This is a genomic window from Pseudoalteromonas sp. SG44-1 (assembly GCF_014164315.1).
GTDB lineage: Bacteria > Pseudomonadota > Gammaproteobacteria > Enterobacterales > Alteromonadaceae > Pseudoalteromonas > Pseudoalteromonas rhizosphaerae.
In genome coordinates this window covers 57672-115342 of the sequence record NZ_JACJEW010000008.1, presented here as the reverse complement: position 1 = coordinate 115342, position 57671 = coordinate 57672, and the positions used below count along the sequence as shown (strand labels likewise).

Sequence of the window (57671 nt, the reverse complement as noted above, 5' to 3'; positions counted from 1 at the left end):
AGTATGAAAAGCTAGAAGTATTTAACCAATTCGTACAACACACTGAAGGTGAGTGGCGTTTTGCATCAATTGATGCGTATAGAAATGGTATAGCTAATGCAGTTTATTATAATAACTCTGCAAGCACGAATAACCCTGATGATGCCGCAGCTAACTTTGCTTATTCACAAAATACATTTTATGTCCAAGATGAATACAGCTTCTCAGATATCGATGCTTCTCTAACATTTGGTCTTCGTTACGACAGCTATTCAAGTGATGATAAACCAACACTTAATCAGAACTTTACTAATCGCTATGGCTATAGCAACCAGTCAACTTTTGATGGTATTGATTTAATTCAACCGCGTGTTGGCTTTGAATGGTATGCAACTGATGCATTAGAAGTGCGTGCGGGGGTTGGCTTGTTCTCAGGCGGTAACCCAAATGTATGGCTATCTAACTCATACTCTAATGATGGTATTACCAATATTGGTACTTACATTAGCGATATCAGTAACTCTTATAAAGTTGGCTCTGGTGATGACGAAGTTACTCTAGTTGACTTATTTGATACGCCAAATGTAAATAGTGGCACTCCAGGTTATGAAGTTCCACAAGATATGTTTGATAAAGTTGCAAACACTGAAATTGGTTCTGGTGATGCAACTGCAAACGCAGTTGATCCTAACTTTGAAATCCCATCTGAGTGGAAGTACTCTTTAGGAGCAACTTACACAACTGAAAACGATTACGTGTTTGCTTTGGATTATTTGTATACCAAAAAACGTGATGCTGCTACGCTTGTAGATATTGCTTTACAAGATTCTGGTGATACTACTTTCGATGGACGCCCTATCTATGAAAGAAAGGAAGATCCATTAAACCCTGGTAAATATCGTAGTGGCGAACTATTACTAACTAATGTAAATGGTGACAGTGGTGATTCGTCGATCATATCCGCAGCAGTAAGTAAGTCATTCGATAGCGGTATCTCAGTACAATTCTCTTATGCTTATACTGATGCTAACGACGTAAATCCAATGACCAGCTCTGTTGCTAGCTCAAACTACGGTAACTTAGCAACAACTAACCCAGGAAATCCTGGAGTAGCTACATCAGATTACGAAATTCCACATCGCTTTACATTAAACCTTGCTTATAATCATGAGTTCTTCAATGGTTATAACACCCGCTTTAACCTATTTGGTGAAGCTTATAAAGGTTTACCATATAGCTTTACTTATAAGAGCAATAGAAACACAAATGCAGGTGATATCCAGTTTGGCGATAGAAACTCTAATGGCGCACGTCAATTGCTATATGTACCACTAGAAAACGATCCTAATGTTGTTTACAACATGAGCGCTGATGAAATTAACGAGTTTAACGACTTTATCGCTTCTGAAGGTTTGAAACGTGGTGAAATTTCTTCTCGAAATGCGCAAAACTCTGATTGGTTTGTTAAATTTAACTTCAAACTTACTCAAGAAATCCCAGGCTTTATGGACGGTCATAAAGGTGAAGCATTCTTCGTTATCGATAACTTAACTAATATGTTGAACGATGATTGGGGTGTATTGAAGAAAGGTTCTTTCGTTGGTAATAAAATGGTTGAAGTGAACGTCAATGACCAAGGTCAATACGTTTACTCAAACTTCAGTGCACGCAGTGCAGAGCAGTCAATACAACGCAATGCCTCTTTATGGGAAATGCGTGTAGGTGTTCGTTACACGTTCTAATTTGCTAAGGTAACTTACAAATTAAATTAATTTTAAAGCCCATCTTTTGATGGGCTTTTTGTTTTATTCATCTAATTTACTAGTTAACTTATCTAAACAACTAAGCAAGGTTTGATACTCGGCTTGAGTTAAAACATCCAACAGATTCTTCTCCCACGCTAAAGCAGCTGGGGCTAACTGCTGATACAAGCCCAACCCTTGCTCACTCAACGCTAACAAGCTGGCGCGTTTATCTGCCGGATCGATTAAACTCTCTACATAGTGCTTATCTATCAATGCCTTAATTGCCCGTGATACAGTGGATTTATCCATTGCAGCTTGCTCACACAATGCTTTTGCGTTGCTTTGTCCAAACTGGGCTAAATTAAACAAAATACGCCACTGAGGAATGCTTAAATCACTTTGCTGTTGATACACGGGTGCAAACTGTTCACTCATTTTACTGGCTAAGTTAGCCAGACGATAAGGTAAAAATGTCTCTAAATCGAGAGCCATGGCGGCTATGTCCTGTTAATTTACAATCATGTTTAAGTGTCCATAAATATGTACAGTGGCAAAAAGCATGATGTTTGAATTTAGTCTCACTTGAGAGTATCTTACAGTAAAACATAAAGGAGTCGAGTGATGACCAGCGAATTAAAATATATGACAGGATTTGGCAATGAGTTTGAAACCGAAGCTCTGCCTGGCGCATTGCCTATTGGGCAATTTAGCCCGCAAAAAGTAAAATACGATTTATACGCTGAACAATTTAGTACCACCGCATTTACCGCGCCGCGTGCTGATAACCGCCGCACTTGGATGTACCGTATTCGCCCATCGGTTGTCCAAAGTGATTACAGCGCAATTGATAACGGTTTAATTCGCACCGCTCCAATTACCGAAGTCCCGACTCCACCTACGATGCTTCGTTGGGATCCAATTGATATTCCAACTACGCCAACCGATTTCATTGATGGTTTGATCACTATGGCTGCAAACGGCAGCGCCAATGGCCAAACAGGAATTGGCATCCATGTTTATGTAGCGAATAAATCAATGACTGATCGTTATTTTTATAATGCCGACGGCGAAATGTTATTTGTGCCTCAGCAAGGTCAGTTACTGCTGAAAACAGAATGTGGTAATTTAACGGTTAAAGCGGGTGAAATCGCAGTGATCCCGCGTGGCATTAAATTCCAAGTCGTTTTGCTCTGTGATACTGCTCGTGGTTATATCTGTGAAAATTATGGTCATGCTTATGTGTTAGCTGAGCGTGGCCCAGTGGGAGCCAACGGCTACGCTAACGACCGAGATTTTCAATACCCTGTTGCTGCCTTTGAAGATAAAGAAGGTGAGTTTGAGTTGGTTGCTAAGTTCAACGGTAATATGTTCCGCTGTGATATAGGCCACTCCCCTTTAGATGTTGTAGCCTGGACGGGCAACAGCGCTCCCTATAAATATGATTTAGCACGTTTTAATGTAATGAATACAGTGAGCTTTGATCATCCTGATCCGTCTATCTTCACAGTACTGACATCCCCGTCAGGCACAGAAGGTGTTGCTAATATTGATTTTGCAATTTTTCCTCCACGCTGGATGGTGGCAGAAAACACTTTTCGCCCACCCTATTATCACCGCAATATTATGAGTGAATTTATGGGCTTAATTGAAGGCGTGTACGACGCCAAAGAGCACGGCTTTGTACCAGGAGGCATGAGTTTACATAATTGTATGTCACCGCATGGCCCAGAAGCTGATGTATTTGAAAAGGCCTCTAACGCAGAGCTTGAACCGCAACGCTACGAAAATACCCTCGCGTTTATGTTTGAATCACGTTACGTTATTTCACCAACAAAATACGCATTAGAAGGCAAAGAGCGCCAACCTAACTACACTGATTGCTGGCGAACTATTAAAAAACACTACAGTGGCCCACAAGGATAATTGAACCATGAAACTTTATACATATTTTCGTTCATCTGCCGCATATCGCGTTCGTATTGCGCTTAATTTAAAAAATATTAAGCATGAGTTAGTAACTGTTAACTTACTAAAATCTGAGCAACAAGCACCTGAATACCTAGATAAAAACCCGCAAGGGTTATTACCTGCGCTGGAAACCAATGACGGTGTACTCGCACAATCGATGGCAATTTTAGAATACCTTGAAGAAACACACCCCGACACACCACTATTATTTGGTGATGCCTGGCAAAAAGCCCAGATCCGTAATTTATGTTATGCCATTGCCTGCGATATTCATCCTATTGATAACCTACGGGTACTGAAATATTTAAGTGGTGAACTTGGTGCTGACGATGCAATCAAAAATACCTGGTATCGTCATTGGGTAGAGGTTGGTTTTGAAAAAATTGAACAGCTACTTGATCATACAAATGAATATTGTGTGGGTGATAAACCTAGCCTTGCTGATGTGTGTTTAGTGCCGCAAGTATTTAATGCTTATCGTTTTAACGTCGATATGACTGCGTATCCGAAAATAGCAGCCATTTATGAACGTTGTAACAAGCTTGATGCATTTATTGATGCTGCACCACAAAACCAACCGGATGCAGCCTGATATTTTTTAATTACCCAACGCACTGTGTAGCACGGTTACGTGCTCTATCAGATCTAAGCCCAGATCGGTTAAGTAACCGCCATCTGGGCTATCTATAATACCTTTATCAAACAATCGTTGTGCCGCGCTTAATAAGCTTTCATCAGCATCACTATGTAACTTAATACCTTGCATTTTACTGGTTAATGGAAATTTTGCTAACAGTGTAAATTCGTCAATCATCGTTTGTTTAAATTGCATGTGTTCACCTTGTCTTTAGAAAATTATTTTTGTGGATTTTACCCTAACACATTTTATGGCCAAGTCACCCTAAAACCCTAAGTGGGCTGGTTTAAACGCATTTAATTGCAACTGAAACTAGTATTTTGGGGTAACTTAGGTATAAGCTTAGTGTAGTTATTTTTTAATGCAAAGGCTAAATATGCGAATTATAACGATTATAGGCATCTGTTTTATCAGTGTAATTTACTCGGCTAATAGTTTCAGTAATAATCAAAAACCAGCCTTGTTTCTTGACGCAAAAAATAAAGTTAGCGAGCAGCAACTCTGTTGGTTTGAAGATCAACGCTACAGTGAAGGTGCGATTATTTTAATGGCTAATGTGCGGGTGATCTGTGCAGCAAAAAACCCTCATCACAATAATAGCGCGTTAAATTGGTTAATGCTCAACGAGCAAAATGAAATTATTTACCCAACCGCCCCTAAAACAATTCGCGTTAATTAATAGAATTGGTATCAACGCACAGTTACGTTACAATAGCAGCGACTTTTATCAAGCAATAGTGACTTATGAATCAGCAAGCAAACAACCCGTTACATGGCATTACACTCGAACAAATAGTAGTAAAACTCGAGCAAACACTTGGCTGGAAAGCAATGGGTGAGCATGTTGATATTCGCTGTTTTAAATCTGACCCAAGTGTAAAATCGAGCCTTAAATTTTTACGTAAAACACCTTGGGCGCGTACCAAGGTCGAGCAGTTATACCTCGATAACTGTGTCGATGCACAACCGCAAAACAGCGGTTTTGTGTGGCCTAGTATTAAAAAGAAGTAACAGCCATTGCGCGTTATAGCTTATAACGCGCAACAAGTTCAGTTACTCGACCTGCTCTGCACAGATCACCGCCAGTGATTGCGGAGTAATTTCAATGATCAATTTATCAGCACTTTTAACTTCACCATCAAGTACATATTTTATTTCCTGAGTCGCCGATATTGCAACGCGGCGCGCATTGGTATGATGTGAATTAATCGCAAAATGTGCTTGGGTAATACTGCTAAATACCAGCTCAGCAATACTTAATACATTGGCTGATGCGTCTTGGTTTGGAGTGAGCCAATTAACATCGAGCAAGCCATCGTAATGATCTGGCTGTCCCCCACCTTGCGCTAGTAAAGTAGTAAAAGGTGCAGCATTAGCGACAATTAAACTATTGGTATGTATTTGCTGCGGCTCGTTATCATCTAGCTGTACGGTGAAATCTTGGGCTTTTTGTTCACCCAAAGCTTGCCAGAAGCCCTGTAAATATGCGAACTGACCAAGCTCATTTTTAGTATCCCGATCGGCTTTTTCAATCATGTGTTGTTCAAAGCCAATCCCTGCTAACAACAACATCAACTCACCATTGCAATATGCTGTATCCATTTGCTTGGTTTGCCCTTCAATAATCAAATCACATGCTACTTCCACAGGGATCAACTTTGACTTAATTCCCATTAACACATGTGCTAGAGCATTGGCCGTGCCAAATGGGATAATACCTAATTTACAGTCTGTGTTTACCAAAACACTTGCCACTTCTGCCACTGTGCCATCGCCGCCGCAGGCGATGATCATATCTGGTTTATCAGCTATCGCTTGTTTGGCCAACACAATCCCATTTTGCTCGACTGATGTGATCATCACTTTTAAGTTATAATAAGCAGATAAACGCGCAACAATTAAATGCTCTTTTTGCTGCCATAACTTAGTGCCGGAAACTGGATTAGCAATTAATACCGCTTTATTTTTGATTAATAACTCACCCTTTTTATGGCGTTTAACTAGTTGACGCAGTTGGTGTTTATTTAAATTAGCGGTTTCGCGTGTTTCTTTTATTTGCGCAAGCACTTGATGTACATCAGCCTCCTTATTTTGACTGAGTAAATAAGCCGCCATCACAAACACTGAACGACCACGACCCAACGCACAATGCACCACCACACGACGATTATCTTTAATATGATGGGCAATCCAGTTAATCGCTTGATTAAGCTGCGAACGTGTTGGGACTCGATGATCAAGCACTGGGATATTTAAATAGTTTATGTTTTCTTGTGTTGATGACCATTCAAGTCCATCAAATTCACAGGTTACATCTAAAATCGCGGTAATACCGTTATCTTTTAAAGTATCTATATCTGAAGGGAATAAGCGACAGGCTAAAAATAAGTGTTCGTTAATTTGTTGTAATGGCGGTACTTTATCGTGCTTTCGGCTCCACGCGTTATAAACTTGTGCCCCCAATAAAAAAGGTATGAAAGCCCAACGAATGTAAAACGGGATAACACCGTTTTCTCGTTTACGAAAAATTTTTGCAATATTAAAAAAATAGGCACCGCTTACCAGTAATAGAGATAAAGCCGTCCAATAGAATAGCAGCGAAAAATAGCTAGGACTAACCTGCCACCCCATAATGATAAATACAATTGCCAGTAATAAGTAACTTATTGCGGCCCACATAAACGCTCCTTTTGTCGTTAGTTATACCCAAACAGAAATGCAATCTATGCGCCACTAATAAAATTTCACAGAAATAAATATTCATATATATTTCATAGCATTAAGATATCAACTGATTAGTTTAGTGATACTTCCTGTGTTTACATACGTTATTTTTACACACCTTTGCAGCTAACTTACACAGTTGAAAGTATAGATTATTAAATAATTTAGACCATAAAAAAGCCTAGGTTATAAATAACCTAGGCTTTTTATAAAAACATATCGTTTAACTTTACACGTCGATTTTGGTTAACCAGCCATGGGTGTCTGGTGCTTTACCCCATTGAATATCGTTAAGGGCTTGGCGCAAACGCATTGTCGTTGGCCCTGCTTCACCACTGCCCACTTTGTATTCTTTATCATTATGAATAAAAGTACCCACTGGGGTTAATACCGCAGCAGTGCCAGATAAAGCAGCTTCAGTACCCGGTTTTGCAGCACGCTCAAGTAATTCAGTGACTGTAAAATTGCGCTCGGATACTGTCATACCTAAATCTTTAGCTATGGTTAAAATACTGCTGCGCGTCACGCCATGTAAAAAGGTGCTATCTAGCGCTTTAGTAATAATTTCATTACCATCAATTAAAATAAAGTTTGCGGCACCAGTTTCTTGTACATCACCGCCTGGGCAGAATAGAATTTGGTCGGCTTGATGTTGCAAGCGTGCTGCCGTAATGGGTGCTAATGCACTAGCGTAGTTACCACCACTTTTGATCATACCCATGTGCGGGGCACAGCGCATACCATCTTCTTCTAGTAATACTCGCAGCGCAGTCGCGCCACCAGCAAAGTAATCACCCACAGGTGATAATAGCACATACAATAATGAACTTAATGACGGCACAGCCGCTTTACCAATGGCAGCTTCAGTACCGATATGAGTTGGACGAATATACATAGAGCCCGGTGGTAACGGCGTTTCATCAGCATACTGGCGGACAATATCAATGATCATTTTTTCAAGCTTGGCTCCATCAACTTCAGGTAAGCTTAATAAATGCGAGCTTTGTTTCATGCGGGCAATGTTAGCGTCCATGCGGAAAATATAGACTGAGCCGTCTTCATGGCGAAATGCTTTTAACCCCTCAAAACATGTACTTGAATAGTGAAGAACATGTGCACCAGCATGAAGTTCAATTTTATCTGACGGAACAACAGAGCTTTCGCTCCAAGCGTTATCAGTAAAACGTGCTTGAATCATCTGCGGCATAAATACGGTACCGAATGCGGCCATTTTAATCTCTCTTATGTGGTCTACTTTTACCCCATTGTATGACATTCATGCACTGTTTAACCATAACTAAAACAAGGCATTTATTGGAAGTAACAGGATTTTTTGCAATTTCGTCAGTATTTAACTTTGGTAGGTCCTATTATTCTGCTTTGCGGCGTCATTTCCAGCTCTCTAAACGATGAATGTAGGACTGCAGTCTCAGATATAAAACTGATCGCCGCAACTTGATAAGCCGTATTTTACTGCTAGGCTAACTGGTGGAAAAGCATGAAAATAATGATAAGCACCCATCATTTAGTTGGTTTTTTGCATCCATTTTACATCATCATACGTTTACTAACTGACAATAATAATAGGAACTCTATGGAAACCGACGAATTATTACCTCTACTAAGTGCAACCGCGCAGGGCAATAAACAGGCATTTGCTAAATTGTATAATGCCACAAGCGCAAAGCTGTTTGCGATCAGCTTAAAAATGTTAAGCAATCGTGCTCATGCCGAAGAAGCGCTGCAAGATGCATTTGTGAAAATTTGGCACAATGCATCTGATTATCAAGTAACCAAAGGCACAGTGATCAGCTGGATGATCAGCATTGTTCGTTATCGTAGCTTAGACTCTTTGCGCTATCACAAAGTGCGTAAAGAGCAATCCTTAGATGACGACTCTGCAATCTCAGATGATTTAACTGACTCACCTTTAGCTATTGATTACGAAGATAAAAGTAAACTCGTTGATTGTATAGAGCAACTAGATGAACAGCAAAAACAAGCGATCCACTTAGCCTACTACAAAGGCTTGACTCACAGTGAGTTAGTTGATCATATTGATACTCCGCTTGGCACAGTAAAAAGCTGGATCAGACGCGGCCTGCAACAGTTGCAAAGGTGCTTAACGTTATGAATTATGACAATCAAAAACTCATCGATATGTTGGCGGCTGAATACGTGTTAGGGACCTTAAAAGGCTCTGCTCGTAAACGCTTTCAACGTTTAATGCTCTCATCAAATCGTGTTCGAGAAGCAACCTGGATGTGGGAGCAACATTTAAATAATTTAGCCAGCTCAATCAAATCTGTGCCGCCAGATAGCCACGTTTGGGAAGCAATTTCACAGCGTATTGACCCACAGCAAGCAGTGGTACCAAACAATGTTATTCAACCTAAAACAAGTATTTGGCAAGCGTGGTCGTTAATTGCTACCGCAGCAAGTATCGTATTAGCTTTGATTATTTGGCAGCCACAAACGCCTGTCGGGCAAAACACTCAGCAAATTGCGCTGTTTAAAGATGCCAGCGAAAAACCATTATGGTTTATCGATATCAACGAACAAGGTTTATCAATAAAAGCCAGCGACAAATTGACCGCCAGAACTGATAAGGATTATGAACTGTGGATGATATTAAAAGGTCAAGATGCACCTATTTCGTTGGGCCTTTTACCAAAAGATGGCGTTAAATCGCTATTAAAAGACTCACGTTTCAACGCGCAAGATATCGCATTACTTGCCATAAGTTTAGAACCTATTGGAGGCTCACCAACAGGCTCTCCCACCGAAGTACTTTACACAACTGAGTTAATTTTACTGTAAGTAAACCAACAACACGCAATAAAAAGCCAGCAAAAGCTGGTTTTTTATTCCATTAAATTCAACGAGGTAATTTTAAATATACATTTCATTAATATTTTTTACTTTTTATTGCATCCAATGGTAATTGCTTTGCGTATTAGTAGTGACCACTATCTAAAACTAAAGGACAAAGTCATGAAAGCTTTAACTCCCTCAATATTAGCAGTTGTAGTATGTAGTACCTTAGTAAGCGTCCCATCAGAGGCGTCAAGTCACCGTGAAGCTCCAAATATCAGTCGCTTCCCGACTTTAGATTCAACAGATTTTTATGCATTTAACAGTTATGAACAAGGCCGTGGTGATTATGTCACCCTGATTGCAAACTATATTCCATTGCAAGATGGCTATGGCGGACCTAACTATTTTGCCATGGATCCTGATGCAACCTACAGCATCCATATTGATAACGATGGCGATGCGATTGAAGATATTAGCTTCGCCTTTAACTTCAAAAGTATGCTGCCTAATGACAATCAAGGTGTTGCATTAACCGTTGGCCCTGAAGGCAACCAACGTACTGTTGCTGTACCACTCAAAAATGTTGGTGGTGTTGCAGCTGGCAATAATGCCGCAGTTAACTTTAGCGAATCATACACTATGACGATGATCGCTGGTGATCAGCGTACAGGTAGCAAAACCATGCTAACTAATACCATGACCAGCAGTAATGAATTCCACAAGCCACTTGATTATATTGGCGATAAAACGTTTTCATCAATGGATGGTTATAAAAGCTACGCAGCGCAATTTGTATATCAAGTAGCGCTCCCAGGCTGTGACGGTATGGCAAAAGTATTTGTTGGCCAACGTAAAGACCCATTCGTAGTGAACCTAGGCAAAACCTTTGACTTAGTGAACTATGTGCCGGTAGAAGGCGACAGTGCGCCGGGCGCAGGTGATGGCGCGGGCTTCCCTGGAGGCATTACACAATCGGCAGATAATGATGACTTAGCAGATAAAAATGTGACCGCAATTGCTATCGAAGTACCTAAAAGCTGTGTAGTTGGTAATGGCAACGGCACTATTGGTACATGGACTACAGCAAGCTTACCGCAGGCGCGTATTCTAAACCCGAATGCTAAATTTGCTAACAATGCAGTAAACGGTGGTGCGCTTACTCAAGTATCTCGTTTAGGTAATCCACTTGTTAATGAGTTGGTAATTGGTTTAAAAGACAAAGATACCTTCTCAAGTTCACAGCCTAAAGACGATGCTCAATTTATTGATTATGTTACCCACCCTTCTTTACCAGAGCTTTTAAATATTCTGTTTAAAGATGCGGTTAATACCACCTTAGGGGCAAATCTAGCGACCCTTGCACCAACGAATTTTCCACGTAATGACTTAGTAACTGCATTTCTAACTGGTTTCCCGGGCGTTAATCAATTAGCCACTGTTACAGGTGCTGAAATGTTACGTTTAAACACAGCAATTGCAGCTAAAGCACAGGCAGATCAATCAGCATTTGGTGTTGCTGGTGATGATTTAGCCGGTTTCCCAAATGGCCGTCGTCCTGGTGATGATGTAGTTGATATTGCGCTACGTGTGGTAATGGGTCGCTTATGCTACCCAATTCCAGTAAATGGCACAAATACTGATTTAGGCCTGTGTACATCTGATGATGCCAGTGTAGGTAACGTACCATTTACCGATGGTGCACCAGTGAACGCTACGATGATGGATGCAAGCTTTCCATATCTAGCAACTCCACTTGCAGGGTCTAAATAAGGAGAACACTCATGCAACATTTTAAATTATCACATCTTGGGTTATTGCTTGCTGCGCTTACACTCAGCGGCTGTAGCAATGATGACGACCATAACACCGTCGAGATACCACCGATGGTAAATAAAGCACCTACAGCAACAGCTGATATGGTAACCACACAAACCGAAGTTGTAATTGAAGACATGCTACAAGGTTCTGATCCTGAAGGAGATACTCTTACCTTCAGTCTGGTTACTGAGCCAATGCTAGGCATGGTAGTGGTTAATAGTGATGGTAGTTACACCTATACGCCGAACCTTGAAACTACTGGCTCTGATAGCTTTACCTTTGCAGTCAGTGATGGGGTAAACAGCCAAGTTACTGCGATGGTTGATATCACTATTGAAGCACTTGAAGTCGATTTTGCACAACTAGGCCGTGCAGCATTTAACCAAGCGGCTACCGATAAGCCACTGAGTGTGAACGGCCGTACATTCACAAATGCGGATGAAAATGCCACATTTGACGATTTGTTAGGTAACAACTAAATCACACAATAATACTTGCAGGCCATGGATGGCCTTTTTAAGGAGAATGCTATGATCACCCGTGCTTTTACTTACCTTTGTTTATTGATCTCAGTTAATGCAGGGGCTGAACCTTATACGCCAGCAGATGACGAGATCATCGCAAAAGCCCGCGCAATAAATACCGCACACCTTAATCAAGACGAATTAATGACGTTACTGATAAATAGCCAACAAGTAGGTCAAACTGAGCTTCGCCAAGGCTTATTAAAAAACCAGTTACAGCAGCGCTATGCGCAATCTCCCACACCACAAATTGGCTACATGTATGCACGCGTTTTACAACGTGAACATCAATTTTCAGCAGCCTTAGCAATCACCGATGCAGTACTAAAACGCGATCCTAACCATGTTAACACCCATCTATTACGCGCCAATATGCTAATGGTTCAAGGTGACTTTAAAGCCGCTAAACAACAATGCTTAAAACTCTTGGGTCTAACAGCAATGGATGTAATTAATACCTGTACATTTGATGTACTAAGCCAAGACGGTCAATTAGCACAAAGTTATCAAAGTTTAGCGAACAGTATTACAAGTAATAAACAAAGCGATGATACCCGCCATGTATTGGCTGAAATGGCACTGAGACTCAATAAACCCGATGAAGCGCTCGCTCATATCCAGTCATTGCCATTAAAAACAGCCCCCGTCAGCCTTGTAGTGTTATGGGCAGATATTTATTTAGCGCAAGGGAATTATCAAAAAGTCCTAAACACTTTGCCTGCACTGGTAAATGATCAACAAAATTTAGAAGATGCCTTGTTGCTGCGCTTGGCAATTGCAGAGCAACACTACAACGATACCTCGCTGAAACAATGGCAAAATTTAATGGCGCAAAGAGTGGCGCTGCGTGAATTACGTCAAGACCGTTTTCATGCCAGTGATTTAGCTCACTATTATTTAGACATCAATAAACAGCCAGAAAAAGCCCTATACTGGGCAAAAATAAATTGGCAACAAGCTAAGCTTGATGCCGATCAGCAATTACTTACACGTGCGCAAGGAGCCTCTTTATGAACGCATTTGTAACTGCGTTTTTTTGTAACCTGTGTTTATTTTTCATGTTACAAGGAACAGCTCAAGCACACCAATTAAGTACCAGCTATATTAATTTAAACGCAACCGATGACAGCCATTTTACGGGTAGTTGGCAAATCAACGTTGCCGATTTAGAGCAACAGGTGGCGTTTGATTTAAATCAAGATGGGGCTATCGCATGGCATGAGATCAATGCAAAACATAGCGCCATAAGTGATTTTGTCCTGACCTCACTGACAGTAACATCAGCGGACAAGCAAGCATGTACGCTTACCAGCGACGCTCCGTTGCAGCTTGATACTCATTTTAATCAACCCTATGTAGTTGTTCAATTGCAATTATCCTGCCCAGCTCTGGACACCAACCACAGCGCCATAGCATTTCATTATCAGGCATTTTTCGATACTGATGCCAATCATAAAGCAATTGTCACTATCAATGATCAAACTCGTGTGATGAGTAAAAATAATACCCTTCAAACTTTTGATTTTACTAAAAGCAGTTACCTCACCACTTTTAATCAATATGTTTACCAAGGAGTGCTGCATATTTGGCTCGGACTTGACCATATCTTATTTTTAATTGCATTGTTGCTTACCTGTGTATTAGTAAAAAAATCAGCAAAATGGCAAGGTGTAGAATCAAAAGTCACGATCTTCAAACACACCGCATGGATAGTTACCGCATTTACTTTGGCGCATTCAATCACTCTGACCGCCACTGCAATACAATTAGTTACACCTAACAGTCGCTGGGTAGAACTGGGGATCGCTATATCTGTGTTGTTTGCAGCTCTTAACAATATTTGGCCATTAGTTGTGCGTTTAGGCTGGGTCACATTCGCCTTTGGTTTATTACATGGCATGGGCTTTGCGAGTGTATTAGGTGAATTAGGGCTATCCAGTGACTATCAATTACTCAGCGTGCTAGCATTTAATTTAGGTGTAGAGATAGGCCAACTGGCTATATTAGCAGTTACATTACCAGTCCTTATTTGGGCAAGAAACTATCACTGGTATCAAAAATGGGTGATGCCTGCAGGCTCACTCGCCATCGCGATCATCGCGGTGCAGTGGTCAATAGAACGGATTTGAGGGTATTGATTTATAGCTGAAATCAACAAATTAATTGTAAAATTCACTGTGTAAGTTGCTATCATTGAATCCTTAAAGGATCATCTCTATGTACAAAACGTTGAGATATTAAACAATGGTTTTAGGAGTAAGGGAAATATATGCAGTGGTTAAAACCAATGCCATTGGTTGGGCACTTTATAACGCTTGAGGTGTTAAGCTTACATCATATAGATGAATTAAAACATGCGGTGCTTGATGGAGAGTCTTGGAAATTATGGTATGCCAATGTTCCTTCGCCAGAACAAATGCACAGTTATGTTGAGCGGGCAATTATTGAAGCCAAAAACGGCAATAGCGCCTTCGCCGTAAGGTGTAATAGTAGCCATAAAATAGTTGGCACAACTCGATTCTATAACGTAGACGCACAGCATCAGCGCGCATTACTAGGCTACACATGGTATGCCAAGGCTGTACGAAGAAGTCCTGTAAATACTGAATGTAAACTTTTGATGTTGAAGTATTTATTTGATACTCACAATGCCATTGCAGTTGAGTTTAGAACACACTTTTTTAATCAACAGTCGCGAAAGGCAATTGCAAGGCTAGGCGCTAAACAAGATGGTATTTTACGCAGCCATCAAATAACAAGAGATGGATCGATTCGCGATACTGTTGTTTATTCAATTATTGCATCAGAGTGGCCAGCCGTGAAGAATCATTTACTGAACAAACTAAAATATACTTAACTTATAATTTAAGGTTTGCGCTTTAAGCCCCAAAATAACGCAGCAAAGAGGATTAAACGACACCTCTTTGCGGTTAAGGCCTCGGCTCTAATTAGAACGGTATAAGCAACACCCGCATTGCCGGGCGAAGCGCTAATAATAGCGTGGCTTTATCAACATGTGGATTAAGGGTTTTGCGTATGGTGATCCCATTTATCATTGCAAACATCACTTCGATACGGCTTTCAAGTTCAGTTGCACTAAGATCTTTTATCAAACTGCGTTCACTCAATAAAAGATTTCGCATTTTCTCTCTGGCGTAACAATCAGACTTTCGCAACTGCTCTGCCACTTTATCGTTGCGCGCAGCTTCAGCGAACATCTCTAAATCGAGTGCTCCTTGGTTTACATCAGTATGATGTTCCACTGCATAGTCTAGACCATCGAGTAGAATCGTTACTAAGTCACCAGGTTGATCTTCATACTCCTGAAAAATAGAGAACAGCTTTTCCATATCCTGTTCTATAATCGATTCAATGATCGCTTCTTTACTAGCAAAGTAATTGTAAATATGTCCTGCGCTCATCCCTGCGGTCTTTGAGATCTCGGCCATTCCTGCGCCATGATAGCCTTTTCGTCTAAAACAATCGGCCGCAGCACTAAGCACTTGCTCACGGCGTGCTTGCACAAGTGCAGGGTCGGTTTGTCTTTTAGATTTTTCTTTCATAGTAACTCCGAAAAGCGCTGCTTTTCTTTAACCTAATAATTATCACTAGCTTATATGCCCTTTTACATCAACTTTGTCAGTTGCCACAAAGAACTTAATAAACTAGTGATAAACTATATAGTGGTGCAGCCTAGCGGCTATTCACTCTGTTGAGCCGATCGTTGCCAACCGCCTCCAACCGCTTTATACAAACTAATTTGGCTCGTAATATAGGCTTTTTTACCGCTAATGAGTTGTTGCCCTGCACTGTACCAATTACGTTGTGCATCCAGCACTTGTAAATAGCTATCGGCGCCTTTTTCAAAGCGAGCTTCAGAGAGTGTAAACGACACTTGATTACTGTTATACAGATCTTCAAGCGCACTTAGCTGCTGCATATAGCCTTCCCTATCGGCAAGCGCATCAGAGACTTCTTTAAATGCCTGTTGAATCGTTTGTTCATAGGTAGTTAGCGCAATCTGTTGTTGAGTTTGCGCAACATCTAAGTTTGCTTGATTACGACCCATATTAAATATCGGTATCGTGATCGATGGCATAAAGCTCCAAGTGCCAGTGCCACTTGAAAACAAATTATCTAGATCACTCGACGCACTCCCTGCATTAGCCGTTAAGCTAATGCTCGGAAAAAATGCCGCCTTCGCAACACCGATATTAGCGTTAGCAGCTAATAACTGAAACTCTGCTGCTTTAATATCAGGACGTTGCTCAAGTAACTCGGATGGTAAGCCTACAGGCACGGTCGGGAAATTTAGTACTTCATCTAAACTCTCAACAGGTAACAACTGCGCTGAAACCGGCTGACCGACTAATAAATCAAGGGCATTTTTATCACGCTTTAACAAGCGCTGATAGTTAGCAATATCAACTTTTGCGGTGGCTACAGTGCTCTCAATTTGTGCCAACGTTAACTTTGATGCCGCGCCAAGTGCATAGGTTTTTTCGGTTAACGCCAGTGATGCCTGCTGACTTTTTAGGGTTTGCGTAGCAAGCGCTAACTGCTCTTTATCAGCAGCGTAATTTAGCCACACACTTACCAACTCAGAAATTAAGCTAATTTTTACACTCGTTTGAGTTTGCTCTGACGCGTACAAAGTTTGCAGTGCTTGATCAGATTGATTACGAATTTTGCCCCATATATCGAGCTCATACGCGGTCATCCCCACGGTAGCTTGATAGCTATCGCTAATTTGTGCATTACCGGTTGACGTTAAGTCTCCCGGTAAGCGCTGACGCGTGCCCGACGCAGCAAAATCGATTGACGGATATAAGGCAGAGTCTTCGATTTGATAAAGCGCACGAACTTGCTGCACATTAAGTGCGGCAAGTTTAAGGTCTTTATTATGAGCTAATGTTTGTTCAATCAAGTGTTGCAACTTTTCATTCGCAAAAAACTGCTGCCATCTTAAATCAGCCGTATTACCTTGTTCGCTCTGTATTGCGTAGCTATCAGGCACCGGCAACACGATATCTTCACGCGGAGGTGCCATTTGGCAAGCACTGAGCACAAATATGCTTAGACTCGCTAGGCTTAACGTTTTGAATGTCATTATGATTACTCCTGTGTCACAGTTTTATGTTTACCTGGAAAAACTCTGCGCACTAATACAAAGAATAACGGTACAAATATCACAGCCAATATTGACGATGCGAGCGTGCCACCTATGACAGAGATACCTAGAGCATTTTGTGCACCAGAACCAGCACTTGATGCAATAGCTAAAGGTAGAACGCCACAAATAAATGCCATAGAAGTCATTAAAATTGGTCGTAGTCGTAGCTTAACAGAGTTAATTGCAGCATCCACCAGCCCCATGCCTTCATCCATTTTATGAATTGCGAACTCAACAATCAAAATGGCATTTTTAGACGCCAGTCCTATGGTAGTCAACAAGCCTACTTGTAAGTAAATATCATTTGATAAGTTACCTATAAAGGCAGCCATTGCAGCGCCAAATACGCCTAAAGGAACAATCATCATTACCGCAGCAGGCACCGACCAACTTTCATACAATGCAGCTAAGCACAAAAATACCACTAATAACGACAACGCATACAATAATGGCGCTTGACCACCACTTAAACGTTCTTCATACGAAATACCAGTCCATTCAAAGGCAATCCCGGTTGGTAACTGGCTAACCAATTTCTCCATTTCATCCATGGCTTGACCGGTACTATAGCCTGGCGCTGCTGCACCTTGAATTTCCATTGCCGAAAAGCCGTTATAGCGTTCAAGACGCGGCGAACCATAGGTCCAGTACGACTGAGCAAACGCGCTAAATGGCACCATATCGCCATTACTATTACGTACATACCATTTATCTAAATCTTCCGGCACCATACGAGACTCTGGCGTACCTTGTAAAAACACTTTTTTTACTCGACCACGGTCGATAAAGTCATTCACATAGCTACTACCCCACGCGGTAGACAAAGTACTATTGATATCTGCTTGGGTCAGCCCAAGTGCTTGCGCTTTTGCTAAATCAATATCTAGCTCCAGTTCTGGCTTATCTTCTTGACCATTAGGGCGAACGCCTGCTAACACAGGACTTTGTGAAGCCATCCCTAGTAACATATTTCGCGCTTCGAGTAATTTGTCGTGACCAAGCCCAACCCTATCTTGTAAAAACAAGGTAAAGCCATTGGCAGTGCCAAGCTCAACAACCGCAGGTGGTGGGAAAGCAAAAACAAAGGCTTCTTTAATCGTAGAAAAATAACCCATCGCTTTGCCTGCAACTGCACCAACCGATAAATCATCGCGTTGACGCTCATCCCAGTGTTTTAAACCAACAAAACCAAGCGCTGCATTTTGTCCAGAGCCTGCGAAGCTAAAGCCAGTTACACTAAACACAGAACGAACAGCTTCAGACTGATCTTCTAGGAAATGTTTTTCCATTTTCTCAACGACTTTTAATGTCTGCTCAGTGGTTGCTCCTGCTGGTAAACTTACTTGATTGAACAAAATACCTTGGTCTTCATCAGGTAAAAATGCTGAAGGGAGTTGTGAGAAAATATAGATCATGCCGCCAACAATTAAGCCGTAACACAATAAATAGCGCTTACTTTGCTTGATCATACGGCTTACAAAGTTTTGTGCGCCGGTGTTGGTCTTTTCAAAGCCGCGGTTAAAGCCCATAAAAAAGCGACCAATAAATGATGAGTTATTATGTACGTGGCTCGGTTTTAACATGGTTGCACACAGTGCTGGTGTTAAAATAAGTGCCACTAAAACAGATAAACTCATAGCAGTTACTAAGGTTACTGAGAACTGACGATAAATAACCCCTGTCGAGCCTGCAAAGAACGCCATTGGGATAAATACGGCCGATAACACCATAGCAATACCAACTAGTGCACCTTTGATTTCATCCATCGATTTTCGCGTAGCTTCAAGCGGTGAAAGTTTTTCTTCGGTCATCACCCGCTCAACGTTTTCAACCACCACGATGGCATCATCAACTAACAAGCCAATGGCCAGTACCATAGCAAACATGGTCAAGGTATTAATTGAATAACCGAGTACTTGCAGCACAGCAAATGTACCCAATAAAACCACAGGCACTGCAATAGTAGGAATTAGAGTTGCTCTAAAGTTTTGTAAAAACAAGTACATAACTAAAAACACTAACACCACGGCTTCGATTAATGTACTCACTACTTTTTCAATTGATAATGATACAAACGGAGTGGTGTCGTAAGGTACAACACTGGCTAACCCTTCAGGGAAAAAAGGCTCTAGTTCAGCCAATGCAGTTTTAACACCCGCAGCAGTATCAAGAGCGTTTGCACCACTGGCAAGTTTAATACCTAAACCTGACGCTGGTTTACCATTAAAGCGCGCCACAACACCGTAGCTTTCACCGCCAAGTTCGACTTTTGCGACATCGCCTAAGCGAACTACAGAACCATCCTCATTGTTTTTGACAAAAATATTGCGAAATTGTTCTGGTGTTTGTAAGCGACTTTGCGCAGTCACAGTGGCATTAAGCTGCTGCCCTGAAATCGCAGGTAAAGCACCAAGTTGACCTGCCGATACTTGCGCATTTTGAGCACTAATAGACGCACTAATATCTGCAGGAGTCAGTTTATATTTTTGCAGCATACTAGGGTCTAACCAGATACGCATCGCATACTGTGAGCCAAATAACTGCACTTCACCTACGCCATCAACGCGCGACACGATATCTTGCACATTGGATGCAACATAATCACCAATGTCGATATTATTCATGCTGCCATCTTCAGAAACAAAACCAACAACCATTAAAAAGTTACGTGCAGATTTAGCTACTGATACACCTTGGCGTTGCACTTCTTGTGGCAATAACGGGGTTGCCAAGGCAAGTTTATTTTGCACTTGAACTTGTGCAATATCTGGGTCGGTATCAGCATCAAACGTTAGTGTTAAAGTTGCCGAGCCATTTGATTCCGAGGTTGATGACATATACAACAAGCCATCTAACCCTTTCATCTTTTGCTCAATAACCTGCGTAACAGTATCTTCTAACGTACGTGCGGAAGCACCTGGATAATTAGCTTGGACACTAATTGCCGGAGGCGCAATAGACGGATACTGAGCAATAGGTAGCGCTTTAATTGCAAGTATACCCGCCAACATAACAATAATGGCCAGTACCCATGCAAAGATAGGCCGGTCGATAAAAAATCGTGACATTAAAATGCTCCGTTATTGAGTTTTAGCAGCTGAGTCGGCAGGCACTGCATTAACAGGTGCGCCCGGTGCTATTTTTTGTAAACCTTCAACAATCAGTTGATCGCCGTCGTTCAAGCCACTTGTCACTAACCAGTTAGCACCTACTGTGCGGTCAGTTTTTAATACTCGCGCTTCAACAGTATTGTCTTTACTCACCACCATCGCTGTAGGCTCACCTTTGCTATTACGACTCACACCACGTTGTGGTACTAAAATAGCATCAGACTTAACACCTTCAACAACCACAGCTCTGACGTACATACCTGGTAATAATAGCTTTTCTGGATTTGGAAATTCTGCTCGTAAAGTCACTGAGCCAGTGCTTGGATCAACAGCCACTTCAGAAAACTGCAAAGTGCCAGTGTGCGGATACACTGAGCCATCTTCCATAGTGAGTTCAACCTTTGATTGCGCAGTAAGATCTTTGTCAAGCTCACCATTGGCAATCGCTTTTTTCAAGCGAGTCAACTCACTACTTGACTGTGTAAGGTCAATATAAATTGGGTCAAGCTGAGTGACGGTTGCTAACACGGTTGCTTGATTAGCACTTACCAGAGCACCTACGGTCACGTTCGATTTGCCAATTTGACCACTAATAGGTGATGAAACCTTACTATAGTTAAAATTGATCTGTGCGGTTTTAAGCTGCGCTTGAGCCGTTAATAAATCAGCCTGGGCGCCTTTATAGCTTGCGTCGGCTTCATCAAAATCTTGTTGGCTGACCGCTTTTATTGCTAGTAACTCAGAATAACGATCTGATTTAGCCTTTGCATTAGCAATGCTTGCTTGTGCCTTACTAATAGCGGCTTTACTGGTTGCCACTTGCGCTTCAAATGTAGCTGGGTCGATTTGATATAAAGCCTGACCTTTTTTAACTTCAGCACCTTGAGTGAATAAACGTGATTGAATAATACCGCTTACCTGAGGACGAATCTCCGCCACTTGAGACGCAGTTACTCGTCCAGGAAGCTCCTTAGTAAGTGTTAATGGTTGGCTTTTTAATGTAATTACGCCAACAGGAGCTGGCTGCGAAGCAGGCGCATTCGCCTGCTGAGTTTGATCGCAACCGGATAAAGCAACTGCACTTGCCAAAGCGGTGACAGTAAAAAGAACGACGCGAGAACGCTGCATGTTAACTACCCTTAATTTAGAATGAACGATCATTCTAAATTAAATTATTACATTTTCCAATGTTAATTGAGAATTATTTTTAAAAGATCTAAGAGCATGTAAAGTGATGTAAAAAGACTTGACGGTGAGCTAAAAAACAGAACAACTCGATTGCTAATTGCAGGTACAAAAAGAGTTAATTTTATCTTTAATGAGCATAACAATGCAGATGCAGTAAACATTAAAAGTAGTCATTTTGAACGTCTGGAACTAAAAGCGACACAGCAAGCAGATGTTCAATCATCGGTTGTAAGATTTGAGGGAAAATGGGTAGCAATATATCCAAATTGGTGTTGTTGACAATTTAACACATTACTTTGTCATTTAAAGAAGAGCTACTGTGAGTAACAGTAGCTCTTCATCAAAGCATCATTGAATCGTCGTAATATTAACGCTAAGTCGTTCAATTGCACAGCCATAACTGCTTGGACTTATTCTCTGATACTGGGTATTTTTGCTGGCATTTAAAGTCACTATAAACTCATCTTGCTGACCTACCGCTGACTGCTCATTAGCTAAACACATTGCTTGAGTAAGCGAGCGCAATTTAGCATCAGTGAGTATGTTATTAAAACGCTGCATTGGCAAAGGCGGTATTTTAATTGCAGGCAAAGCACTGTCTATAGTACGTTGGTTTAATTGGTAGCCTTGCGGTGTTACATCAATAATCGCACCAGCTGGCCAAAATGAATAATCAAAACTGTATTTATCTTTGCCCTTATTTAAATGCACAACCCCATGCTTACCTAGCACTGTCACAATCGTACTCTGTTGTGATTTTATGAACACTAAAGCTGTCGTTTCATCAACACCAAAGCCATACTGTTGCCCTGTTTTTGCAAGCAATGTCGCTAAACGCACAGTGCGATTTCGCTCACTAAAATGGGTGTCAACTATACCTGCACTAAAGCTGCCCAGCCCACCATTAGTTTGATAGGTTAATGTATCTGCGCTTAGCCCTTGATTACAATCATCTTCACAACGTTCACTCGGTGCAGAAACTGCGTGCGCACCATCACGTAATGCAGCTAAACTAGTGCCATTAGTGATCATAGCAACACTACCAAACTGGTTACTGCCGCCACTTTGAATGGCTGTGCCTGCACTTGTACCTACCAATAGCGGACGTGAACGTATAGCATCGGTCCATGGATACGGCTTGCCCGTATCATCAAATAACACTTTTCGAGTTAAACTTTGATCGCCACCATTGAGCATAATACCTGTTGCTGATTCGATTTTTGCAACTAAATTATCAACACCCGCGTCGCATAGTTGTTGCTCAGCTTGAATACGGTCAGGATAGATTTTGTGGCGATTAAACACCTGCATGTTTTGCTGGCGAAATTGCGCTAGCTTTTCACATTGCCCAGTTGTGATTGCTTGCGCTAATGCCGGAGTTAATGCCAGCCATGAACTTTTAATACGATCAAAATCCAGTAAGCCTTCGTAAAAGTCAGCCGATTCATAAGGGTCGCGACTCGATGCTGTGATAGCTAATAAGCTCGGCTGTTTACTATTTACTTTAGCTGTTGCAGAAATAAAATTAACTATATCATTAGCAGCCGGCTCATTATTTTGTTTACTTTGCACCGTTTCTTTTATGCGCTGGCCTTTAGCATCAACAACCGCCACTTCCAGCATATCAGTGACAAAGTTATATTCTCGATCAGTTAAATTATTGAGCGAGCGGCTATCTAAATCCCGCCAAGCCCATAGCAAAGACCCTTTATCGATAAGATTAGGCTGTTGCTTGGCAATTTTTGATAAAACCCGCAAGGTTTCATTGCGATTATTAGTACTATCATCAGGCCATTGGCTTTTTATTTCTTGTAGTGCTTTGCCCGTCAATTGAAATTGATTCGCTTTTTTTCCTATTAATGATGTTTTTTCAATGCAATTTTTAGGACTAAAACTTGAACAAGTCGTTAATGCACCACCAATTAACAGCAAGGTTTGCTCAGTTTGACTTGCAGATATATTCGCCGAAAAAGCGGCCATTACCAGTGTAAAAGCAGCAAAAAAACCACATTTAGAGCTCTTTGTAAGATGTTCCCGAAAGTTTTCCATAATGTTATACTCATGTAAAAAATGATAAAAAATAGCTTGCAGTAAAACTTTATGCTTGCTATAAAAATAAGGAACTTTTAAATCGCGAGTAAGCTAGCACCCAAATACTAGCTTTGTCAAAAACCTTTTGGATTGGAATTATGTTTAAAAACGCAACATCGCTGTGTACATATTTCTACTCTCCTCACTACCTTTCGGAGTGGTTTGACGAGTAGCCACTACCTCACATTCTCTGTGAGGGGCTAACTGTGTCTATCGATCACGGCCCTGTCTAAATAATCAAAAAATAAGCACTGTGCAGTACACCTGTGCTTAAAATAAAGACAAAGGTAAACCAATATGTTTCGTCAATTAACTATTGCAACGGCAATAAGCGCAGTGCTTTGCCCAACTTTTTTGTATGCGCAAGAAAACACTAAAGCTGAAAACATTGAACGAGTAGAAGTCACCGGATCACGTTTAAAAGGCGTCGATCTTGAAGGAACGATTCCACTAACGGTATTAGACCAAGATGCCATCAAACGCTCTGGCGCCAACACGATTCACGAATTACTAAAGGATTTATCCGTGTTCAAAGGTGGTAGCGGCACTTTTTCCACTTCAGAAAGCGGTGGCACGTCCACCTCAACACCTGCGGGACAATCTGCGGCAAGCCTACGTGGCATGGGCCCATCAGCCACATTAACACTGATTAATGGTCGCCGTGTTGCGCCCAGTTCATTTGCCGCTGGCACGGAAAACTTTGTCGATGTGAACTCAATTCCACTTGCAGCTATCGAGCGTATTGATATTCTTGCAACCGGTGCATCAGCGGTTTACGGTGCAGATGCCGTAGCAGGTGTAATTAACTATATTTTAAAAGATGACTTTGAAGGCGCTGAAGTAAATGCATCCTACGCAAATAGCTTTAACAGTCATGATGAAGGTAAAAAACAACTTAACCTAGTATACGGTACAAACATTGGTGAGAGTAACTTAACGGTTTTTGCCGATATTTTTGACCGTAACGCCTTTAAAGCCACCGATCGTGATTTCACTGCATCATCACCACTGGTGAATAGTTATTCGTACTTACCAAAACTTGAAAACGCGCCAAATATTTATTATTACAGCTCGCGTGATGGGAATGAATTGCCAGCGCCAAATTGCCAGACTGAATTAGTTACAACTGAATTTGGTGAAGACATTTGTGCCTATTACCCAAATCAAGACGATTATCTGGATACGCCATTTGAGAGTCTATCGACTGGCTTTATGTTCAATAGCAGCTTAGGCGGTCTTGATTGGCATACTGACTTTTTCTATAGCCAAACAAAGGCAAAAGCGTACTCGTCACCCTCACCGATTAATCAAATAAATGATGAAGATGGTCCTTTCATTTTAGAAGATGCGCTGTTCATTTATGATAATGCAGATGGCAGTAATGATTTGATGGATCAAGTGTTTATTGACCCATTTGAATTTGATACGCAAGCTGGCCGCGAAGTTTACGGCTTTGGCTTTGATGCGCGTTTTAATGCCCCACGTACTGTCGAAGTAGAAACTAAAAACTTCCGCTTAGTGAGTAGCCTTGCAGGTGATGTTGGTGACTGGAGCTGGGAGTCAGGCGTAACCTTTTCTCGCTCAAGCTCTGAGCAAGAAGCCATTGATGGTATTTACAATCGCTATCAATTTCATGCCGCCATTACTGGTGAACTATGCTCAGACGGTACATTAGCAAACTACGACGGCGCAAACCTTAACTGTGTATCAGGCGATTTACTGCCATTTTATAATCCATTTGTGCAAGGCGATGCCGCCAACGATGCGGTTTTAGCAACGGCACAGGCACGTCCAACACGCAGTGGCGAAAGCACCGTATACGGCTGGGATGTAAACTTTAACGGTGAGCTATTCACCTTTAATGATTTACCCGCTTATGCATCATTTGGAGTTGAAGCTCGCCGTGAAGAATTAACTGACATTCCATCACTTGACTCGCAAGCACGCCCTGAAAACGGCTACTTAGTGGATGTATTTGGTTTTGGCTCGAGCTTATCAGAGGCTGATCGCACTCAATACGCGGCGTTCGCAGAAATAAGTGTATCATTGACCGATCAAGTTGAGCTACAGGCGGCAGGACGTTACGATCATTATGACGATTTTGGCGGCACCTTTAATCCAAAAATAGGCTTAAGCTATCGTCCTAACGACTCGTTAGTGTTACGTGGCTCATGGTCTACGTCATTCCGTGCCCCTTCTCTTACGCAAGCTGGTGTTAAATTAAGAACCACTCAATCAACCTTCGATTGCGGTGCTAACCAAGCAGTATCTGATCTTTATTGTATGGGCCAAGGAACAGAGGTAAGTGTTAACTCACTCGAGCTTGGAAATAAAAATCTTAAAGCTGAAGAATCAGAAGCTATTAGTGTTGGTTTTGCTTGGAGCCCAAGCGCTGATACTAACCTAACCGTTGATTACTGGCAGTTTGATCACGAAGAAGTGATTGATACTAATATGACTGCGGTGCTAGATCGTGCCATTACTGATGCATCACTGCGCCATTGCGGTATTGTCCCAGAAGGTCAACAAGGTATTTCTTACGATAATGAGCTATGTGATATCAGTGACAATAGTGGTTTAAGTATCGAGCAAGATGGTGCCAACCTAAATGAAATTTTAGATAACTATATTACCGAGTTTAACCCACGTGATGATGAACTATTTTTACCATTATTTCGTGACCATGTTATCCCACTTGAAAATACCGGCACACAAACATTAGCAGGGATTGATATTAAGTTTGATCACCGTTTTAGGCTTTCAGGTGGCGATTTAACTTTTGCATTTGATGGCACGCACTATCTTGAATTTGAGCGCAGTAAACCAGGGTCTGATGCCATTGAAAAGTTAGTGGGTACATATCGCTACCCTGAAAACATCGGTCGTATGTCAATCGATTGGGAAGCTCAAAGCTACTACCTAAACCTTGGCGCAAATTACACCAGCAGCTATGATGATGACATTGAAGGACTTCGAGGCCGTGAAATTGATGAACTGGAAAGTTTAGGTAAACTTGACTCACAAGGTAATCATCAAGTTGACGATTGGCTCGTATGGGATTTATCTGCAGGTTACTACGTAAATAAAGCCCTTACCTTAAGAGCGCGCATTGATAATATTTTTGACAAAGAGCCGCCACAGCTATACGGCTCAAGTCGTGGTTTTGATTCTATAAACCATAATGCTTATGGCGCGCGTTATACATTTAGTGTCAGCTATCGTTTCTAAAAATTATACGCGCCGTGCTAGTCGCTGTGCGTAACACCATCCAAATTGTGCTAAGTGGCTTTGCTTTGTAGAGTAAGGTCACTTATTCAAATAAACTTCGTGTTAAAATAAGCAGGTGTGCGGCTTAGTCTAAGCAACCTATTTCTTTGCGAAAAGTGAAATTATGAAAAACAAACAATTTACTATGCCTGATGCAAGTATCATCTTGTTATCAGTTGCATTAATTGCCTACTTGGCAACCTTGTTTATTACTCCTGGGATGTTTAACGCCCAAAAAGATAGCCACAGTGTTGAACTTTCTCAATACCAAACAGTGGCTGTAAGCGAGCAAACGCCGCTGTTTGCTGAAGGCGGTGAAATTGGCCTGGCAAATGTGTTGTTTGAAGGTTTAGTATCGGGTGACAAGTACGGCGCAACCATCGGTGTCATGGCATTTATATTAATTACCGGCGGCGCGTTCGGTATCATTATGAAAACAGGCGCAATTAATAACGGTATTATGGCGCTTATCAATAAAACTCAGCGAGTTGAATGGCTGTTTCTACCATTATTATTTGTGTTATTTTCGTTAGGTGGCGCAGTATTTGGTATGGGCGAAGAAGCCATTGCTTTTTGTATTGTGTTGCTACCGATCATGAAACAGCTCGGCTATGATGCCAAAGTAACGGTTTTAACTACGTATGTTGCCACACAAATTGGCTTTGCAACGTCTTGGATGAATCCTTTTAGTATTGCAATTGCACAATCTATTGCTGAAATACCGGTTTTTTCTGGTGCTGGCTTTAGAATGATCGCATGGGTTGTGTTTACACTATTTGGTTTATTTTTTACTATACGTTATGCCAACTCGATCAGAACCATTAACACCGCGCAAAGCGACTCCCATACTGATATAAAATTAGATACCGCCGATAAACTTATCTTGATTACTTTTATAACGGGTATTACTTGGGTTGTGTGGGGTGTGATGGCGCGCCAATACTATATTCCAGAGCTCGCAGCACAGTTTTTTTGTATTGGTGTGATCAGTGCTTTTATAGCCAGTATTTTTAATAAACAAACAGCTAACCAAAGTGCTGATGCATTTAAACATGGCGCACAAGAATTGTTGCCCGCAGCCATGTTAGTCGCTCTTGCCAAAGGGGTGGTATTATTACTTGGCGGCAGTGATTTAAATGCACCGTCAACCTTAAATACATTACTTTATCATAGTGCTAGTAGTATCGCTGCGGTACCAGACTTTGTTGCGGCATGGGGAATGTTATTATTTCAAAGTGTGTTTAACTTTTTTGTTTCTTCAGGGTCCGGCCAAGCCGCTATCACTATGCCACTGATGTCTCCATTAGGCGATTTACTCAATGTCTCACGACAAATTGTGGTATTAGCTTTTCAGTTTGGCGATGGCTTAACGAATATATTCATTCCAACCTCAGCCAGCTTGATCGGTTGCTTAGGTATTGTAAAGCTTGATTGGAGCGAATGGGCAGCCTTTATTTGGCGTTTCACTTTAGCATTATTTACTTTAGCAAGCGGCTTCATATTTCTTGCTTATTTTATCAATTATCAATAAAAAGACTTCACTATGTTGACATTAATTCGAGGTGCAAACCTTTATACTCCAAGCCCTCAAGGGCAGATGGATGTACTCATCGCTGGTTCTAAAGTGATTGATTTTCGAACCGAGATCAAACTAGAAAGTAATACCGAAGTAAAGATTATCGATGGCCGAGGAAACATTCTAGTACCAGGCTTTGTTGACTCTTTGGTCCATATTACAGGCGGTGGCGGCGAAGCAGGTTTTACTAGTCGAACGCCAGAAATGAACTTAACTGATGCCACCTTAGCAGGTATTACAACCGTTATTGCAGCGCTGGGCACTGACTCAAGCAGTCGCACACTAACCAACTTAGTTGCTAAAGCGAAAGGCTTAAAAGAGCTTGGTCTTAATGTATTTTGCCATACTGGCTCTTATCACTTACCCGCTAAAACACTGACGGGTAGTATTACAAATGACCTAATGTATATTGACGAGTTTATTGGCGTAGGCGAAGTGGCAATTTCAGATCACCGTAGCAGCCAACCCACCGTTCAACAACTCGCAGAGTTGGCAGCAGAAGCAAAAGTCGCCGGCATGCTAAGCGCAAAAAAAGGCACCGTGAGCATTCATGTCGGCCCCGTTAATAGTCACTTAGCGATTCTGCATGAGGTTGATAAAAATACTGATATTTCATTGAGTCAGTTTTATCCAACACACATGAATAGAAATAAAGCGCTGCTTGACGCTGGGATTTTATTTTGTGAAGCCGGCGGTACAATTGATTTTACCACCAGCACAACTGAGTATGATCTTGCCCATGGCGAATATGCTGCCGCGCAAGCGTTAGCTTACTGTTTAACACACAATGTTAAGCCAACACAATTGACTATGAGTTCAGATGGCCATGCCAGCCTGCCAATATTTGACGAGCAATTTAATTTGCTCGGGCTTGAAATTGGTAAAGAAGCCTCTCTGTTAGGTGCTTTTCAACAAGCTGTACATCAATATGAGGTGAGTATAGAGCACGCATTAATGGCCATAACCACTAATCCCGCTAATGTACTGGGGATTAAAAAAGGCACTATTAGCAAAGGCTCAGACGCCGACTTAGTTTTACTTGATAGCAACACTTTAGCGCCACAACATGTATGGAGTAATGGCATTCATATGGTTGAGCAAGGGTTTGCAATAATAAAAGGCGCTTTTGAATAAATAATGAGGCGCATAGCGCCTCACGTTTATTGTAAGGCTGGTTCTACCGGTAGTATTTTAGACACCAATAACTGTTCAACTCGGATCCCTTCAACATCCACAACTTCAAATTTAAAACCTGCGTATTGAATATATTCTGCTCGTTTAGGAATTCGCTTCATGGTATAAATTAAAAATCCGGCAACAGTTTCATAATGCATTTGATCTGGAAATTCATCCACACCGAGCACTTTTGCCAGCTCAACGGCTGGGGTTAAACCATCAACTAACCATGAATTTGCATCACGTGCGATAATTAATTCATCACCATTATGGGTGATCAAATCTCCCATAAAGCCTTTCATAAGATCTTTAACTGTCACAATTCCCACGACAAGTGCGTATTCATTTACCACCACTGCGAAAGGTTTTGCTGCGCCTTTAAAGGCATTTAATGCCTCTGACAAACTCAGTGTTTCTGGTAGATAAAAAATCTCTTTTTCGAGCATTTCGTCGTTAATATTCGCTGCATCGCCTTTGAGCACTTGGCGAAGAATATCTTTTGATTCAACTGAGCCAATTAATTTATCTAAATTGCCATTGCATACCAAAAAATGATTATGTGGATGATCAATGATTTTGCCCGAAATACTATCGCTGGCTTCGTTAATATCAAAGTAGACTATTTGATCTCTAGGTGACATAACACTCGATAAAAAGCGCGCTTCTAAATCAAATACATTACCAATCAAATCATATTCTTGTTGTTGTAAGCTACCATATTCTGCGCCTGCATCCATCATTGCGACTATGTCTTCGGTAGTTACAATGTCTTCACGCTCTGCCGGCACATTGAATAAGCGTAAAACAATATTAGTTACACCATTAAAAAACAATACCAACGGTGTTAATGCATACGTTACCCAACGCATAATCGTGACTACGCGAACCGCAACAGCCTCTGGTAGGATCATAGCTAAGCGTTTTGGTAATAAATCAGCAAATAAAATAAACAATGAAGTAATTGTCAAAAACGACAGTAAAAAGCTAATTTGCGCCAGTAACGGTCCTTGATAAAACAACACAAGTACACTTTCAACATAAGGTGAAAGCGCTTGTTCGCCCACTATACCGCCTAAAATAGCAATTGCATTGAGAGCAATTTGGATCATGGCAAAAAAAGCACCCGGTTGCTCTTGCAGCTTTAATACTGCAGCCGCTTTAGCATTGCCTTCGTCAGCCATGACTCTTAATTTAATTTTACGTGATGCTGCGATGGCGATTTCCGACATAGCAAATAACGCACTGATCAAGATTAATAAACCAATCCCGATTAAGTCACCCATTTATAACTCCAAAAATAAGCGCTTTTATAAGCAAAAGCAGCTGGATTATAACCCCTTTTAAAGGTTGGGCAATTTAAATTTAACTAATATTAAAAGTAATTAAATATCAGTGCATTACCAACAATAAAAGCTTACTGATACGCGTTGAATGCGTTGCTGAGTTTGGTTTGAGTTGGCTTATCTAGCGCTTTGTTACAAGCAAAATATAATGCCGGTTGCTCAATATTAAGCCTTAAAATAGGTGTTAATTTGTCAGTAACTTGCCTTTTAGCATGCTCATATTTAGCCCGTTGTTCAGGTAATACAACGATATCGATACTGCTTTGACGGCTTTGAACTATTTTAAAAATATTATCAAAACTATTCATCAGCATTAGATTTACACCTTCTTCAAAGCCCTGTGATAATAAAAAGTGATGGCTGTAGTTATCTTTTAATACCGCAATTCGGTATTGCTTTGCTTGCTCTAGGGAATTGATAACAATGTTTTTTGAATTCAATGCATACAGATAAGTATTCAACTTTGCTAATTCTGCAATCCAAATAAATTGCTTTTCACGAGGAGTTGAACGCGTCATAGAAAAAATACACGTTTGCGGATCGCGCAGTGCCATATTAAATGCAGTACTCCAACTATGCACTGAAATTGTATAATCGAGTGTTGAAGAAGCTAACACCATTTGAACTTTATCAGCGATATAGCCAACAAGCTGTTCATTTTCATCAATATATTGAGCAGGCGGAAAGTTTTCTGTAACTATGTTTAATTTAGCTACAGTTTGACTACTTAAGATTATTAATAAAAAATAACACCACTTAGCCACTCTTACCCCACCGATTATTATTTTAAGCCTCTCTTGATGTAAATTAAATATAACGGCAAATAGCTGATTTGTGAATTAAAAAAGCAGCATGCCTCAGCATGCTGCTTATATTAACTGTTATTGACTATGCGCGGTTCATGGCATTAATTAAAAATGCTGAAATTTTTGCACCTTCTCTAAGCGTTGTATCTGAACTCGATTGACCAATCAGTGAACTGTCAGTAAATGGGGCAATTTCCATCATATCAGCGCCAGTGATCGGAAATTCATCAGCCAAAGCAACTAAGATATCCAAAGCATGCTGCGGCGTTAAACCGTTCCCTTCGGGTGTGCCTGTTGCTGATGCAAACTCTTCATCGAGGGCGTCAATATCAAAGCTGACGTAGAGTTCATCAACATTATCAGCTTTAAGCTGAGCAATTACTTCTGCGGCAATTGCCGGCGCGCCTCGTTCGATGATCTCATGGGCCCAATGTTGTTTAACGCCAAAGGTAGATTCCCAGTGTTCTTTTGGCTTACCGCTTGAACGAATACCAAATTGGATCAGATGATGTGGTGCAGGTAAAAACTCTAAAATATGCGTGCACCACGAGCCAAAACATAAATCGATACCTAAACGCTCAACGAGTAAATCGGTATGCGCATCAAAGTGAATAATCGCAGTGCGTTTACCTTGCACACGCTTTGCCTTCAAATACGCTTTAGTTAACGGGTAACTAATTGAATGATCACCACCAATACCAAAAATGCCTTTATCAGTAAACGTTGCATAAAAGCTATCGCATACATCTTCAGTGATAGACAACGGGCTGACATAATACTCACTGCTTGGATTATCATATAATGCCTGTTGGCAATTACTGATAGTCGCGTCGTTTAAATATTTATCATGCAGTAAATGTGGGATAACCCTTACATCACCTAAATCAAACGACTTTGCCTGAGGCTGCTGATCAATCAATGTTGAGCGTAAAAACAATGGCCCCCAGTTGGCGCCGCGTAAAATGCCACCACCACAGTCAGAGCTAATACCTAAAGTCACCGCTTTATGCTCACTTTGACTAAGTGTATCGAGTGATGCACGCCATAGCGTATCGATATTATCTTCTTGCCCATACAGTTTCATACGCAGCGCCGCTTTACGTTCTTTTGCAGTATTAACCGTAAAAACGCCATCGCCCGGCGGACATAAACAGTGCTCAACTTTACTTTTAAATGTGTGCCATTGTGTGCTCATTGCAATTCCTTACTGTGTGCTTTTGCGTAGTTATGCAAAAGAGCGTTGTTGAAAATAAAATTAATAAAAGATTAACGCGCCGATTTTCACTCGCAATTTTATTACTCTCGCCGCTTTAGCTACATTTTAAATAACTATATAAACCTTTAAAATAACAATTGGTTATACTTATTTATCCAACAACGTATAAACTAAAATAGAGTGCCTAGTAGGATTGATATAGTGTCTATGAATACAAGTCAACTACCGGCGATGACACAAATTAAAGTCAGTTGCTTGAATATTCAAAGAGAATGAATAAATTTGATAACGGACATCCGTCCTGTACAAGGCAATGCATTGTAGTAATTATGCTAAATTGACAACAACTCTTTATAAATTAGCGTTATTAACTGACGTTAGAACAAAAGTTATAAATAAGGCCCCGCTATGGAAAAGGTATTTCACTTAGGACTCACCCGCGACGATCTACACGGTGCAAAACTTGCAATTGTACCGGGCGATCCAGATCGTGCAGCACGTATTTCAACTTTTCTCGAAAACCCAACTTGCCTCGTCCAAACCCGAGAATTTCATGCTTACTTAGGTCAACTTAACGGTAACTCTGTGGTTATTTGCTCAACCGGTATTGGTGGTCCTTCAACCTCCATTGCAGTAGAAGAGCTGGCGCAATTGGGAGTTGAAACATTCTTACGAATTGGCACAACTGGCGCTATTCAACCTCATATTAATGAAGGTGATATTTTAATCAGCCAAGCATCTGTGCGTTTAGATGGTGCGAGCCAACATTTTGCGCCATTGAACTACCCTGCGGTGTCTGACTTTTTCGCCACTCAAGCGATGGTAAATGCGTGCGGTAATTTAGGCATTGATTTTCATATTGGTATTACTGCATCAAGCGATACTTTTTACCCAGGTCAAGAACGTTACGACACTTACTCGGGTTATGTACCAAAAGCATTTCAAGGTAGCTGTGAAGAATGGCAAAAGCTGGGCGTGATGAACTATGAAATGGAATCAGCAACCTTATTTACAATGTGTGCAGCACTGGGGCTAAAAGCCGCCTGTGTAGCTGGTGTGTTGGTTAATCGTACTCGCCAAGAAATCCCCAATGTAGATCACGGCGAGATTGAGAAAAAATCAGTCGCCGTGGTACTCGAAGCCGCTAAACTGCTGTTGGCTTAATATTTAAACTAATACTTTGTAGTACTGGCAAATCAGTGTAACTTGCCAGTACTGCTTGACTGACACTTAACTGATTTCCCTTACCCTGCGTTTGTAGTAACTCAATCCCTTTGACAACATCTTTAGTCATTGCCAAACCGGCTAAATGCAATTGACTCACCGCACTTTGCAGTGGTGATAAGCTCGGGCTATACGCGGCATTTTCCGCATAACAACCATAAAAATTACCATTTTCGAAAGTACTAATTTTCACTGCGCTGTAATTTTCAGAGTAAGGTACATATGCAGCCAACGCATAACTTAACAACGTTTTATCCAGTTCATCAGTTACAACAAATTCATGCTGTTGTGGAGCGGGGTTAAACAAGCTATAAGAATTACCTAAATCTTGCGGACCAAATGAGTGAGGGAGTAAATCAGCCAGCTTGAATTGCTGCTGCGGTAATAAAATATCAAAGCTCTGCGCATCAGCCAACTCATTCATAAATTGACGACAATAACCACATGGCGCATCACTGATAGCAATTTTAGCTATTTTTTTCGCGCCATTGAGCCAAGCGTTATTAATTGCCGATTGCTCAGCATGAACCACTAAGCTTAATGCTTGTTGTGCAAATTCAACGTTAGCCCCAAAATAAAAATGTTGCTCACCGTGTTTATCGTAGCCAACTACAATTGCCCCAACAAAAAAATGTGAAATAGGCACAACTGCAAATTTTGCAGCAATAGGTAAACAGGCACGCAGTATAACCTCGACAGGTTGCTTATATTGCGCGCACAAAGCTGTGATATCAGCGGTATTTAAAATACCCTTGTGCTGTTTTACGTGAAGATATAACTGCTGCTGTTGTTTTTCACTGAAGCTAAAAACGCAGCTAGTTTGAGTACTTACTGTAGGCGTTAATGAAGACATAGACTAGTTTTATGATTTAATGGCTAACTAGTTTAGAAGGTTCAACGCTTAAATGCTAGGTTGATTTACTAACCAATTTTTCGCGCTGTTAAAACAATCAAAATTTTCTGCTTTTATATCAAAGCGCTGTGCTTTTTGCAAAAACAAATCGTGCATAAAACCATCAAAACTAACGACGCGAGCAATAAAGCAACTAGCTAACCACTGAGATACTGCTGGCATAATAGTCAGCAGTTCACTTGCCGGAAATTTATGCGTTAATTCAGACACATCAACGAGTAATTTATTACTGCCGTAAATAGATACATACTGCTGCGCAATTTGATAAAAGTTCATCACATCCTGTGCACTTGCCGTCCCTCTAAGCGTCATCATTATTAATGACGTAGATGCATCATACGTGATGCAAGTAGACACATTTGACATAATTACTACTCGATTATTAGTACAATTGCCATAAAATGACAAAACAACCGACATTCTAGATAAAAAAAACAGACAGTCAATATCTAGTAGCAAATCAGGTCTGACCAGAGCGTTAATACAGAATAAAGGATGGTTTTTTTTGCTAAAATGATACCAAAAAATACCTTGTTGTAACTAAGTTATAACCTGAAACAGCTTAACGATAGGAAGTAACTGTATTCAATACATCTAAGCTGAACTAAGATTAAATAAGATGTTTAATGCGGATAAATATAACTTACTTGGTAATATATGCGCCGAACCTTACCAGCACAGCGCACTGTTAGTGCTCAATTAACTAATTAATGGACCTCTCGCTGCTAAACACAGCAAAGAAGTCCACACTTAATTATTGGATAATCAACCGGTATTACGCATACCTGCGGCAATCCCAGTCATAGTAATCATTAACGCGTTATCAATGTCACCAGAGCTGCCTTCTGCCGCTTCGCGCGAACGTTTTAACAACTCAACTTGAAGCACATTCAATGGATCCGTATACGGGTTGCGCAAACCAATAGACTCTTTTATCCAAGGTTGATCGGCAAGCAAACTTTGCTGTGGACTTAACGATTGTACCAGTGAAATAGCCTGCTTGAGCTCTTTACGCAGTTTTTCACCTAGTGGTTTGTATTGCTCTTCAACTAAAGCGTCGTCGTAATGCGCACTTAACCAACAGTCCGCTTTACTGAATACCATTTCAAGCATTTCTAGACGGGCTCTGAAAAACGGCCAGCGTTGACTCATCTCATTAAGGGTGTCTATGCCGTGTTTTTCAAGTGCAGCTTGTAAACCAGTTAGTGCCCCAAGCCATGCTGGTAGCATTAAGCGATTTTGACTCCAAGCAAAAATCCACGGAATAGCTCGCAGGCTTTCAACACCACCATTGGGATTACGCTTTGCTGGACGCGAACCAAGCGGTAATTTTGATAGTTCCTGCTCTGGTGTTGCCATTCTAAAGTACGGCACAAAGTCTTCATCAAAACGCACTACATTACGGTAATGCTCACATGACTTTTCACTGATCAACGCCATTACATCACGCCATTCATCTTTTGGCTCTGGTGGTGGTAACAAATTACTTTCAAGCACAGCACCGGCATAGATGTTTAGACTTTCCAGCGCCACATTAGGTAGGCCAAATTTAAAGCGGATCATCTCCCCTTGTTCGGTAACACGCAGGCCACCTTTGAGTGAACCTGGTGGCTGTGAACGCAAGGCTTGCGCAGCAGGTGCGCCACCACGGCCAACAGTACCACCACGGCCATGGAATAATATCAGCTCAATACCGCGTTGCTCTGCCAATTGTACAAGCTTATCCATTGCCTCGTATTGCGCCCACCCGGCAGCCATCATCCCAGCATCTTTGGCTGAATCTGAGTAACCTATCATAACATTCTGTATGCCCTCAGCTTGGCCTCGATACCAGTTATTATCTAGCAATTGAGTAATAACATCGCTGCCTGCATTTAAGTCATCTAAGGTTTCAAATAATGGCGCAACAGGCAGTTTAAAACTACAACCACTTTCTTTTAATAGCAGTTGTACTGCTAATACATCAGAGGCTGTGCGTGCCATTGAAATAATATATAAACCAAACGTCGACGCATCTTGCTTGGCGATTACATCAAAGGTGTCGAGGACTTCTTTTACATCAGCGCTTGGTTGCCAATGTTTAGGAATAAGCGGGCGACGAGAGTTAAGCTCGGCTAATAAAAATGCCTGCTTATCTTCTTCTTGCCATTGGTCGTAATCACCTAAACCTAAATAACGAGTGAGCTCTGAAAATACCTGACTGTGGCGTGATGAGTCTTGGCGCACATCTAGTTTAGCTAAACGAATACCAAAGCTATTAATACGACGTAACACATCTAATAATAAGCCATTGGCTACCACCGCAATGTTACTCTTAAGCAACGAACGGTAGCATGCCTCAAGCGGCTGCTTTAACTGCTCAATGTCAGTGACGATGTCTTGTGCATCGGTGCGCTTATTCATAATTTTAGCGCCAAGATGAGCAACGGTTTCACTCACTTGCGCTTTGAGTACTTTTAATACCGCACGATACGGTTCAAAATCTTGTCCAGCGAGCTCGACTAGCTCATCACTGGCTTGTGACATAGAAAGCTCAGTGCTTAAAGTGTCGATATCGCGACTGTATAAATCCAGTGCCATCCAGCGCCCATGATCCAGCACTTGCTGCGTCACTAATGCTGTTACAAATGGATTGCCATCGCGATCGCCCCCCATCCATGAGGTAAATTCAACGGGGCTGTAATCGTTTGGTAACTCTAAATCAAGGTGCTCTTTTACTTCTTTATTAAAGTCTCGTAAAAAACGCGGAACGGCGTGCCAAAGGCTATTTTCGATAACTGCAAAACCCCATTTTGCTTCATCAATTGGGGTTGGACGTGAACGACGGATGTCGTCTGTATGCCATGCTTGGCTGATCAACTGTGCGATACGGTTTAATATATTTTCACGCTCATAAGGCAGGTTATCGGTACGCTCAAGAGCTGCTAAACAATCACTTAATTCAACGTGTTTGTTAATAATTGTACGGCGAGTTACTTCAGTTGGGTGTGCAGTTAAAACTAAATTGATATGCAGTTTAGCTAAATTTTCTGCGATTTCATTGGGATTTATTTTACCCTGCTGTGCGTGGCTAGCTAATGCTTTTAAAGTTTGTGTTAACGGGCTTAGCTGACAAAAACCCACGTCATTAAAACGAGAAATAGTATGAAACTGCTCTGCAACATTGGCTAGATTCAAAAAGTGATTAAAAGCACGTGCCACTGGCAGTAACTCTTCATCGGTTAAAGCATGCAGAACATTAATTAAGGTATGGCGGTCTTGCTCGTTTTCTGTGCGGGATGACTTAGCTAAAGCTCGAATTTCTTCTACTTTATCTAAAATCGCTTGTCCTTGGGCGTCTTTGATTGTTTGGCCTAATAATTGCCCCAATAAATTAACGTTCCCACGCAAGGCGGCATATTGTTCACTCATTCCTGATACTCCATTGTTGATGTTTATACCATAAAGGTACTAATAATAAGCCGTGTTCAATTTTTAAGTGTGGAGTGTAAAATGCGGTAAAAAATCGACACTTTGCTTACCTTTATATTTGTAAGACTCTATTAATATCATCCAAATGGATAATTTAACAGATCCAAGGCTTATTCTATTTCGTAACAAGACATAATGAATCGATGAATTTTGAGTAACTATGATTATTTTTTACGATGGTAATTGCCCGCTTTGTGTTAAAGAAATGGATTCACTTAAGCGTGCTGACACACACAACAAAATAATACTCGAAGATATAAATAAAGATGATTTTGAGCAGCGCTTTAAAAACATAAAACGCCACGATGCCATGGCGTTTTTGCATGGCCAGCGTGATAACGGTGAAATGATTTACGGATTAGATGTCACATTTGAAGCATGGCAAACGGTTGGCCGTCATTCATGGCTAAAGCTGCTACAATTACCCATAATACGCTTTATTGCCGATTTAAGTTATCGCCTGTTTGCTAAGTACCGCAGACAGATCACACGCATTTTCTGTCAATCAAGTTGTGGGATAAAATAATGACTAACGCTTATATTATTTTCGGTGCAAGTAGTGAAATTGCAAATGCGTATCTAAAAGAAATTGCCAAACACGATCCACAGGCTATGGTTTTTTGTGTAAGTCGCAGCTCTATTGACACATCCGCTGTCGGTATTGTTGTTGAGCAGTTTGTTTGTGACTATTCCAAAGCACGCTTAAGTGAATTAACAAACTTACTTAAAGAGCGCGCAATATACCCAACTCAGGTAGTTATTTTTAACGGCCAGCTACATTATGCGCAATCTATGCCTGAAAAAAAACTCGACGATATCGATGAGCATTATTTCAATACCTTACTCAACACCAATACATTGACTCCTATTTTGTGCCTGCAAGCAATCGCGCCGCTACTTAGCCACAAAACACCTTGTACCATAACGGCCTTAAGTGCGCGAGTAGGTAGTATTACAGACAATAACTTAGGCGGCTGGTACAGCTACCGCGCCTCAAAAGCAGCACTTAATATGTTATTTAAAACAGCAGCTATTGAACTGCAACGACGCGCAAAACAAACACGTTTAATTCTTTTTCATCCGGGCACAACAGATACTAATTTATCTAAGCCGTTTCAAAAAAATGTACCCGCAGGTAAGCTCTTTACACCTGAGTTTGTAGCATCACAACTTTATACTCTTTTACAACAACCTGAACAGCTCACTGAGATAGGTCAACCCGCCTACATTGATTGGCAAGGTGAGCACATACACTGGTAAGGATAAACCATGCACTTTACAACAGACGCCATTAGTCAGTTAGATAAACACTACCGTACGCATTTAATAAACTCACTATCTGGTTTTAAAAGTGCCAACTTAATTGGTACTCAAGATAGTGCAGGCAACACCAACTTAGCAATTGTAAGTTCGGTAATTCACCTTGGCGCGCATCCACCGCTTGTAGGTATGATTATGCGTCCACATAGTGTACCTCGTCATACTTTCGAGAATATTTTAGCAACCGGTGTTTACACTATTAACCAAGTGAATAGCGAGATTGTGGAACAAGCTCACCAGACTTCTGCCCGTTACGATAAAAATGAATCTGAATTTGATGCTACAGGCCTTACAACCGAGTATCTGGCTAATTTTTCGGCTCCGTTTGTTGCTCAAAGCCGTTTAAAGTATGCAGTTAAATTTGTTGAGCATCAACACCTTGCCGTAAATGGCACTGAGTTAGTAATCGGTGAGATTATAGACTTACATGTTGAAGACTCAGCAATTTTAGAGGATGGTTTTATCGATTTAGAGTCAATCAACACCGTCACCATTAGCGGCTTAGATAGTTATCACAAAACACACGCTATAACGCGTCTACCCTATGCTAAAAAACCTCGTTAAATAGAGCAGCTGAGCTTTGAAAATGATTGTTAAGAGTGTCATATATACTTTGAATAATTAAATATCATACTTTGATATGGTTGTTAACACTGCGCTATGGAGTAAACCTCAGCAGCAAGTGCAACGTATTATATTGAAAGTCGCAACTACCTTACAATAGACTGTTTTGGTAATTGCGACCCACACTTAAAATATTATTTTAAACATTTCTAATGAGCAAGGATACATTGCATTACAACCTATAACTGTAGGCAGAACATTGGTTCCAAAACCACCATTATTGACCGCTTGTACGTAATAACCATTAATCGATTTAAGCGCGATGTTGTCACCATTTTGAATTAATGCACCAGGGTTATTTGGTAATTCTATAGTGAACGTTTCCCATATGGATGCCGCAGTTCGGTTTGCATTAAGTGCAGCCCCACCACCTTGCTCTGCCACAAAATAGTATCCAGATGTTGTTTGGATATGTATTTCATCACCACTTAGCAAATCACCGCCATTAATATCAATTAAATTAAATTGCTCCCATGGACCAATTGCAAGACGATTTGCATTCACTGTATCCCCCCCATTATTCTCAGCCACAAGGTAATATTGGCCACCTGTTTCTAGGGAGATATTGTTTAATATAGTGGGGTTACATGGTAGCGTGGTAAAAGTGAGATCTTCACCTTGCAGTGTTGATCTGGGCGGTTTTGGATCACCATGAAACCGAAAATGATACTGCGTTCCACACTCTAAATTAGCTACTTGCGCACTCACAGGGCCATTAACTCCTGCGGGTGTGACTAAAACACTAAAGCCATAGTTTGTGGTTTCACCATAATCAATTATTTCACCACTTAAGCCAATAGTAGATGCCGAATAACCATTTAACTGCGCCGTTGTTGTCGTAATATTGCTTGCAGGTTGTGTTGTGTACTGCGTACCAGCATGCGCAATCGATGCCGTACCAAGTAAAACCACAAATAAAAGTTTTGAAGTAATCATTGTCGAGTTCCTGTGACGTTTATGCTGCTAGGATTAACAGCCCTATAAGCGTAAACGTCGACATGAAATAAAACATTACACCTCATTACAAGTCGCATAATTATAAAAAATTTACATGACACCCACTTAAATCTAAATTCAAAAACTTACATGACACCCACTTAAATCTAAATTCAACAACTGATTCCAATTCAAACCCATCATAAAGTTGCAGTCCTATATAAAGTGACTAGTATTTTTATAGAAACACAACATTGGAGGTTTTATGGCAATCGCTCGAAAAAGACAAATTAGCCTAAGTGATACTCGCTACTATCACTGTATATCTCGTTGCGTAAGAAAAGCTTATTTATGTGGCATAGACAAGCATACGGGCCAATCGTATGAGCACCGCAGAGAATGGGTTGAAGATAAAATTATAATGCTCGCTTCAATATTTTGTATTGATGTATGCGCCTATGCTGTGATGAGTAATCATACACATATCATCCTTCATGTAGATAATAATAAAGCTAACCGCCTAAATGATAAAGCCATTGCTTTACGCTGGCACAAAGCATTTAAAGGTACTTTATTAACTCAACGCTTTGTGAAAAATGAGGTACTCTCTTCTGTCGAACTGCAATTAGTAAAGTCTAGCATTGGAGAATATCGTTCAAGGCTAATGGACATTAGCTGGTTTATGCGATCACTTAATGAGTACATTGCTCGCAAAGCTAATAAAGAAGATAATTGTAAAGGTAGATTTTGGGAGGGACGCTTTAAATCTCAAGCTTTACTTGATGAGTCAGCACTAGTGGCTTGTATGGCCTATGTCGATCTAAACCCAATCCGTGCTGGAACCGCTTCATCACCTGAAAACTCAAATTATACAAGTATTAAAAAACGTATTGCAGCAGCACAAAATGCCAAACAACCTAGGTCCTTATTTCGCTTTGCAGGTTTAACAACAAAACACACTGTAAATGGTTTGCCTTTTGAACTGAACTCTTACCTAAACCTTGTTGATAAAACAGGGCGCTGCATAAAAACAGATAAAACAGGTTATATAGATCATTCTTTGCCACCGCTACTAGAGCAACTAAACATATGCCCTGAAAACTGGCTAAAAATCACCAGTAGGTTTACTAAAGTCTTTCATGGTGCAGTTGGTAAACCAGATGCAATTGACCGGTATTGTGAACACCAACACTTTAAACGACGAAGTAACCGCAAAAATTGCGAAAAACTATTAGCGTAATACCATATAAAACAACTTTTTACTTTTTATCAGCTCAAGGCTGAAGCTTGTGCTGCCAGTTATTTGCTATACTCGCCCAAAAATGAACATTTACTATTCTGAGAAGAGTTTTTTAATATCATTAGACACATAAAAACTCTTGTAACTGTATTGAAGTTAGGTGTCATTTTAATTTTTAAAAGTAGTGGATGTCTTTTAACTTACTCGCATTGGCAGACTGTGCAAAATACTTTGCGATGCCAACAATCTTAACCACCAGCTTTGAAGAAGGCCCCAACGGCCCGCTAGTACCTGAGTTAAAAGAAATGTTTCCAGATTCGCCCTACATTGCTCGGCCTGGACAAATTAACGCATGGGATAATGAAGAGTTTGTTGCCGCTATTAAAGCTACAGGAAAAAAACAAATCATTATTGCTGGAGTAGTAACTGAAGTATGCGTTGCATTCCCAGCTTTATCCGCTTTAGCAGAGGGTTTTGATGTATTCGTGATCACTGATGCTTCAGGCACCTTTAATGTAATGACTCGTGATGCAGCTTGGGATCGCATGTCAGCTGCTGGCGCACAACTTATGACCTGGTTTGGCGCAGCTTGCGAATTACATAGAGACTGGCGCAATGATGTGGAAGGACTGGGGACTCTATTCTCAAACCACATTCCAGATTATCGCAACCTAATAAATAGTTACTCAACCTTCCAACCTAAATAACATACTATTTAACAAGGGGCTGGCCCCCTTTTTTTATAACTAAAAACTAAACAATATAAGTGAGTTGCATACCAAGCATGCTCGTTTACCTCACGTTAAAAAATAGCTCCCCACGCACAAACTTAGACCGCTAACCAACCAAACTAATGCATAGCTTTGCCATAGTTGTGAGTTGTTATAAACCTTTTGCGGGTTATTTTTATCAACCAATACACTGCAAGGCTCGCCTTGTTTGAATCGTGTGAGCAGGGTGTTGTCGTGACTGACCAATACGCTATACAAATGATTGTTAAATCTAAAGCTAACTAACATTGACTGTGACGGCAATAGTTCATGAGCACCAATACGAGTATTAACCGCATTAGTGATGTTATCAATCACACACACGCGCCAGTGATGTTTGCTTATTTTACACTTTAACCACCTAAAAAGAGGCAGTAACCCTGCAAAAATAAAACACACACCCAATATCAATAGCACAGTATTCATCTTTCACTTACCTTATAAAACTAAAACAGACACACAGCACACACATTAAAAACTCACCACAAATTATCTATTAGTTCTGTAGAGATTGATAAACTTGATTTGCAGCAATCAAGTCACTCAGTGCTGTACCAACTGATTTAAATACCGTTATATCCGTTTCGTTAAAACGGGCTACGGTATTTACCTTCGCTAAATCAGCTAATTCAGCACATACGCTTTGCTCGCAAAATACACCTTCACTTATTGGTATTAATAATTCACCTGCTTCTCCTAATACATTGGTTTTACTATCAACATAAACGCGGCTACGAGTAATTGTGGCGGTGTCGCATTCGCGATGGTCACTCTGATGATTACCGATTAGGTCAACATGCGTGCCTGATTTTAACCAGTTGCCATCAAATAATGGCACTTGAGAGCCGGTCGCGCAGCTGATCACGTCAGCACTGTAAATTACTTCTTGCGTACTTTGCCCAATGACAAACTCAACATCAGGATATAACTGCTCTAAACAACTTTGCAGGGCGACTACTTTTAAATGATTACGCGCCACCAGCGTTACTCGTTTAAAATTACGAACAGCCAAATGCGCACGCACCATATACTCGGCTAAGTTACCACTGCCAAAAAATACTAAATGATTACTATTCTCTCGGGATAAATAACGACTCGCAAGCGCCGATACGCTTGCCGTACGCCATAAAGTAATACTCGTGCCATCTACCAGTGCCAACGGTTCGCCGTGCTCGCGCGAAAACAACATTATTTTAGAATACAAAGAATCAAAGCCCGCCTCGCCATTATTAGGAAAATAAGTAAATGCTTTTACGCCAATCACTTGTTCATTCCATGCAGGTAACACAGCAAACGCATCCCGGCTACCGCTGTTGCTATCTAACTCATAGACGTTACGCTTTGGCATAGTAAAATCGAGGGCAAAACCTTGCTGCATAGCAGTGATTAACGAGTCAAAATCAAGGGCGTTATCAATGTGTTTTTTATCAATAACTTGCATTTTATAACTCCAGTTCGAATGGTTTAGGTGCGTGAGTTAAAATTTCATAACCCGTGTTGGTGATCAAGATGTCCTCCTCTAAACGCACCCCGCCATATTCAGAGATATAAATACCTGGCTCTATGGTGATCACATTGCCCACTTCTAATACGTGCTTAACGTTGCTATTGATAAACGGCTGCTCGTGTAAAAATAGCCCTAAACCGTGGCCAAGCCCTTGTCCTGCCCATTTTCCAAAACCAGAGCCATCCAATACTTGTTGTGATGCATTTTGTAAATCAATGCAATCAACCCCTGGCTTAATTAAATTAATAGCAGCTTGTTGTGCAGTCGCAACTGCATTGTAAATTTGAACTTGTTTGCTTGACGCTTTACCTAATACATAACTACGTGTCATGTCTGAGCGATAGCCATTAACAACAGCGCCAAAGTCTAGGGTAATAAAGTCGCCTTCTTTAAGTGTTCTATCACTGGGGCTACCATGGGGCAGCGAGGTACGCTCTGCGAACATTAAAATCGTTGCAAACGACATTCCTTCAGAGCCTAATTTTTGCATTCTAAACTCTAGCTCTAAGGCTAAATCACGTTCGCTTACACCTACTTTAAAATATGGAATAGTGTGTGCAAGTGCTTCATCCGCAATCGCAGCCGCAGCTTTTATTTGTGCTACTTCCCAGTCATTTTTGATCATGCGCTGACGTTCAATTACTCCTTGAATTGGCATTAATGTGTGACCACTCAAATCACTAGCAATTTGCTGCCACAATGCCACATTAATAAATGCCGCATCAAAACCTAAATGGCTGTTAGCAGGTAAAAAACGGTTAATACAACAGCCTAAACTTTCGCTATCACGGTCGCGGCTGATCACTTCAAACCCTTGGCACTCAGATTGTGCGCGCTCAAAGTAACGATAATCAGTAATAAGTATGCAGCTAGCTTGCGTCACAATTGCATACGCGGCATTACCACTAAACCCGCTCAAGTAGCGAATATTCTCATGCCCTAACACTAATAACGCCGTTAAGTTTTGCTCTGCCATACGTTGTTTTAGTAATTGTTGGCGTACTAAAAAATGATTATTCATCGAAAAATAAATCCTTGTTTTAGGGGATCTGTTGGATCAATTAAAAAGGTATGTTTACCCGTCACAAAGGCTGTACCCGTAACACGAGGAATAATCGCAGACCGTGCTTTAACCTCACATGTTTGCTTAACCATTACATTAAATGCTGAGCCTAAAATGCTCTCAATATTTACACTTTGTCCTACCGCTAATTCGCCTTTGGCAAAAGCTAATGCAGCACGAGCGCTTACGCCCGTGCCTGTAGGGCTTCGATCAAGTTCACCTTCGGCAAATACACACACATGACGGCTAAAGTGGTTAATTTGTGATAACTGGCTATTGGAGTAAAAAATAACCCCATATAAAAAACCCAGTGCCTGATCGGTTGGGTGCGTTGGCTGATATTGATTAGTCACTTGCTGTTTAATGGCTTTCCCAAGGCTAATTATATGTCCATGATTGTCAGGTGCTAAGCTTAAATTAAGAGTATCTGCATCAACAAATGCGTAGTATGCACCGCCAAACGCTATATCACAGCTAACCGAACCACACATCGGCAAGCTTATTTTAACGTCTAATTTATCAACAAAACTGGCGACATTATCAAAATATACTTGCTGTAACTGATTATTGTTAAGTTCAACATACGCTTTTATAAGCCCAGCTGGAGTGTCTATTCTTAGTTCATTATAGCCATCTTTAAAGTCAACAAGTGCGCAATCTTTTGCAGCGGTAGCCAGTGCAATAATCGCATGCCCGCACATGGTGCTATAACCTTCATTATGTAAAAAAAGTACGCCAAAATGGCTATCTGAGCGCACAGCACAAGTGATCACTGCGCCATACATATCGGCATGACCACGAGGTTCAAACATCAATGCTTTTCGTAAATAATCAAAACGCGCTAAACAATCGGCACGCTTTTCAAGCATCGTATCACCTGTAAGTTGCTCAAAGCCATCAACTATAATACGCAATGGTTCACCACCAGTGTGCATCTCTAAAGTATGTATTTGTAACCAATCATTATTAGGCTGCTGCCAATGGGAAAATAAAGTCTGGGTCATAATTAACTCCTTCACTTTTGTATACAATATATCTCAATATTTTTTAGTGCAATAACTTTAATAAAAAATGCTGAGCAGTTACCTACTCAGCATCAAGGCTGTGTTACTCTTAATGAGAATGTGCTTAAACATTTTGTCAGTTTTAGTTTTCGCTTGTTAGATACTATTTACTAAAACGACATTTTACAGCCACTTACCAGGGAACTTAAAATTCTATACGTGCGGTTAACGATACATATCGAGCACCTTGGCGGCCAGTTACTAAACCATAATCTGGGTTGAGCTCTAAGCCATTATCGCCATATTGAGCTCGCTCCTCGTTTATCGATACCGCGCTATCTCCATCGAATAAGTTATATACCGTGCCTTTTAAGGTCATGTCAGAGCCAAAAAAGTCAGTATAATAAGTCAGTGACATATCCACATTAGTTAACCACGGTAAGTTACCTTTGCTTCCGCGTGGTGCCGGGTTACCATTTTCATCATAGTGCGATGCTTGGTCATAGTATTTACTCACACATGCATCCCACGGGCTTCCTTGCTCGCAGCTATCAACACCTTCAGGGTGAACTGAGAAGTAGCTCTTTGGACGACCCGATGTAGTTCGCGCAACTAAACCTACAGTCAGTGAATCGGTAATATTATACGCGCCACTAAATTTGATTGCGTGGCGGTGGTCATTTGGTAAATTACCATAGCCATGATCCATCAAATCGCCATAGTCGTAAGAGGTCGTCCAACCAGGATCTGCTTGGTCGTTATCCGTTTTAACTAAACCTTCCGTATTACCGTAGCTATGTGACCATGTATATGAAGTATTGATACGCAAGTCATCGGTTACATTGCCATCTAAGGTAAACTCAAGGGCCAAATATTTGCGTTGTGCTTCGGCAAGTGCAAGCTCATCAGCACTTAAATTAACGTTATCTATTTCTCCATCACCATCAAAGTCATACGACATTTGAATCGCTTCACCAGGATTATTAAGCACATAATATGAACCCTGCCCTACGTTATCGGTGATCCCCATTTCGGCAAGTTTCTTGGCAAGTATAGGGCCTACATCCGTGTCTTCAACACTGCGCCCAAGGTCGCGGTAAATAGCACGTACGCCGGCAGACATAGAATCAAAAACTTCTTGTTGATACCCTATTGTGAACTCATCGCTGTACATTGGTTTTAAAGAAGACGAGGCAATTAACCCAGGTTCAGTAATACCACGCTGGCGCCAGCGTCTATCTCGTAACATATCACCTCTGCTAGGTGAGCCGTCAGCTAATAAAGTAGGCGAGCCATTGCCTTCTAATTGATCTAATTCAAAATACTCAAACCATTCAATTGATGCAGAGCCTTGAGTGATATTCATGTTCGCAGATACTGGCTGAAAATAGCGCCCGTAAGTGGCAAATATTTTAGCGCTACCGTCACCCGATACATCATAAATAGCCTGTAAGCGTGGCGCTATTTGATTATCAATATCAACAAATGCTCGGCCATCTGTCACCGTATTTTCAAACTGGCTATAACGCAAACCCATATTAAGGACTAAATTATCAGTTGCTTGCCATGAGTCATTAATATAAAACGCCAGTGAAGTTGTATCTGAATCGACCTCACGGCTACGAACCCGCCTTTCGATAAAGTCACTCCCCAGCGCAGCACTTGATATATCATTTTCACCAGCAGTTTTTATAGTCCACCAGCCTTGTGCATCCCCAATACCATTTTGGCCTTCAAAATAATCAACCTTCACATTGGTGTAATCAATACCAAATTGAATTGAATGCATATCCAAGTCCCAGTTAAAATCAATTCTGGCTTGGTCACGAATATACTCTTCTTCCGTTATACCGGAATTTGTATGCTGGCTTAGAGTTACAAAACCGTCACGTTCATCCCACACGCCGGGATTAGGTGATGCTACAACGTTCTCAACATTTTCAGTAACACGACCAACAACGGCTGACACTGAAAAAGTATCTGTGAGGTAGCCATTGTAGTTAATACTGTATACATTGCCGCCATCTTCGCCTGGTGCATCGACACCTTGTTGATCACCTACCACATTATCTTGCCAACTATACGCAAACGTTTTATCAGTCCAAGTACGTTTATTGTTCATTGCAGAGAAACCAATAGAGTGATCTTCATTAATAAACCAATCCACTTTGGTGAACCAACGGTCTTCATCACGCTCAAAATCAGAAAAAGTGGTTTGCCCTGCGCTATTAGACTCTTCTCTGCGTGGTGCAAATAAACCATAAAAGAACAGGGTATCTTCAATAATTGCACCACTTGCCCATAGCTGTACTTCTTTAAAGTCGTAACTGCTTTGCTGTGTATTAGTGTTTATTGTCCCACTATCTTGAAATATTGAATCATGTTGACTACGAAGGCCATCAGGATCCCAGCGCACCTCTGCACCGAATTTAAAGTCGTTATCGCCCGATTTAGACACAGCGTTTACAATGCCGCCTAATGCACCACCAAATTCAGGGCTTACACCACCGGTTTTAACTTGAGTTTGGGATATAGCTTCCCAAGGAAGGCGAATGGAACCTAAACCAGTACGAATACTCGTTACATTTAAGCCATTAAAATAGTAGCCATTTTCAGCAGCCGATGAACCACCAAAACTTGATGCGCCTTTAAAATTAGAGCCACCAGGTGCAGCGGTACCTGGCGCAAGTAAAGCAATGCTCTCAAAGCCTGTATTAACCGGCATTGCTTTAAGCTCAGCATCACTAAACGTTAAACCGGAGGTAGAGGAAGCCATATCTACACGACGAATTGCCGAACCTGTTACCGCGATACGCTCTATATCAGTACCAGCTTTATAAAGTTGTACATCGAGAATGATTGATTGACCAATGGTCACTGCTACATCTTCTTCAATTAGTGTTTGATAGCCATCTTTTACAATCGTTACATCGTACATACCCACCGGTACATTACGTAATAAGTAATCGCCTTCAGCATTACTCGTAATAGTGTAAACAAGCCCTTTACTCTTGTGTTTAAGTGTAATTGTTGCGCCAATCAAATCATTACCAGAGTGTGCAACAATATGACCTTTTACAATACTACTACCATCTACGGCCTGCGCAGCTGGTGTCATTATTAATGCAGCTGTAACAGCTGTTGCCAGTAGGGTTTTAACACCCACTCCCCGAGTTTGCTTTTTATTATTCGTAAACATGAAATGTTCCTTTGATCCTGTTGATTTTTTGTTGCCAGGCTAACCTTGACGTAAAAAATATACACTCATTACATATTGTATACAATATGTAATATACATTTAATTTACGTAAAATTAAAAAACAAGATGGTTCATGTCAAACTTATTCAAAAACAATATTTATAATCAATTGCTTGCAAACTCACACTGAACACCTAAAAAGTAACAGAAGTGAGCAAAGTAATTAATACAGGGTTTAGTTTATTTTTATTCCGGCCTTGCCGAAAGCAATTTAGCTGATACAATCTAAATGTATAATGTATACAATATGTATTTATAAGAGGAAATATGATGCAAACGAACAGTAAAGATTGGCGATATACAGTTATGCCGGCCGTATTTACATGGCTAAAAGAGTCAGAGTCCGGAGCCCTGGAAATAGACCTTGATACAACAAAAAAATACGCTGCAGATATTTTAAAAGTGCAAGGAAAGGGGGGTACTCGTATGGGTGGACTTGTTGGCTCTGGTACGCTGGGTGAAAACAGCTACCTAAGTGCTGAGCAACGCCTTTCTTTACTAAAAGCCCTTTCAAGTGTTGCTAAAGAACACAACGTTCCTTTAATCAGTGGCGCAGCGGCAGAAACCAAAGAAGAACTAGCCAAAATAGTAAAAGAACTCGCAACGGTCGGCGTAGATACCGTTATGGTAATGCCACCAAAAACCAAAGAAACACCTTGTGATGAACAGATGTATGCTTACTACGCGCTTAGCGCCTCAGCGGCAAAAGAGGCCGGCATAACAATAATGCCCTATAACAACCCTGACGCAGCGGGCTACCATGCGCTTTCAACTGATCTGCTTACAAGGCTTGCAGCTCTACCAGAGGTAACTGCGCTTAAAATATCAACTATCGATGTGTCAGTTATTGAAACAATGATGTTAGAGAACAAAAATTTAAAAGTATTGGCCGGTGTTGACACCGTTACTGTACATGCAGGACTCGCAGGCGCATGTGGCGGCATTACAGGTGTGGGCTGCATATTCCCAAAAGCGAGTATTACAATGCAAGAGTATGTAAATAACGGAGAATGGGCCGAGGCAAACAAAATCTCTCAAGCGATGAACTCTATATCCTATCTTGATGCACAGCCGTTACTTTTAGAATACCTTAAGTTTGCTTTTGGCATTCATCATAATGATCTAACAGGTGGGCTTCGCACCTTTGGCAAGAAGTTAACCCAACAGCAAATTGATGACGTGCACACACGGTATGCCCTAGCAAAAGAACGACTTGAGGTCCTCGATTTACTAGACTGATGTTTTAAAATATTCAAATAGCAAAAACTCCGTTGTTACGGAGTTTTTATCTTTACAGATTGGCTATTTTTGAGATTGTTACATCTTATTTTATTCAAAACAGGCCTAGGCTACTTGCCATGATTAGGTTAACCGATGAATGTCTCGGCTCTGGCATCCTGCTTCGTTCTACCTTCTAAATCTATTTAGTCGTAGTGCCCCAGAAAGTCCAAAAGGATATGGGAAAAACCTGGCTGCGATAAGATCGCAATAAGAGATTACTGCGTAACGCACCCTAGATGTGTTTGCCGTAAGCTACTTGCTTAACAGCCACATCGGCATACGAAGTAAACGAATTTGCTTATTGAATTAGAGTTGATTTTTGATTGACCTTCAATTTATAAAACGGTCAAAAAGAACACTATTGCCTATTGACAGAGTTAAGGCTCATATGTATTAGGCAATTGATCCTGCAACATAAATACATCAAACGCAATTACTAACTTCACCCGCAGCAAATGTAAGAGTTTTACCTTTAGTTTTAATAAAGTAAGGTGTGATTTTATGACGTTGATCTGGATATTGAGGATGAGGCACTTCAAATGATGGTTCGTCCATGTCGTTCCAAGGATACTTCCAAATATTAATACCATTGATTTTTTTAGTTTGGGATTCAAAACCAATATCGTGATACTGCCAACCATCCATGTAAATCACCTAACGAGGCTGTAGTATAACTCCAACAGCCAAATTCAATTAAAAGACGAGCTCCTGTAATTAACTCTAAGCGTTTTTAAAGCATTAGGTAATGCATTTGGAACCCATAAAACTGGCTGTCTTTCTTAAAAAAAGAGTAATTCTACAGCCTCAACCCCCAATTAAGGTGTGGGCCACGCTACCACGACGCTCAAATTGAACACCGTAAACACTGAACTAGCCCTAAACTGAAACTGCCAAGCGTGGGGAATCACTCTTAAATTGCTTGTTAGCTATCTTTTTCACAATGCAGTGGGAAATGCTGCGACACTCCCATTGCAGAACCGCATGATAACCTAAGGTGTGTATCACGATAGTGGTCATAGCAATTATCAACTAAATTGATTGTAGCTCTTAATGCCACCTGCACTTCTTGAACTACTAGATCACAAATTTTGTCACGGGAGTTTTCATAAATACCGACCAAATCATAATCAGTGTTGTCGATAACTTTGCCTTCCATCCACGACATATTTTTGAACATTTTATCATCGCCAGTATAGAGTTCACTGAATCCCTTGTGTGCTCGGTCATTACGATCAGTCCGCAATTCTTCACCGGTTTTATCAAGAGTTTTTAAGTCCTCTAGAATTTCAGGGTACTCTGTTTTGAGAGCTTTTTTGAGTTGCTTAATATTTAACTGAAAATCAGAAAGTCCTAGCTCCAAAACTTCATTCACAAAATGAAAGGCTATATCTCTCAAGCTGGAAAAACGGAATAAAGTCAAATCAACGATAGATTTAAGCCAGTCGTATCTATTTATGTCTTGAACGCTGGATTTAACTGGAACAGTTTCAACCCCAAGCATTTTAGGGATAACCCGCAAATCAATGAATTGTTGTTCAAGCATGTTAAATCGGACATAGGTTAATTGTGCATAAGCCATATGTGGGTCAGCTTCAGAAAACTCTTCCCAGTTTTTGTAAGGCAAGTCATGCAAGAAATAACAATTTATCGAGTCGTATAAAACACCCTTGAAGCTAGAGTCTTCCAGATCCCACCAATGATATTCATTATTCATAGATACTCGCAATTTCTGACAGATAGCTAACAGCCTTTTACCAAGAATACCGATAAACACTCTTGAGTGATTACCCTGAACTGCGTAAACACACATTAAAATTTATAATAACAACTTATTAAGGTTACCTTTTTTCGTCTTCGATTTTTAATAATAGCTTTTTAATGTCGTTTTTGGCGCCCAAGATATGCTTTTTCAAAAAGTCACAGGCTTTTTTAGTGTCTTTTGCGCGACAGTGATTTAACAATGTGCGGTGCTCTTCGGGTGCGGTGGTTAAACCACCAGCCAGTAAAATATGCATGCGCACGTAGCGCTCTGAATTTTTACTATACATATCTACCAGCTCACGGGTTTGTGGCCGTTGCGCGCGCGAATATAATTTACCATGAAATCGACTATTTAAATCGCCTGTGGCAAGGTGGGTGTCGCCCGCATCCATAGCGCTTTCAAGCTCAGTTAAAATAAGCTCAGCGTCGATTAAATCTTGATCTGTTAAACCGTCTATTGAATGGCTTAATAGCTCTGCTTCAAGTAAGGCTCTTAAATCAAAAATCTCATCAATTTGTGATGCTGAAAGCTCTGTTGCCGTAGCTCCTTTGTGCGCTTCAAAGTTAACAAGCCCTTCGGCTTCAAGCTGAAGAAGTGCCTCACGTACAGGAATACGACTTACGTTCATCTCTGTTGCCAGTGCAGCTTGACGTAAGGGCTCGCCTGCTTTAATTTCACCAGAGAGAATTTTTGCGCGAATTGCTTCTGCAACAAGCTGGGTGCGGGTTTTGTGCTCGATAGCCATGGTGATCCTCTTACATTGCATTTAGCATACATTATACTCAAGTTCACTCATATGCCAAGTGAGAATCTGTCTGTACCCTATATAAACAAGGGGGAAAGCGGGAATATACAATTTGCATATCCCGCCCAATAAATCCTATGCTTGATAACAAATTGGTCGCATAAAACGTAACATTGCATTTGCGCCCACAGAGGTACTGCGTACATCGGTTGAACTTGGGAACGGCCCACCGTGGTTCATTGAAGCGCACACTTCAACACCTGTTGGCAGCTGATTTTTTATCAAACGACCTACTTTATATTGCAGCGCTTCGATAAGGCTATCGGCGTTGTTTAAATCAGCTTCAGTGCCATGAATACTGGCGGTTAACTGCCCTTGTAATTGGTTTATCAATGTCATGAGCTGCTGTTCACTGTCGTAGCGCACCACTAACGCAGCAGGGCCAAACACTTCTTCTTGCAAAGCTGAGATTGCTAAATAGTCATCAGCATTACAAGCAAATACATGTGCATTAGCATGAAATTCATGCTCCAGCTTGCCTTTACCCAGCACGCTAAGCTTATCAAGCTGAGTTCGCTCTGCTATTTGGTGTTTAAAGGTTTTAACAATCCCAGGGGTGAGTAAAGTGTCTGATGGGGCATCATTAATACACGCTGTTATATGTGCTTCGAGTTCGTCACACCCGGTTGGTACTAACCAAAGCCCTGGGCTAGTGCAAAACTGCCCGTTCCCCATCAGCATTGACTGGCAAAGTGATTGTGCCATCTCTTTGCTATGTTCAATGGCTTTATTGAGTAAAATAACTTGTGGGTTAATACTGCCAAGCTCACCATAAAATGGTATCGGCTCTTCACGCTTGGCAATTGTTGCTTGCAGCTTGCTGGCCACATTAAATGAGCCTGTAAACCCCACCGCTTTTATTGCCGGCGCAGCCACTAATTGATGCGATATGTCGTAGGCTTTACTTTGTACCATTGCAAACACGCCTAACGGCATTGCACATTCTTTAATGGCTGCAAGCGCCACACGTGCCATCAACTCACCCGTTCCTGGGTGCGCGGTGTGGTTTTTTACAATTACTGGGCAGCCTGCTGCAAGGGCTGCGGCGGTATCGCCGCCCAGTGTTGAAAAGGCGTAAGGGAAATTAGATGCACCAAATACAGCCACCGGCCCCAGCGGTAAATAGTTAAGTTCAGTGTGCGGCTTTGGTAACGGTGCTCTGGTGGCATCTGCTTCATCCACTATTTTTAAACCCAGTGGCGATTCAGGGTTGTCACGTAATGCATTAGCAAAGGCTTTAAGCTGATTTACGGTGCGCATACGCTCACCTTGCAAACGTGCCAGCGGTAAGTTGGTTTCTTGCTGTGTTTGCTCAAGTAACTCATCACCAAGCGCTAAAATATGATCAGCAATACATTCTAAAAAATCTGCTCGTTGTGCAAAACTGGTTTTACGATATTCATAAAACGCCGATTGTGCGGCTTCTATTGCACTGTCTAACTCAGTGGCGCTGAGGTTAAAAAAGCGCGTTGCGAGTGGTTCATTGCGGGCGGGGGAAAATGCGTTAAATTCACCATTTCCAGAGTGACCGAGCCATTGCCCTGCTACTAAACTTTGTCCTGTTAATGTCATGCTTTGCTCCTCATTAAATTACTTGAAACCCAAATGCGTATGGGTCATCGTCATCTACGGTGATAGCACTTGTGCCCGTCACCCTAGACCAACCTTGAATACTTGGTAAGATAGCTGTTATGCCTGCGATCTCTGTTACGTGTTCAATGCAACCAATAAACTGGCTGCCAATATAACTTTCGTGAATAAAATTTTGCCCTTGAGCCAACTGCCCTTTGGCAAATAGCTGTGCCATACGGGCGCTGGTGCCTGTTCCACATGGCGAGCGATCAATGGCTTTATCACCATAAAAAACTGCATTTGCGGCGTCTGAATTGGCATTTTTTGGGGTGCCTGTCCATAAAACATGGCTTGCGCCTTGAACGGTTGAGTCAAGCGGATGAACACATTTAATTTTGGCGTTTATTGCATCACGCACTAGCGGGCTATATTGCAAAATTTGCCCAGCCGTTAAATGTTCAATGCCTTTATAATTACCTTGCGGTTCAACAATAATGTAGAAGTTGCCGCCATAGGCGATATCTACTATCAGCTCGCCCAATTCAGGCACTTCAATAACTATCGACTTATGTGCTAAATACGCAGGTACATTATAAATTTTTACCCACTGTACTTTGCCATCACTCATTTCATAGTTGATCTGGACACGCCCAGCAGGTGTGTCTAGCAGCAGAGTTCCCGGCACTTTTGCCTGTAACAAACCATGCTCTAAAGCAAACGTAACGATACCCATTGTGCCGTGGCCGCACATAGGCAAACACCCAGATGTTTCAACAAATAAAATAGCGGCATCGCCGTCTTCCGTGGTCGGTGGATATAAAAATCCGCCCGACATCATGTCGTGACCGCGAGGTTCAAACATCAGTGCTTGGCGGATCCAATCGTGATTTTGCAAAAAATCTTGGCGCTTCTCACTCATGCTCTGCCCGCTCAATTGCGGGTGACCACTGGTTATAAGCCTAACTGGGTTGCCGCAAGTATGGCCGTCAATACAAAAAAAACTTCCTTTACGCATCACTTAGCCCACTTTAATTTTGTTAGGTTAGTAGGGCTTGCTATAGCCAGTGCAATCATGCCGTGAACAGCTTTGTTGATCAGTTCATCGCTCATGTTTGCTGTTGTTGCAAAGTTAATGGAGTCGTCTGCACTAAACTGAGCCATTACTGCTGCACAGACTCCTTGCCAAGTTACTGTCATTTTAATTACCTGATTGATGTTTAGGCTTGATATCATAGGTATATTGTATACAATAATCAATATCCCACCTTAAAGTTTGTTAAAAGGTTTATCTTCTGAGGCTCTTTTGGGATTGGGAATAACTACTTAAGAAACTGAAAAACAATGCTTATTTACTGATTTAATACAGCGGGATTTTTTTCATAAATCACTGTTTAAAGTGAGATGCAATGTATACGCGCCTACAAATCAAGTGTTTGGTATTACTTTTATAGAAGAGGTAAATTATTTTGGCGGATAAAAATAAACAGCAAGTCGCCGTTATAGGAGCTGGTATTATTGGCATTTGTAGCGCATTACAACTACAACGAGCAGGTTTTGCAGTCACCTTGTATGATGAAAATGGTTTAGCGCAAGGCTGCTCTAAAGGCAATGCTGGACACTTTGCGACTGAGCAAGTGTTTCCGCTTGCGCACCCTTCACTATTAAAGAAGCTACCCGGTATGTTATTCAATCCATTAGGGCCGCTACGGATTGATTGGCGTTATGGCTTTAAAGCCCTACCTTGGTTTTGGCAATTTGTTAA

General features: G+C 41.1%; 49 protein-coding genes and 1 pseudogene (2 of these 50 cut by a window edge). 23 read left to right on the top strand and 27 right to left on the bottom strand.

The annotated features are described in order from the left end of the window. On the top strand, positions 1-1721 hold the 3' portion of the coding sequence (locus tag H5187_RS05905; RefSeq protein WP_182760768.1) for a TonB-dependent receptor. Its footprint begins 1468 nt before the window's first position; only the last 1721 of its 3189 coding nucleotides appear in the window; its start codon lies beyond the left edge, outside the window; its stop codon occupies positions 1719-1721. A 63-nt stretch (positions 1722-1784) separates the two neighbouring features. On the opposite strand, the gene H5187_RS05900 is transcribed toward H5187_RS05905, so the two are convergent. Continuing rightward, complete coding sequence (locus tag H5187_RS05900) at positions 1785-2216, bottom strand: MarR family winged helix-turn-helix transcriptional regulator (protein ID WP_182760769.1); 432 nt, start codon at positions 2214-2216, stop codon at positions 1785-1787. 129 nt (positions 2217-2345) lie between these two features. On the opposite strand from H5187_RS05900, the gene hmgA reads away from it, so the two are divergent. Both hmgA and maiA read left to right on the top strand, forming a co-directional pair. Then, positions 2346-3647 (top strand): homogentisate 1,2-dioxygenase, encoded by a 1302-nt coding sequence (gene hmgA / locus H5187_RS05895; RefSeq protein WP_182739508.1) that lies wholly within the window; start codon positions 2346-2348, stop codon positions 3645-3647. A gap of 7 nt (positions 3648-3654) precedes the next feature. Next, entirely contained in the window at positions 3655-4284 is a 630-nt protein-coding gene (maiA, locus tag H5187_RS05890) for a maleylacetoacetate isomerase (RefSeq protein WP_182739507.1), read from the top strand. A gap of 6 nt (positions 4285-4290) precedes the next feature. Here the strand turns inward: maiA and H5187_RS05885 are convergent, their stop codons facing one another. After that, on the bottom strand, positions 4291-4524 hold the full coding sequence (locus H5187_RS05885) for a TIGR02647 family protein (RefSeq protein ID WP_145234371.1): 234 nt from the start codon (positions 4522-4524) through the stop codon (positions 4291-4293). 181 nt (positions 4525-4705) lie between these two features. Between H5187_RS05885 and H5187_RS05880 the strand changes: the two genes are divergently transcribed. Both H5187_RS05880 and H5187_RS05875 read left to right on the top strand, forming a co-directional pair. Further along, a complete protein-coding gene (locus H5187_RS05880) occupies positions 4706-5008 on the top strand; it encodes a DUF1496 domain-containing protein (protein WP_182717587.1) in 303 nt (100 codons plus the stop codon). Positions 5009-5073: 65 nt separating this feature from the next. Next, positions 5074-5340, top strand: coding sequence for a VF530 family DNA-binding protein (locus H5187_RS05875; RefSeq protein WP_145234376.1), 267 nt, complete (start codon positions 5074-5076; stop codon positions 5338-5340). Between the two features lie 42 nt (positions 5341-5382). Here the strand turns inward: H5187_RS05875 and H5187_RS05870 are convergent, their stop codons facing one another. Together H5187_RS05870 and H5187_RS05865 are read right to left on the bottom strand one after the other, a co-directional pair. Continuing rightward, positions 5383-7008 (bottom strand): diacylglycerol kinase family protein, encoded by a 1626-nt coding sequence (locus H5187_RS05870; RefSeq protein ID WP_182717588.1) that lies wholly within the window; start codon positions 7006-7008, stop codon positions 5383-5385. Positions 7009-7282: 274 nt separating this feature from the next. Beyond that, on the bottom strand, positions 7283-8284 hold the full coding sequence (locus H5187_RS05865; RefSeq protein WP_182717589.1) for a branched-chain amino acid aminotransferase: 1002 nt from the start codon (positions 8282-8284) through the stop codon (positions 7283-7285). A gap of 363 nt (positions 8285-8647) precedes the next feature. Between H5187_RS05865 and H5187_RS05860 the strand changes: the two genes are divergently transcribed. From H5187_RS05860 to H5187_RS05830, 7 genes are all read left to right on the top strand, one after another. Further along, positions 8648-9187 (top strand): sigma-70 family RNA polymerase sigma factor, encoded by a 540-nt coding sequence (locus tag H5187_RS05860; RefSeq protein ID WP_149980373.1) that lies wholly within the window; start codon positions 8648-8650, stop codon positions 9185-9187. Beyond that, entirely contained in the window at positions 9184-9873 is a 690-nt protein-coding gene (locus H5187_RS05855) for an anti-sigma factor domain-containing protein (RefSeq protein ID WP_149979977.1), read from the top strand. The genes H5187_RS05860 and H5187_RS05855 overlap by 4 nt, the downstream gene beginning before the upstream one ends. Before the next feature lie 174 nt (positions 9874-10047). Continuing rightward, complete coding sequence (locus H5187_RS05850; RefSeq protein ID WP_182797640.1) at positions 10048-11640, top strand: DUF4331 domain-containing protein; 1593 nt, start codon at positions 10048-10050, stop codon at positions 11638-11640. Positions 11641-11651: 11 nt separating this feature from the next. Continuing rightward, positions 11652-12167 (top strand): Ig-like domain-containing protein, encoded by a 516-nt coding sequence (locus H5187_RS05845; RefSeq protein WP_182730771.1) that lies wholly within the window; start codon positions 11652-11654, stop codon positions 12165-12167. Positions 12168-12218: 51 nt separating this feature from the next. Beyond that, positions 12219-13226 (top strand): hypothetical protein, encoded by a 1008-nt coding sequence (locus H5187_RS05840; protein WP_182739506.1) that lies wholly within the window; start codon positions 12219-12221, stop codon positions 13224-13226. Continuing rightward, on the top strand, positions 13223-14341 hold the full coding sequence (locus H5187_RS05835) for a HupE/UreJ family protein (protein ID WP_182739505.1): 1119 nt from the start codon (positions 13223-13225) through the stop codon (positions 14339-14341). The genes H5187_RS05840 and H5187_RS05835 overlap by 4 nt, the downstream gene beginning before the upstream one ends. A gap of 140 nt (positions 14342-14481) precedes the next feature. Next, positions 14482-15069 (top strand): GNAT family N-acetyltransferase, encoded by a 588-nt coding sequence (locus H5187_RS05830; protein ID WP_145234394.1) that lies wholly within the window; start codon positions 14482-14484, stop codon positions 15067-15069. Positions 15070-15160: 91 nt separating this feature from the next. Here H5187_RS05830 and H5187_RS05825 read toward each other — a convergent pair whose 3' ends face one another. From H5187_RS05825 to H5187_RS05805, 5 genes are all read right to left on the bottom strand, one after another. After that, positions 15161-15775: a TetR/AcrR family transcriptional regulator gene (locus H5187_RS05825; RefSeq protein ID WP_182717593.1), complete on the bottom strand. Its 615-nt coding sequence runs from the start codon at positions 15773-15775 to the stop codon at positions 15161-15163. A 137-nt stretch (positions 15776-15912) separates the two neighbouring features. Then, the gene (locus H5187_RS05820; RefSeq protein WP_182797639.1) at positions 15913-17322 is read right to left on the bottom strand and encodes an efflux transporter outer membrane subunit; all 1410 of its coding nucleotides are present in this window, start codon (positions 17320-17322) and stop codon (positions 15913-15915) included. Positions 17323-17327: 5 nt separating this feature from the next. Next, positions 17328-20453 carry an efflux RND transporter permease subunit gene (locus tag H5187_RS05815; RefSeq protein WP_182717595.1) on the bottom strand — a complete coding sequence of 1042 codons (3126 nt, stop codon included), beginning with the start codon at positions 20451-20453 and terminating at the stop codon, positions 17328-17330. A 12-nt stretch (positions 20454-20465) separates the two neighbouring features. Next, positions 20466-21623, bottom strand: coding sequence for an efflux RND transporter periplasmic adaptor subunit (locus H5187_RS05810; RefSeq protein WP_182739500.1), 1158 nt, complete (start codon positions 21621-21623; stop codon positions 20466-20468). A 408-nt stretch (positions 21624-22031) separates the two neighbouring features. Beyond that, on the bottom strand, positions 22032-23732 hold the full coding sequence (locus H5187_RS05805) for a cyanophycinase (RefSeq protein WP_182739499.1): 1701 nt from the start codon (positions 23730-23732) through the stop codon (positions 22032-22034). A 339-nt stretch (positions 23733-24071) separates the two neighbouring features. Between H5187_RS05805 and H5187_RS05800 the strand changes: the two genes are divergently transcribed. The 3 genes from H5187_RS05800 (at position 24072) to iadA (ending at position 29751) form a co-directional block, all read left to right on the top strand. Further along, entirely contained in the window at positions 24072-27002 is a 2931-nt protein-coding gene (locus H5187_RS05800) for a TonB-dependent receptor domain-containing protein (protein ID WP_182783534.1), read from the top strand. A 163-nt stretch (positions 27003-27165) separates the two neighbouring features. Further along, positions 27166-28572 carry a putative basic amino acid antiporter YfcC gene (gene yfcC / locus H5187_RS05795; RefSeq protein WP_182717600.1) on the top strand — a complete coding sequence of 469 codons (1407 nt, stop codon included), beginning with the start codon at positions 27166-27168 and terminating at the stop codon, positions 28570-28572. 12 nt (positions 28573-28584) lie between these two features. Continuing rightward, the gene (iadA, locus tag H5187_RS05790; protein ID WP_182717601.1) at positions 28585-29751 is read left to right on the top strand and encodes a beta-aspartyl-peptidase; all 1167 of its coding nucleotides are present in this window, start codon (positions 28585-28587) and stop codon (positions 29749-29751) included. A 26-nt stretch (positions 29752-29777) separates the two neighbouring features. Here the strand turns inward: iadA and H5187_RS05785 are convergent, their stop codons facing one another. The 3 genes from H5187_RS05785 to H5187_RS05775 form a co-directional block, all read right to left on the bottom strand. After that, positions 29778-31076 carry a hemolysin family protein gene (locus H5187_RS05785; protein ID WP_149979967.1) on the bottom strand — a complete coding sequence of 433 codons (1299 nt, stop codon included), beginning with the start codon at positions 31074-31076 and terminating at the stop codon, positions 29778-29780. Positions 31077-31207: 131 nt separating this feature from the next. Beyond that, a complete protein-coding gene (locus tag H5187_RS05780) occupies positions 31208-31900 on the bottom strand; it encodes an ABC transporter substrate-binding protein (protein WP_182797638.1) in 693 nt (230 codons plus the stop codon). A 124-nt stretch (positions 31901-32024) separates the two neighbouring features. After that, a complete protein-coding gene (locus tag H5187_RS05775) occupies positions 32025-33137 on the bottom strand; it encodes an arginase family protein (RefSeq protein WP_182797637.1) in 1113 nt (370 codons plus the stop codon). A 429-nt stretch (positions 33138-33566) separates the two neighbouring features. Between H5187_RS05775 and udp the strand changes: the two genes are divergently transcribed. Next, positions 33567-34322, top strand: a complete 756-nt coding sequence (gene udp / locus H5187_RS05770; RefSeq protein ID WP_149979966.1) for a uridine phosphorylase — start codon at positions 33567-33569, stop codon at positions 34320-34322. Here the strand turns inward: udp and cdd are convergent. The 3 genes from cdd to ppc form a co-directional block, all read right to left on the bottom strand. After that, the gene (cdd, locus tag H5187_RS05765) at positions 34303-35235 is read right to left on the bottom strand and encodes a cytidine deaminase (protein WP_145234421.1); all 933 of its coding nucleotides are present in this window, start codon (positions 35233-35235) and stop codon (positions 34303-34305) included. The two genes, udp and cdd, sit on opposite strands and share 20 nt — an antisense overlap. 48 nt (positions 35236-35283) lie before the next feature. Then, on the bottom strand, positions 35284-35661 hold the full coding sequence (locus tag H5187_RS05760) for a hypothetical protein (RefSeq protein ID WP_145234423.1): 378 nt from the start codon (positions 35659-35661) through the stop codon (positions 35284-35286). Between the two features lie 399 nt (positions 35662-36060). Continuing rightward, entirely contained in the window at positions 36061-38706 is a 2646-nt protein-coding gene (gene ppc, locus H5187_RS05755) for a phosphoenolpyruvate carboxylase (RefSeq protein WP_182797636.1), read from the bottom strand. Positions 38707-38926: 220 nt separating this feature from the next. On the opposite strand from ppc, the gene H5187_RS05750 reads away from it, so the two are divergent. The 3 genes from H5187_RS05750 to H5187_RS05740 are packed head-to-tail and all read left to right on the top strand — an operon-like array spanning position 38927 to position 40650. Continuing rightward, the gene (locus tag H5187_RS05750; protein WP_182757459.1) at positions 38927-39292 is read left to right on the top strand and encodes a thiol-disulfide oxidoreductase DCC family protein; all 366 of its coding nucleotides are present in this window, start codon (positions 38927-38929) and stop codon (positions 39290-39292) included. Further along, the gene (locus H5187_RS05745) at positions 39292-40026 is read left to right on the top strand and encodes an SDR family NAD(P)-dependent oxidoreductase (protein WP_182797635.1); all 735 of its coding nucleotides are present in this window, start codon (positions 39292-39294) and stop codon (positions 40024-40026) included. Before H5187_RS05750 ends, H5187_RS05745 begins: the two co-directional genes overlap by 1 nt. A gap of 9 nt (positions 40027-40035) precedes the next feature. Continuing rightward, complete coding sequence (locus H5187_RS05740; protein ID WP_145234432.1) at positions 40036-40650, top strand: flavin reductase family protein; 615 nt, start codon at positions 40036-40038, stop codon at positions 40648-40650. A 186-nt stretch (positions 40651-40836) separates the two neighbouring features. Here H5187_RS05740 and H5187_RS05735 read toward each other — a convergent pair whose 3' ends face one another. After that, the gene (locus tag H5187_RS05735; protein ID WP_182739494.1) at positions 40837-41646 is read right to left on the bottom strand and encodes a peptidase S8; all 810 of its coding nucleotides are present in this window, start codon (positions 41644-41646) and stop codon (positions 40837-40839) included. 265 nt (positions 41647-41911) lie between these two features. On the opposite strand from H5187_RS05735, the gene H5187_RS05730 reads away from it, so the two are divergent. Continuing rightward, positions 41912-42886, top strand: coding sequence for a transposase (locus H5187_RS05730; protein ID WP_182739493.1), 975 nt, complete (start codon positions 41912-41914; stop codon positions 42884-42886). Between the two features lie 197 nt (positions 42887-43083). Beyond that, positions 43084-43593, top strand: a pseudogene (ycaC, locus tag H5187_RS05725) (isochorismate family cysteine hydrolase YcaC); the annotation flags it as partial. Positions 43594-43683: 90 nt separating this feature from the next. Here the strand turns inward: ycaC and H5187_RS05720 are convergent. The 5 genes from H5187_RS05720 to H5187_RS05700 form a co-directional block, all read right to left on the bottom strand. Then, positions 43684-44082, bottom strand: coding sequence for a hypothetical protein (locus tag H5187_RS05720; protein WP_145234441.1), 399 nt, complete (start codon positions 44080-44082; stop codon positions 43684-43686). A gap of 70 nt (positions 44083-44152) precedes the next feature. Beyond that, positions 44153-45097 carry an ornithine cyclodeaminase family protein gene (locus H5187_RS05715; RefSeq protein WP_182717610.1) on the bottom strand — a complete coding sequence of 315 codons (945 nt, stop codon included), beginning with the start codon at positions 45095-45097 and terminating at the stop codon, positions 44153-44155. Position 45098: 1 nt separating this feature from the next. Next, a complete protein-coding gene (locus tag H5187_RS05710) occupies positions 45099-46184 on the bottom strand; it encodes a Xaa-Pro peptidase family protein (RefSeq protein ID WP_145234446.1) in 1086 nt (361 codons plus the stop codon). Beyond that, positions 46181-47230 (bottom strand): proline racemase family protein, encoded by a 1050-nt coding sequence (locus H5187_RS05705; RefSeq protein WP_145234449.1) that lies wholly within the window; start codon positions 47228-47230, stop codon positions 46181-46183. The genes H5187_RS05710 and H5187_RS05705 overlap by 4 nt, the downstream gene beginning before the upstream one ends. 205 nt (positions 47231-47435) lie before the next feature. Then, positions 47436-50429 carry a TonB-dependent receptor domain-containing protein gene (locus H5187_RS05700; RefSeq protein ID WP_145234451.1) on the bottom strand — a complete coding sequence of 998 codons (2994 nt, stop codon included), beginning with the start codon at positions 50427-50429 and terminating at the stop codon, positions 47436-47438. A 330-nt stretch (positions 50430-50759) separates the two neighbouring features. Between H5187_RS05700 and H5187_RS05695 the strand changes: the two genes are divergently transcribed. Further along, the gene (locus H5187_RS05695) at positions 50760-51728 is read left to right on the top strand and encodes a dihydrodipicolinate synthase family protein (protein ID WP_145234584.1); all 969 of its coding nucleotides are present in this window, start codon (positions 50760-50762) and stop codon (positions 51726-51728) included. 465 nt (positions 51729-52193) lie between these two features. On the opposite strand, the gene H5187_RS05690 is transcribed toward H5187_RS05695, so the two are convergent. From H5187_RS05690 to H5187_RS05665, 6 genes are all read right to left on the bottom strand, one after another. Next, a complete protein-coding gene (locus H5187_RS05690; RefSeq protein WP_182717613.1) occupies positions 52194-52415 on the bottom strand; it encodes a hypothetical protein in 222 nt (73 codons plus the stop codon). Positions 52416-52692: 277 nt separating this feature from the next. After that, complete coding sequence (locus H5187_RS05685) at positions 52693-53484, bottom strand: Cthe_2314 family HEPN domain-containing protein (protein ID WP_182760779.1); 792 nt, start codon at positions 53482-53484, stop codon at positions 52693-52695. Between the two features lie 124 nt (positions 53485-53608). Beyond that, on the bottom strand, positions 53609-54277 hold the full coding sequence (locus tag H5187_RS05680) for a GntR family transcriptional regulator (RefSeq protein ID WP_145234461.1): 669 nt from the start codon (positions 54275-54277) through the stop codon (positions 53609-53611). 135 nt (positions 54278-54412) lie between these two features. Further along, on the bottom strand, positions 54413-55909 hold the full coding sequence (locus H5187_RS05675) for an aldehyde dehydrogenase (NADP(+)) (protein WP_182717615.1): 1497 nt from the start codon (positions 55907-55909) through the stop codon (positions 54413-54415). A 13-nt stretch (positions 55910-55922) separates the two neighbouring features. After that, entirely contained in the window at positions 55923-56924 is a 1002-nt protein-coding gene (locus tag H5187_RS05670) for a 4-hydroxyproline epimerase (RefSeq protein ID WP_182739491.1), read from the bottom strand. Beyond that, positions 56924-57106 (bottom strand): hypothetical protein, encoded by a 183-nt coding sequence (locus H5187_RS05665; RefSeq protein WP_145234469.1) that lies wholly within the window; start codon positions 57104-57106, stop codon positions 56924-56926. The genes H5187_RS05670 and H5187_RS05665 overlap by 1 nt, the downstream gene beginning before the upstream one ends. 269 nt (positions 57107-57375) lie before the next feature. Here H5187_RS05665 and H5187_RS05660 point away from each other — a divergent pair, with 269 nt between their 5' ends. After that, positions 57376-57671, top strand: the beginning of a protein-coding gene (locus H5187_RS05660; protein WP_182797634.1) for an FAD-binding oxidoreductase. The gene runs 994 nt beyond the window's last position; only the first 296 of its 1290 coding nucleotides appear in the window; its start codon is at positions 57376-57378; the stop codon falls past the right edge of the window.

Bases quoted from the DNA above. Each gene is read 5' to 3' on its own strand.
- H5187_RS05900 (WP_182760769.1), bottom strand. From the start codon at position 2,216: ATGGCTCTCGATTTAGAGACATTTTTACCTTATCGTCTGGCTAACTTA.
- hmgA (WP_182739508.1), top strand. From the start codon at position 2,346: ATGACCAGCGAATTAAAATATATGACAGGATTTGGCAATGAGTTTGAA.
- maiA (WP_182739507.1), top strand. From the start codon at position 3,655: ATGAAACTTTATACATATTTTCGTTCATCTGCCGCATATCGCGTTCGT.
- H5187_RS05885 (WP_145234371.1), bottom strand. From the start codon at position 4,524: ATGCAATTTAAACAAACGATGATTGACGAATTTACACTGTTAGCAAAA.
- H5187_RS05880 (WP_182717587.1), top strand. From the start codon at position 4,706: ATGCGAATTATAACGATTATAGGCATCTGTTTTATCAGTGTAATTTAC.
- H5187_RS05875 (WP_145234376.1), top strand. From the start codon at position 5,074: ATGAATCAGCAAGCAAACAACCCGTTACATGGCATTACACTCGAACAA.
- H5187_RS05870 (WP_182717588.1), bottom strand. From the start codon at position 7,008: ATGTGGGCCGCAATAAGTTACTTATTACTGGCAATTGTATTTATCATT.
- H5187_RS05865 (WP_182717589.1), bottom strand. From the start codon at position 8,284: ATGGCCGCATTCGGTACCGTATTTATGCCGCAGATGATTCAAGCACGT.
- H5187_RS05860 (WP_149980373.1), top strand. From the start codon at position 8,648: ATGGAAACCGACGAATTATTACCTCTACTAAGTGCAACCGCGCAGGGC.
- H5187_RS05855 (WP_149979977.1), top strand. From the start codon at position 9,184: ATGAATTATGACAATCAAAAACTCATCGATATGTTGGCGGCTGAATAC.
- H5187_RS05850 (WP_182797640.1), top strand. From the start codon at position 10,048: ATGAAAGCTTTAACTCCCTCAATATTAGCAGTTGTAGTATGTAGTACC.
- H5187_RS05845 (WP_182730771.1), top strand. From the start codon at position 11,652: ATGCAACATTTTAAATTATCACATCTTGGGTTATTGCTTGCTGCGCTT.
- H5187_RS05840 (WP_182739506.1), top strand. From the start codon at position 12,219: ATGATCACCCGTGCTTTTACTTACCTTTGTTTATTGATCTCAGTTAAT.
- H5187_RS05835 (WP_182739505.1), top strand. From the start codon at position 13,223: ATGAACGCATTTGTAACTGCGTTTTTTTGTAACCTGTGTTTATTTTTC.
- H5187_RS05830 (WP_145234394.1), top strand. From the start codon at position 14,482: ATGCAGTGGTTAAAACCAATGCCATTGGTTGGGCACTTTATAACGCTT.
- H5187_RS05825 (WP_182717593.1), bottom strand. From the start codon at position 15,775: ATGAAAGAAAAATCTAAAAGACAAACCGACCCTGCACTTGTGCAAGCA.
- H5187_RS05820 (WP_182797639.1), bottom strand. From the start codon at position 17,322: ATGACATTCAAAACGTTAAGCCTAGCGAGTCTAAGCATATTTGTGCTC.
- H5187_RS05815 (WP_182717595.1), bottom strand. From the start codon at position 20,453: ATGTCACGATTTTTTATCGACCGGCCTATCTTTGCATGGGTACTGGCC.
- H5187_RS05810 (WP_182739500.1), bottom strand. From the start codon at position 21,623: ATGCAGCGTTCTCGCGTCGTTCTTTTTACTGTCACCGCTTTGGCAAGT.
- H5187_RS05805 (WP_182739499.1), bottom strand. From the start codon at position 23,732: ATGGAAAACTTTCGGGAACATCTTACAAAGAGCTCTAAATGTGGTTTT.
- H5187_RS05800 (WP_182783534.1), top strand. From the start codon at position 24,072: ATGTTTCGTCAATTAACTATTGCAACGGCAATAAGCGCAGTGCTTTGC.
- yfcC (WP_182717600.1), top strand. From the start codon at position 27,166: ATGAAAAACAAACAATTTACTATGCCTGATGCAAGTATCATCTTGTTA.
- iadA (WP_182717601.1), top strand. From the start codon at position 28,585: ATGTTGACATTAATTCGAGGTGCAAACCTTTATACTCCAAGCCCTCAA.
- H5187_RS05785 (WP_149979967.1), bottom strand. From the start codon at position 31,076: ATGGGTGACTTAATCGGGATTGGTTTATTAATCTTGATCAGTGCGTTA.
- H5187_RS05775 (WP_182797637.1), bottom strand. From the start codon at position 33,137: ATGAGCACACAATGGCACACATTTAAAAGTAAAGTTGAGCACTGTTTA.
- udp (WP_149979966.1), top strand. From the start codon at position 33,567: ATGGAAAAGGTATTTCACTTAGGACTCACCCGCGACGATCTACACGGT.
- cdd (WP_145234421.1), bottom strand. From the start codon at position 35,235: ATGTCTTCATTAACGCCTACAGTAAGTACTCAAACTAGCTGCGTTTTT.
- H5187_RS05760 (WP_145234423.1), bottom strand. From the start codon at position 35,661: ATGTCAAATGTGTCTACTTGCATCACGTATGATGCATCTACGTCATTA.
- ppc (WP_182797636.1), bottom strand. From the start codon at position 38,706: ATGAGTGAACAATATGCCGCCTTGCGTGGGAACGTTAATTTATTGGGG.
- H5187_RS05750 (WP_182757459.1), top strand. From the start codon at position 38,927: ATGATTATTTTTTACGATGGTAATTGCCCGCTTTGTGTTAAAGAAATG.
- H5187_RS05745 (WP_182797635.1), top strand. From the start codon at position 39,292: ATGACTAACGCTTATATTATTTTCGGTGCAAGTAGTGAAATTGCAAAT.
- H5187_RS05740 (WP_145234432.1), top strand. From the start codon at position 40,036: ATGCACTTTACAACAGACGCCATTAGTCAGTTAGATAAACACTACCGT.
- H5187_RS05735 (WP_182739494.1), bottom strand. From the start codon at position 41,646: ATGATTACTTCAAAACTTTTATTTGTGGTTTTACTTGGTACGGCATCG.
- H5187_RS05730 (WP_182739493.1), top strand. From the start codon at position 41,912: ATGGCAATCGCTCGAAAAAGACAAATTAGCCTAAGTGATACTCGCTAC.
- H5187_RS05720 (WP_145234441.1), bottom strand. From the start codon at position 44,082: ATGAATACTGTGCTATTGATATTGGGTGTGTGTTTTATTTTTGCAGGG.
- H5187_RS05715 (WP_182717610.1), bottom strand. From the start codon at position 45,097: ATGCAAGTTATTGATAAAAAACACATTGATAACGCCCTTGATTTTGAC.
- H5187_RS05710 (WP_145234446.1), bottom strand. From the start codon at position 46,184: ATGAATAATCATTTTTTAGTACGCCAACAATTACTAAAACAACGTATG.
- H5187_RS05705 (WP_145234449.1), bottom strand. From the start codon at position 47,230: ATGACCCAGACTTTATTTTCCCATTGGCAGCAGCCTAATAATGATTGG.
- H5187_RS05700 (WP_145234451.1), bottom strand. From the start codon at position 50,429: ATGTTTACGAATAATAAAAAGCAAACTCGGGGAGTGGGTGTTAAAACC.
- H5187_RS05695 (WP_145234584.1), top strand. From the start codon at position 50,760: ATGCAAACGAACAGTAAAGATTGGCGATATACAGTTATGCCGGCCGTA.
- H5187_RS05690 (WP_182717613.1), bottom strand. From the start codon at position 52,415: ATGGATGGTTGGCAGTATCACGATATTGGTTTTGAATCCCAAACTAAA.
- H5187_RS05685 (WP_182760779.1), bottom strand. From the start codon at position 53,484: ATGAATAATGAATATCATTGGTGGGATCTGGAAGACTCTAGCTTCAAG.
- H5187_RS05680 (WP_145234461.1), bottom strand. From the start codon at position 54,277: ATGGCTATCGAGCACAAAACCCGCACCCAGCTTGTTGCAGAAGCAATT.
- H5187_RS05675 (WP_182717615.1), bottom strand. From the start codon at position 55,909: ATGACATTAACAGGACAAAGTTTAGTAGCAGGGCAATGGCTCGGTCAC.
- H5187_RS05670 (WP_182739491.1), bottom strand. From the start codon at position 56,924: ATGCGTAAAGGAAGTTTTTTTTGTATTGACGGCCATACTTGCGGCAAC.
- H5187_RS05665 (WP_145234469.1), bottom strand. From the start codon at position 57,106: ATGACAGTAACTTGGCAAGGAGTCTGTGCAGCAGTAATGGCTCAGTTT.